General features: G+C 33.4%; 55 protein-coding genes (2 of these 55 running past the window's edge). 26 read left to right on the top strand and 29 right to left on the bottom strand.

The genetic code is table 11. The features are described from left to right. The 7 genes from O5O44_RS03205 to O5O44_RS03175 all read left to right on the top strand — a co-directional run. Nucleotides 1-843 carry the 3' portion of an acyl-CoA dehydrogenase family protein gene (locus O5O44_RS03205; RefSeq protein ID WP_289195707.1) on the top strand. It extends 336 nt beyond the left edge of the window, so only the last 843 of its 1,179 coding nucleotides appear in the window; its start codon lies off the left edge, out of view; the stop codon is at nt 841-843. Between the two features lie 156 nt (nt 844-999). Further along, on the top strand, nt 1,000-4,455 hold the full coding sequence (locus O5O44_RS03200; protein ID WP_289195706.1) for a PPi-type phosphoenolpyruvate carboxykinase family protein: 3,456 nt from the start codon (nt 1,000-1,002) through the stop codon (nt 4,453-4,455). A gap of 95 nt (nt 4,456-4,550) precedes the next feature. Beyond that, entirely contained in the window at nt 4,551-4,916 is a 366-nt protein-coding gene (locus O5O44_RS03195) for a hypothetical protein (RefSeq protein ID WP_289195705.1), read from the top strand. Between the two features lie 115 nt (nt 4,917-5,031). Continuing rightward, the gene (locus tag O5O44_RS03190) at nt 5,032-7,119 is read left to right on the top strand and encodes a TonB-dependent receptor plug domain-containing protein (RefSeq protein ID WP_289195704.1); all 2,088 of its coding nucleotides are present in this window, start codon (nt 5,032-5,034) and stop codon (nt 7,117-7,119) included. 102 nt (nt 7,120-7,221) lie between these two features. Next, complete coding sequence (locus tag O5O44_RS03185; RefSeq protein ID WP_019386085.1) at nt 7,222-7,974, top strand: SGNH/GDSL hydrolase family protein; 753 nt, start codon at nt 7,222-7,224, stop codon at nt 7,972-7,974. 145 nt (nt 7,975-8,119) lie between these two features. After that, complete coding sequence (locus O5O44_RS03180; protein WP_289195703.1) at nt 8,120-9,022, top strand: metallophosphoesterase family protein; 903 nt, start codon at nt 8,120-8,122, stop codon at nt 9,020-9,022. Nucleotides 9,023-9,057: 35 nt separating this feature from the next. Further along, a complete protein-coding gene (locus tag O5O44_RS03175) occupies nt 9,058-9,852 on the top strand; it encodes a DUF1853 family protein (RefSeq protein ID WP_289195702.1) in 795 nt (264 codons plus the stop codon). 200 nt (nt 9,853-10,052) lie between these two features. On the opposite strand, the gene O5O44_RS03170 is transcribed toward O5O44_RS03175, so the two are convergent. From O5O44_RS03170 to O5O44_RS03160, 3 genes are all read right to left on the bottom strand, one after another. After that, complete coding sequence (locus O5O44_RS03170) at nt 10,053-10,382, bottom strand: 2Fe-2S iron-sulfur cluster-binding family protein (RefSeq protein ID WP_019386082.1); 330 nt, start codon at nt 10,380-10,382, stop codon at nt 10,053-10,055. A gap of 199 nt (nt 10,383-10,581) precedes the next feature. After that, nucleotides 10,582-10,824: a NifU family protein gene (locus tag O5O44_RS03165; RefSeq protein ID WP_019386081.1), complete on the bottom strand. Its 243-nt coding sequence runs from the start codon at nt 10,822-10,824 to the stop codon at nt 10,582-10,584. 3 nt (nt 10,825-10,827) lie between these two features. Beyond that, nucleotides 10,828-11,964: an Mrp/NBP35 family ATP-binding protein gene (locus O5O44_RS03160; RefSeq protein ID WP_289195701.1), complete on the bottom strand. Its 1,137-nt coding sequence runs from the start codon at nt 11,962-11,964 to the stop codon at nt 10,828-10,830. Between the two features lie 280 nt (nt 11,965-12,244). On the opposite strand from O5O44_RS03160, the gene O5O44_RS03155 reads away from it, so the two are divergent. Beyond that, a complete protein-coding gene (locus O5O44_RS03155; protein ID WP_289195700.1) occupies nt 12,245-13,081 on the top strand; it encodes a hypothetical protein in 837 nt (278 codons plus the stop codon). A 6-nt stretch (nt 13,082-13,087) separates the two neighbouring features. Here O5O44_RS03155 and O5O44_RS03150 read toward each other — a convergent pair whose 3' ends face one another. Genes O5O44_RS03150 through trmB form a run of 3 tightly spaced genes read right to left on the bottom strand, consistent with a single transcriptional unit; the run spans nt 13,088 to nt 14,726 of the window. Further along, on the bottom strand, nt 13,088-13,417 hold the full coding sequence (locus O5O44_RS03150; RefSeq protein WP_289195699.1) for an MGMT family protein: 330 nt from the start codon (nt 13,415-13,417) through the stop codon (nt 13,088-13,090). Between the two features lie 2 nt (nt 13,418-13,419). Next, nucleotides 13,420-14,049 carry a LysE family transporter gene (locus O5O44_RS03145; RefSeq protein ID WP_289195698.1) on the bottom strand — a complete coding sequence of 210 codons (630 nt, stop codon included), beginning with the start codon at nt 14,047-14,049 and terminating at the stop codon, nt 13,420-13,422. Between the two features lie 2 nt (nt 14,050-14,051). Further along, the gene (trmB, locus tag O5O44_RS03140; RefSeq protein ID WP_289195697.1) at nt 14,052-14,726 is read right to left on the bottom strand and encodes a tRNA (guanosine(46)-N7)-methyltransferase TrmB; all 675 of its coding nucleotides are present in this window, start codon (nt 14,724-14,726) and stop codon (nt 14,052-14,054) included. Nucleotides 14,727-14,915: 189 nt separating this feature from the next. Here trmB and O5O44_RS03135 point away from each other — a divergent pair, with 189 nt between their 5' ends. Beyond that, nucleotides 14,916-15,965, top strand: a complete 1,050-nt coding sequence (locus O5O44_RS03135; protein ID WP_289195696.1) for a glycosyltransferase — start codon at nt 14,916-14,918, stop codon at nt 15,963-15,965. Here the strand turns inward: O5O44_RS03135 and O5O44_RS03130 are convergent. Next, on the bottom strand, nt 15,948-16,991 hold the full coding sequence (locus O5O44_RS03130; protein ID WP_289195695.1) for a sensor histidine kinase: 1,044 nt from the start codon (nt 16,989-16,991) through the stop codon (nt 15,948-15,950). The genes O5O44_RS03135 and O5O44_RS03130 overlap by 18 nt on opposite strands. Beyond that, entirely contained in the window at nt 16,991-17,671 is a 681-nt protein-coding gene (locus tag O5O44_RS03125; protein WP_289195694.1) for a response regulator transcription factor, read from the bottom strand. The genes O5O44_RS03130 and O5O44_RS03125 overlap by 1 nt, the downstream gene beginning before the upstream one ends. A 194-nt stretch (nt 17,672-17,865) precedes the next feature. Here O5O44_RS03125 and O5O44_RS03120 point away from each other — a divergent pair, with 194 nt between their 5' ends. Continuing rightward, nucleotides 17,866-18,207: a T9SS type A sorting domain-containing protein gene (locus tag O5O44_RS03120; protein ID WP_289195693.1), complete on the top strand. Its 342-nt coding sequence runs from the start codon at nt 17,866-17,868 to the stop codon at nt 18,205-18,207. 141 nt (nt 18,208-18,348) lie between these two features. Then, complete coding sequence (locus O5O44_RS03115; protein WP_289195692.1) at nt 18,349-19,329, top strand: LuxE/PaaK family acyltransferase; 981 nt, start codon at nt 18,349-18,351, stop codon at nt 19,327-19,329. A 153-nt stretch (nt 19,330-19,482) separates the two neighbouring features. Here O5O44_RS03115 and tyrS read toward each other — a convergent pair whose 3' ends face one another. Next, nucleotides 19,483-20,778 carry a tyrosine--tRNA ligase gene (tyrS, locus tag O5O44_RS03110; protein WP_289195691.1) on the bottom strand — a complete coding sequence of 432 codons (1,296 nt, stop codon included), beginning with the start codon at nt 20,776-20,778 and terminating at the stop codon, nt 19,483-19,485. Nucleotides 20,779-20,865: 87 nt separating this feature from the next. Between tyrS and O5O44_RS03105 the strand changes: the two genes are divergently transcribed. Beyond that, nucleotides 20,866-21,870 carry an NAD-dependent epimerase/dehydratase family protein gene (locus tag O5O44_RS03105; protein ID WP_289195690.1) on the top strand — a complete coding sequence of 335 codons (1,005 nt, stop codon included), beginning with the start codon at nt 20,866-20,868 and terminating at the stop codon, nt 21,868-21,870. Here the strand turns inward: O5O44_RS03105 and O5O44_RS03100 are convergent. From O5O44_RS03100 to O5O44_RS03090, 3 genes are read right to left on the bottom strand one after another with little or no spacing between them, the layout of a single operon-like run. Then, nucleotides 21,860-22,342 (bottom strand): DUF4296 domain-containing protein, encoded by a 483-nt coding sequence (locus O5O44_RS03100; RefSeq protein WP_289195689.1) that lies wholly within the window; start codon nt 22,340-22,342, stop codon nt 21,860-21,862. The two genes, O5O44_RS03105 and O5O44_RS03100, sit on opposite strands and share 11 nt — an antisense overlap. Before the next feature lie 59 nt (nt 22,343-22,401). Further along, a complete protein-coding gene (locus O5O44_RS03095; protein WP_289195688.1) occupies nt 22,402-23,748 on the bottom strand; it encodes a dihydroorotase in 1,347 nt (448 codons plus the stop codon). A 7-nt stretch (nt 23,749-23,755) separates the two neighbouring features. Next, nucleotides 23,756-24,481, bottom strand: coding sequence for a polyprenol monophosphomannose synthase (locus tag O5O44_RS03090; RefSeq protein WP_019386066.1), 726 nt, complete (start codon nt 24,479-24,481; stop codon nt 23,756-23,758). A gap of 119 nt (nt 24,482-24,600) precedes the next feature. Between O5O44_RS03090 and O5O44_RS03085 the strand changes: the two genes are divergently transcribed. The 3 genes from O5O44_RS03085 to O5O44_RS03075 all read left to right on the top strand — a co-directional run bounded on the left by O5O44_RS03085 (nt 24,601) and on the right by O5O44_RS03075 (nt 26,466). After that, nucleotides 24,601-25,248 carry a DUF4271 domain-containing protein gene (locus O5O44_RS03085; RefSeq protein ID WP_289195687.1) on the top strand — a complete coding sequence of 216 codons (648 nt, stop codon included), beginning with the start codon at nt 24,601-24,603 and terminating at the stop codon, nt 25,246-25,248. A gap of 19 nt (nt 25,249-25,267) precedes the next feature. Continuing rightward, on the top strand, nt 25,268-26,017 hold the full coding sequence (locus O5O44_RS03080; RefSeq protein ID WP_026009884.1) for a uroporphyrinogen-III synthase: 750 nt from the start codon (nt 25,268-25,270) through the stop codon (nt 26,015-26,017). A 134-nt stretch (nt 26,018-26,151) separates the two neighbouring features. Continuing rightward, the gene (locus tag O5O44_RS03075; RefSeq protein ID WP_289195686.1) at nt 26,152-26,466 is read left to right on the top strand and encodes a hypothetical protein; all 315 of its coding nucleotides are present in this window, start codon (nt 26,152-26,154) and stop codon (nt 26,464-26,466) included. 41 nt (nt 26,467-26,507) lie between these two features. Here O5O44_RS03075 and pckA read toward each other — a convergent pair whose 3' ends face one another. Together pckA and O5O44_RS03065 are read right to left on the bottom strand one after the other, a co-directional pair. Then, nucleotides 26,508-28,124: a phosphoenolpyruvate carboxykinase (ATP) gene (pckA, locus tag O5O44_RS03070; RefSeq protein ID WP_019386062.1), complete on the bottom strand. Its 1,617-nt coding sequence runs from the start codon at nt 28,122-28,124 to the stop codon at nt 26,508-26,510. A gap of 60 nt (nt 28,125-28,184) precedes the next feature. Then, a complete protein-coding gene (locus tag O5O44_RS03065; protein WP_289195685.1) occupies nt 28,185-28,583 on the bottom strand; it encodes a DUF423 domain-containing protein in 399 nt (132 codons plus the stop codon). A gap of 101 nt (nt 28,584-28,684) precedes the next feature. On the opposite strand from O5O44_RS03065, the gene O5O44_RS03060 reads away from it, so the two are divergent. From O5O44_RS03060 to O5O44_RS03050, 3 genes are all read left to right on the top strand, one after another. Continuing rightward, nucleotides 28,685-30,049, top strand: a complete 1,365-nt coding sequence (locus tag O5O44_RS03060; protein WP_289195684.1) for a saccharopine dehydrogenase family protein — start codon at nt 28,685-28,687, stop codon at nt 30,047-30,049. A gap of 165 nt (nt 30,050-30,214) precedes the next feature. Continuing rightward, on the top strand, nt 30,215-30,685 hold the full coding sequence (locus tag O5O44_RS03055) for an Lrp/AsnC family transcriptional regulator (RefSeq protein ID WP_289195683.1): 471 nt from the start codon (nt 30,215-30,217) through the stop codon (nt 30,683-30,685). Nucleotides 30,686-30,779: 94 nt separating this feature from the next. Continuing rightward, on the top strand, nt 30,780-31,346 hold the full coding sequence (locus O5O44_RS03050) for a DUF3575 domain-containing protein (protein WP_289195682.1): 567 nt from the start codon (nt 30,780-30,782) through the stop codon (nt 31,344-31,346). 84 nt (nt 31,347-31,430) lie between these two features. On the opposite strand, the gene O5O44_RS03045 is transcribed toward O5O44_RS03050, so the two are convergent. Then, nucleotides 31,431-32,972 (bottom strand): glycine--tRNA ligase, encoded by a 1,542-nt coding sequence (locus O5O44_RS03045; protein WP_289195681.1) that lies wholly within the window; start codon nt 32,970-32,972, stop codon nt 31,431-31,433. Nucleotides 32,973-33,162: 190 nt separating this feature from the next. On the opposite strand from O5O44_RS03045, the gene O5O44_RS03040 reads away from it, so the two are divergent. Beyond that, a complete protein-coding gene (locus O5O44_RS03040) occupies nt 33,163-33,840 on the top strand; it encodes a ComF family protein (protein WP_019386056.1) in 678 nt (225 codons plus the stop codon). A 175-nt stretch (nt 33,841-34,015) separates the two neighbouring features. Then, nucleotides 34,016-35,620, top strand: coding sequence for an Ig-like domain-containing protein (locus tag O5O44_RS03035; protein ID WP_289195680.1), 1,605 nt, complete (start codon nt 34,016-34,018; stop codon nt 35,618-35,620). Here the strand turns inward: O5O44_RS03035 and O5O44_RS03030 are convergent. The 5 genes from O5O44_RS03030 to O5O44_RS03010 all read right to left on the bottom strand — a co-directional run bounded on the left by O5O44_RS03030 (nt 35,613) and on the right by O5O44_RS03010 (nt 39,868). Beyond that, a complete protein-coding gene (locus O5O44_RS03030; protein ID WP_289195679.1) occupies nt 35,613-36,392 on the bottom strand; it encodes an amidohydrolase in 780 nt (259 codons plus the stop codon). The two genes, O5O44_RS03035 and O5O44_RS03030, sit on opposite strands and share 8 nt — an antisense overlap. Before the next feature lie 95 nt (nt 36,393-36,487). Continuing rightward, nucleotides 36,488-36,979, bottom strand: coding sequence for a hypothetical protein (locus tag O5O44_RS03025; RefSeq protein WP_289195678.1), 492 nt, complete (start codon nt 36,977-36,979; stop codon nt 36,488-36,490). Between the two features lie 56 nt (nt 36,980-37,035). Further along, complete coding sequence (locus O5O44_RS03020) at nt 37,036-38,178, bottom strand: methionine aminotransferase (RefSeq protein ID WP_289195677.1); 1,143 nt, start codon at nt 38,176-38,178, stop codon at nt 37,036-37,038. 32 nt (nt 38,179-38,210) lie between these two features. Beyond that, entirely contained in the window at nt 38,211-38,900 is a 690-nt protein-coding gene (locus O5O44_RS03015; protein WP_289195676.1) for a LytR/AlgR family response regulator transcription factor, read from the bottom strand. Further along, nucleotides 38,897-39,868 (bottom strand): sensor histidine kinase, encoded by a 972-nt coding sequence (locus O5O44_RS03010; protein WP_289195675.1) that lies wholly within the window; start codon nt 39,866-39,868, stop codon nt 38,897-38,899. The genes O5O44_RS03015 and O5O44_RS03010 overlap by 4 nt, the downstream gene beginning before the upstream one ends. 195 nt (nt 39,869-40,063) lie before the next feature. Here O5O44_RS03010 and O5O44_RS03005 point away from each other — a divergent pair, with 195 nt between their 5' ends. Further along, the gene (locus tag O5O44_RS03005) at nt 40,064-40,954 is read left to right on the top strand and encodes a thioredoxin domain-containing protein (RefSeq protein WP_289195674.1); all 891 of its coding nucleotides are present in this window, start codon (nt 40,064-40,066) and stop codon (nt 40,952-40,954) included. Here the strand turns inward: O5O44_RS03005 and O5O44_RS03000 are convergent, their stop codons facing one another. The 8 genes from O5O44_RS03000 to leuS form a co-directional block, all read right to left on the bottom strand. Beyond that, nucleotides 40,955-42,727: a MutS-related protein gene (locus tag O5O44_RS03000; RefSeq protein WP_289195673.1), complete on the bottom strand. Its 1,773-nt coding sequence runs from the start codon at nt 42,725-42,727 to the stop codon at nt 40,955-40,957. An 85-nt stretch (nt 42,728-42,812) separates the two neighbouring features. Then, nucleotides 42,813-43,223, bottom strand: a complete 411-nt coding sequence (locus tag O5O44_RS02995; RefSeq protein ID WP_289195672.1) for a hypothetical protein — start codon at nt 43,221-43,223, stop codon at nt 42,813-42,815. Nucleotides 43,224-43,232: 9 nt separating this feature from the next. After that, nucleotides 43,233-45,851, bottom strand: coding sequence for a T9SS type A sorting domain-containing protein (locus tag O5O44_RS02990; protein ID WP_289195671.1), 2,619 nt, complete (start codon nt 45,849-45,851; stop codon nt 43,233-43,235). Nucleotides 45,852-45,953: 102 nt separating this feature from the next. Then, on the bottom strand, nt 45,954-47,606 hold the full coding sequence (locus tag O5O44_RS02985; protein WP_289195670.1) for a transcriptional regulator: 1,653 nt from the start codon (nt 47,604-47,606) through the stop codon (nt 45,954-45,956). Between the two features lie 212 nt (nt 47,607-47,818). Continuing rightward, entirely contained in the window at nt 47,819-48,514 is a 696-nt protein-coding gene (locus tag O5O44_RS02980) for a zinc metallopeptidase (RefSeq protein WP_289195669.1), read from the bottom strand. 152 nt (nt 48,515-48,666) lie between these two features. Then, nucleotides 48,667-49,761, bottom strand: a complete 1,095-nt coding sequence (gene ald / locus O5O44_RS02975; RefSeq protein WP_019386045.1) for an alanine dehydrogenase — start codon at nt 49,759-49,761, stop codon at nt 48,667-48,669. 166 nt (nt 49,762-49,927) lie between these two features. Beyond that, nucleotides 49,928-50,188 (bottom strand): SemiSWEET family sugar transporter, encoded by a 261-nt coding sequence (locus O5O44_RS02970; RefSeq protein ID WP_289195668.1) that lies wholly within the window; start codon nt 50,186-50,188, stop codon nt 49,928-49,930. Between the two features lie 136 nt (nt 50,189-50,324). Beyond that, on the bottom strand, nt 50,325-53,147 hold the full coding sequence (gene leuS / locus O5O44_RS02965) for a leucine--tRNA ligase (protein ID WP_289195667.1): 2,823 nt from the start codon (nt 53,145-53,147) through the stop codon (nt 50,325-50,327). Nucleotides 53,148-53,307: 160 nt separating this feature from the next. Between leuS and O5O44_RS02960 the strand changes: the two genes are divergently transcribed. The 3 genes from O5O44_RS02960 (at nt 53,308) to O5O44_RS02950 (ending at nt 55,546) form a co-directional block, all read left to right on the top strand. Further along, nucleotides 53,308-54,237 (top strand): DMT family transporter, encoded by a 930-nt coding sequence (locus O5O44_RS02960; RefSeq protein WP_019386042.1) that lies wholly within the window; start codon nt 53,308-53,310, stop codon nt 54,235-54,237. A gap of 82 nt (nt 54,238-54,319) precedes the next feature. Next, nucleotides 54,320-55,198 (top strand): cell division protein FtsX, encoded by an 879-nt coding sequence (locus O5O44_RS02955; RefSeq protein WP_019386041.1) that lies wholly within the window; start codon nt 54,320-54,322, stop codon nt 55,196-55,198. An 87-nt stretch (nt 55,199-55,285) separates the two neighbouring features. Then, complete coding sequence (locus O5O44_RS02950) at nt 55,286-55,546, top strand: DUF3098 domain-containing protein (protein WP_019386040.1); 261 nt, start codon at nt 55,286-55,288, stop codon at nt 55,544-55,546. A 17-nt stretch (nt 55,547-55,563) separates the two neighbouring features. Here the strand turns inward: O5O44_RS02950 and O5O44_RS02945 are convergent, their stop codons facing one another. Continuing rightward, complete coding sequence (locus O5O44_RS02945) at nt 55,564-56,535, bottom strand: type I phosphomannose isomerase catalytic subunit (RefSeq protein ID WP_289195666.1); 972 nt, start codon at nt 56,533-56,535, stop codon at nt 55,564-55,566. A gap of 211 nt (nt 56,536-56,746) precedes the next feature. Between O5O44_RS02945 and O5O44_RS02940 the strand changes: the two genes are divergently transcribed. Together O5O44_RS02940 and truB are read left to right on the top strand one after the other, a co-directional pair. Continuing rightward, on the top strand, nt 56,747-57,541 hold the full coding sequence (locus tag O5O44_RS02940) for an undecaprenyl-diphosphate phosphatase (protein ID WP_289195665.1): 795 nt from the start codon (nt 56,747-56,749) through the stop codon (nt 57,539-57,541). 3 nt (nt 57,542-57,544) lie between these two features. Beyond that, nucleotides 57,545-57,671: the start of a tRNA pseudouridine(55) synthase TruB gene (gene truB, locus O5O44_RS02935; protein WP_289195664.1), read on the top strand. Its footprint extends 590 nt past the window's final position; only the first 127 of its 717 coding nucleotides appear in the window; the start codon lies at nt 57,545-57,547; its stop codon lies off the right edge, out of view.

The following is a 57,671-nucleotide window of genomic DNA, read 5'->3' as shown; positions in this document are numbered from 1 at the left end:
AAGTATGGCAACGAAGCACAACGCCAGAAATATTTACCAAAATTAGCTAGTGGTGAATGGATGGGATGTTTTGGTTTAACCGAACCAGATCATGGATCTAACCCTGGAGGGATGGTTACCAATTTTAAAGACAAAGGAGACTACTTTCTTTTGAACGGTGCTAAATTATGGATAAGTAATGCTCCATTTGCACAAGTGGCGGTTGTTTGGGCTAAGGATGAAAACGGACGTATTCATGGACTTATCGTAGAGCGCGGTATGGAAGGGTTTTCAACTCCAGAAACACATAACAAATGGTCGCTTCGCGCATCGGCAACTGGCGAGCTTATATTTGATAATGTTAAAGTACCCAAAGAAAACTTATTACCAAACAAGTCTGGACTGGGAGCACCCCTTGGTTGTTTAGATTCTGCACGATATGGTATTGCTTGGGGAGCTATTGGAGCAGCAATGGATTGTTACGATACCGCATTGCGTTATAGCAAAGAACGTATACAATTTGATAAACCAATAGGTCAATTTCAGTTGCAACAAAAAAAGCTGGCTGAAATGATAACTGAAATAACTAAAGCACAACTTTTAGCATGGAGATTAGGTGTAATGAGAGATAACGGAACTGCAACCTCAGCACAAATTTCCATGGCAAAACGTAATAATGTAGATATGGCTTTAAAAATTGCACGTGAAGCTCGACAAATGCTTGGAGGTATGGGAATCACTGGTGAGTTCTCCATAATGAGACACATGATGAACCTTGAAAGCGTTATAACATACGAAGGCACCCACGATATCCATTTATTAATTACCGGACTTGATATTACAGGGCTAAATGCTTTTAAATAAAAGACATAACAACATTAAATTCTAACTTTTTTACTATATCGTTATCGTTAAAAATTAACGATAACATGATATTTGACAGTTTTTTTAAAATATTCTGTTTCTAACTTTGTTGCTCGTATTCGCAGGTATGCGAGCATTAATTAAAGTTAGAACAACATGAAAGCTTCAAGAAAAGACACGATTCAATTTATTAATTTACAGTTAGCAGCATTAGGACAGCCGATTTTTAATGACAAAGAAGAGAGCAAAAATAAATTTTGCGACCCTGAATTCGAAAAAACAACGCGCCCACTAATCATGAGTCTTAGAGAAAAATCAAGGCTTTTGGCAGATCATTTGTCGCCTGCAGATTCAAGAATTCAAAATTTTATAGATAATTATTTAAAAGATGTTTCAGTTGACAAATCTTATAAATTACCAAATAATACATTAATCCTTTCTAAAAAGGGTCAAGCAAGAGAAGCTAGTTTACCACCAGATGGCAATTCATTTGAAAGTGATTTAGTAAACTCTAAAAGATTAAAACAAGGTATTTTAAACAACCCGTTACACGATAAAAGAACAACAAAAGGAACGTTTCATATTGTTGAAGGTCCGCTGCCTGTTCCTTTAGATAAAAAAGAAGTACCAAGAGTCGTATTAGCTCATTTTTTAAATGCAGCTTTCAATCCATCTGATGAGTTAAATACCTTACCATTTACATCCAACCAAGAGAAAAAAGCTAAAACCATGGTTTCAATGCTTTTAAGACCTGTTGTTTGTCCTGAAGTTAAAGGAGTAATCTCAGAAAAATCATTAGAAGTCCGCTTTTTTGCGCCTGGTACCTTAGTTAGTAATTTAGATTTTGTTGAAAATATTTTTGGAAACGCAGGTAACCCTAATTTAGCACATAATGATGCTGCTTTAGACCCTGAACATTGGACAGGACATACAGGTTGTATTATTCTTGCACCACAATTATTAAAACTTAAAAAGAAGGACGTTGGTCTTCCTCATTTTGATGATGCTACAGATCGCCAGAAAAAAGATGGCATGTGCTGGAAAAATGCAAATGAACTTTATAATGACGGTGGTGCTTTTAAAATTACTTGTAGAGATGAAAGTGGTGTTGTAGTGACGTTGATTGCCGATAACTATTACGGATATTCTAAAAAAGAAATAAAAACCCAAATTAGTTACTCTGCAAATCTATTAGGCTTAGTTGAAGAAGAGCATGCTGGTGGCGCTATAGCTTATGCTAGACGTGTTATGGGAGATACCGTAAATTGTAATGACTATAAAGAATATTACGGTCTGGATCATACTTTTGAAAATGTTAAATCGTTATTAGCAGACCGCATAGAAGTAAAACCAGAAAACTATGCGATAGATAAAAATTACCCTAATATCGTTTACATTCCAGAATCATCTTATTTCAATACAAACACAAACAGCATCAGTTGGAATTACAAAGGCAAAGAACAAAAATTGAAACTATCGCCTTTTAAAACATACGTGCATCCTTCTGGAAATAAATTAAGGTTAGAAAAACACACGTCTATTAATTTATGGCGTATTGTAGAAACGTATCCGGAAGGCGTATTTTGCCATAAGCCTTGTACCGTTTCTGGTGGTGGTAAATCTGAGATTTCAAAATCTATGCAGAATGCTATTACCTATAGCAGATTTAACATTCATGATATAGAAGAAGATTTCAAAAAAGCAGATGAAATTATAGAATTCAACTATTCTACACGTTGGAAGGATAAAGACCCTAATAGACCAAAATCAAGATCATTCTTAAGTGAAAAAAGAACACTAGGCTCTGTTGTAAAACTATTAACACCTTCAGAAGAAAACTCAGATGAGTTTAATGAATGGTTGGAAAATATACCTGTGCATGTGCGCTCATTGGTATTATTTGTAAAACGTTTATTCAGACAAGCTCATGGAGCCAACCTTAACTGGAAAGACTTAATGTCTGTTGAAATTATTAACGGTGTAAAAGGCACCTCACTAATTTACAACAATACACCAGTAGTTGGTAGTTATGTTCGAATTGGATTCAATCAAAAAGGCAACTGGATGTTGAATAAATTACGTTCAGACTTTGCAGCTTGCGAAAAAATTCAAACTGAAGATGATATTACTGCTTCAATCACACTTCCTAGAAATCAGTTTAAAGATTTGAACCAGGAATATTCTAATGAAAGTGTAAAAGTATTAACTAACTGTGAAGCTCATTTATTCCAAAGACCAGATGAGGCTATTGTTAGAGGTTATGATAAAGGTGCAGAACTTGATATTATTTCAGACGGCAGATTTTTAACTAACTATGAAAAGTTAACTAAAAAAGATGCTATTGAAATTTATGAAGACACGATTAATTATGATAAATACACACAACCAGTTCAGGATTTTATAAAAGAAATTATAAATAGTGAAGATGAAGATATACAGTTTGTTTTACCATCTCACCCTAGAATTGTAGATGGCGAACCAACTAAAAACCCACGTTATTTAGAGCCAAATAGATTTTATGATGAAACTGAAGCTTCATATATTTCAGATATTGGTGTACGTTTAAAAAGAAAAATCAAGCCTGAAGACCCTGTAATACACGTTGTAAACGCTGTTCTACCTGGTAGAAGAAATAATCCTGCAGAAAGAGAAGCAGGTATTAGACCATTAGCTGTTTACAACCCAATTCACTACCAAGAAACCCCTGAATTATTTATGGATTTCATTTGTAGTTTAACAGGTAAATCACCATCAACTACAGGAGCTGGTTCAGAAGGTGCGTTAACTAAGGCTCCGTTCAATATGTTAACTCCAACAACAGATTTAAACAATGCGTTATTATCGCATATATTAACAGAATCTAACGGATTTAGTACTGCTGCAGGCTACGTTGGTGCAGAAAATAAAATTGACCATGATGTAAGTTTATTAATCCCAGAAATATGGGCTAGAATGGCACCAGAAGATAGAGACCCTCAAAATCTAATTGCAAACGGATCTTTAGAAAAACTAGAAGACTTTGACTATAACGGTAAAAAAATATTAGCTAGCCGTTTAGGGTACAGAATTACAAAAACCTTCTCTCTATTGTGTTTAAATAGATTGTTTGACGAACCTACTGCTGTGTTTAATGAACGTATGTTAAAACCCGAATTACAAAATCTTGAAGATTATGTAGATGGTATCAACAATATAGTTGAAGCACAACAAAAAGTAGCGTTGAACTATTTTGAAGACGGAAGTATTGAAGCCGCTATTCCACCATTAAAAATTCTATTGAATATCATGGCTTATGGAAATTACAAAGGTAAAGAAATTAGTCACCCAGAACTAAGAAAATATTTTGATAGAGATTATGTGTTAAATTCGGATTGGTACAAAGAAAGACTTGTATTAAAACAGAAAAAAGATATTGCGTACTACGGTTCTCAAATTGAGTATTTAGAATCATTTATGAAAAATCCGAATAATGATATTTTAGTAGATGATATGCAAATCAATGCACGTTTAAATGCTACTAAAGAATTATACGATGCTGTAAAATCTAAAGATTATTTAACAAAACTTGTAGGAACCATTGGCGTAGACCCTTTATTTAAAAAGGCAAGTTAAACCCTTTTTAAAATATTTACTAGAGAAACAAAAATCAAGGTTTTTAACCTTGGTTTTTGTGCATCTAAATTTATATTTGCTAAAATTTTAAAATATTGCACAGATTAACTGCAACCTTTTTAGTTTTCTTATACATCTTAGCGATGTTAAGACCTATTCAGCCTTATGTTGAGTATGTGCTTAATCAGGATTATATTGCTGAATTTTTGTGTATTAATAAAGACAAGCCCGAACTGCAGTGTAACGGAAAATGTCATTTAGTCAAGGAAATTGAGAAACAGCATCAAGACCCTATTGCTGCCCTGTCTATTTCTATGGAAAACTACCCTATCGGCTTTGTAAATATTTACAATATTTCTTTAAATAAATATATTGCTTCTAAAAAAGAACATATTTACCTCTACAACAATCTGTACAACCTTAACATTAAGGTTTCAATATTCCAACCTCCTATTGCTTAGTTTATAAATAGTAAATGTTGTACATGTTGATATTATCCATCAATTCATGTGTACATAATACTTCAGTTTAAATACTGAAGTCGCAATTATTTATAATCTTTTCAAAATATTAAAAATGAAATTACATATAACTATGTTGTTATGTGTGTTATGCTTCAATATGTCGTTTTCACAAGCACAAATAGATAGCACCACTACAACAAGAACACAATTACCTGAGGTAATTGTCACTGGTCATTCTAATATAGACCCAATTCATAGTGCCGTAAAAAACGATTACCAAAAAAAAGGCATCCAGCCGAAAAATGTAGCTGATCTTTTTTCTGAAATCAACGGTTTTTCAACAATAAAGCGTGGTAATTATGCCATAGACCCTATTTTTAGAGCATCTGCATACGAACAACTTAATGTGATGTACGATGGTGGTATTAAAGCAGTACATGCTTGCCCTAACAGAATGGATCCCATAACTACCCATGTTATTCCCGAGGAAATTGAGAAAATAGAAGTTGTAAAAGGACCCTATACCGTAAGATATGGCGCCACCTTTGGAGGCATCGTGAATATGGTAACCAAAAGCCACCACATGCTTGATCACGGTTTTCATGGTAAAGTTTCGGCAGGTTATGAAACTAATGGAAATGCTTTAGTAAGTAATCTTCAACTGCAACACGTTTCAAATAAATTTAATGCCACAGCCAACATAGGTTATCGAAATTTTGATGATTATGAAGACGGAAATAATTTCTCAGTTCCATCAGCATTTAAAAGTACCGATTATGGTATCAAACTGGGTTACGCCCTTTCAGAAAATCAATATTTACAAGCACATTGGCGTCAATCGTTTGGTAGAGATACCAAGCATGCTGGTTTGCCAATGGACACGGATTTCGACAACAGTTCTATTGCCTCTTTAGATTATACTGTAGAAAATTTATCGAACACATTAAAAGGTATTACAGCCAAAGCCTATTATAGTTTTGTAGATCATTTAATGACTAACGAAAACCGTCCTAATTTCAATATGGTTTTTGCTTCATCTCCTGTCGAATCAACAACCATTGGCGGAAAAATTGAAACACATTGGTTATTTAACGAGCGTTTAATTTTTTACTTAGGAACCGACGCCCTTTTAATAGGTAGAGAAGGCAACAGAACGCGTACGGTAAAAATGATGAATGGTACCATTCTGCCAATGCCTATGGTGTTTACTGATAAAATATGGCAAGATGCCTATTTAAATGATGTTGGTTTATTCTCTGAAGCTACTTACAACATGAACAAAACGACTTTTAAAGCAGGACTTCGGGTTGATTTTGTAAATGCAAATGCAGAAGATTTAGAAGATGATTTTGCTACGAGGTATGGCAACGATGTTAAACAGAATGAAACCAATGTGAGCGGAACAGTATCTGTAAAACAAAAACTAGATTCTAAAACTTTTTTAGAAGCCGCTTATGGACGCGGTGTAAGAACCGCAAATATGGCCGAACGCTACATTAATCATTTTACAGTTGGTCAGGATAATTATGAATACATAGGAAACCCATTTTTAAAAGCTGAAATAAATGATCAGTTTGAAATTGGTATTTCTGGAACTACTAAAATAAATAGCTTTAATAATTTCAATTATCAATTCTCAGTTTTCTATAGTGTTTACGATAATTATATTTCAGCTGTTGAAGACCCTTCAATCCCAAGAAAATTTATGCCAACTCAAGAACCACAATATACCAAGGTGTTTACCAATATTGATGATGCTTATAAATCAGGGTTTGAGTTTATGTTTAAATTTGATATTCTTAAGGACTATTATTTTAAAAATCAATCGGCATATGTAAGAACTAAAAACAAGGATTTTGGGGAGTCATTACCATTAAACCCTCCTTTTACAACAACATTCTCTATTGCAGTAGACAAACCTTTTTATTGGGCAAAGGCGCAATATAACATCACATCTAAACAGTCACATATTGCACCTTCTTTTGGAGAAACTGAAACTGCTGGTTATGAAACCTTCGATGTTAAAATGGGAGCGACCCCGTTTAAAAATATTACAATTGGTATAGCTTGTTTAAATATTTTCGATACAACTTATAACAGTCATTTAAATTTTTCTTACCAGAACCAAGCCAGCATGAACGGGTCTCCGATTACAGAACCTGGGCGTAATTTCACTGCTTTTTTACAATATAAATTTTAAAATAGTTTTATTTTTCATTTAAAAAAAGCGTTTCAATTTTGGAACGCTTTTTTTAAATGAAATTCTTTTTCAATTTCAAAATCGTATCTTTAAAAGAAAAAAATGAAATTAAAATTATACCTCATCTGTATAAGTTTTAGTGTTTTTTGGCTTTTTGGGTGCTCAAGTGATTATGAAGTATTACCAATTACTGAAAGCACTTCAATCAATACCAGTAGTGAACCAACTGAAGAAGAAACCAATGTACCTGAAAGCAGCATTGTAAAAATTTTGTCTTTAGGTGATAGCTATACGTATGGTACGAACGTATGTCCCAGTTGTAGTTTCCCCGAGCAATTAAAAAGCCAATTAAGATTAAGAATTGAGTCAAGTGTGACACAGCTTAAAATCATTGCTCAAAGCAGATGGACAACTACCAATTTAATTGATGCAATTAATACCGACAGTTCTTCTAACGAATATGATTTGGTAACACTCTTAATTGGTGTTAATAACCAATATCAGCGCAAACCTTTTTCGCTTTACGAAAAAGAATTTCCATTACTTGTTAATAATGCTATTGCAAAAGCTAATGGAGACAAAAGTCAAGTTATAGTTATTTCAATTCCAGATTATGCGTATACGCCATTAGGTCAAGGCAATACGCTTATTTCTAATGATATAGATAAATACAACAATTATGCAGAAAACTATTGCATGCAAAATAACATTAGCTACCTCTACATCACAGATATTACGAGACAAGGCTTAGTAAATCCTGCTCTTGTGACGTTTGATGGCCTACATCCTTCTGAATTGGCTTATTCTAAATTTGTTGATAGACTTCTACCTTTAGCAATAAAAAAACTTAACTGATTAAAGTAAACTTAAAAAGCGGCTTCTATTTAAAACACATTTTTGTTTACATTTACTACATGTTTACATGTGTGTATTAATATTTATATTCAAGTGTCACATGTAACATTCATTAAATCATTTTCCTAAAATCACATATTTAGTTATGAATGTTTCATCCAAAAAACGATTAGATAACGCTTATAATAATGCTAAGGTTATTGATTTTGATGACGATAGTAAATTTATCCTATTTAGTGATTGCCACCGTGGTGATAATAGTTTTGCCGATGATTTTGCAAACAACAGAAACATCTACTTTCATGCTTTAAAACACTATTACGCTGAAGGATTTCAATATTGCGAACTAGGAGATGGCGACGAACTTTGGGAAAATCTATCATTCAGTTCTATTTTAGATGCTCATAAAAATGTGTATATGCTTATGAAACTGTTTCATAAGGAAAAACGATTACATATGATATGGGGAAACCACGATATGGTTTATAGAAATGAGGCTTATGTGAAGAAAAATTTATCCACCTATTTTGATCCAAAAGTAGGTGAAGACGTGGAGCTTTTTGGGGACATAAAATACCATGAAGGCATTGTATTAAAACACTGCATGACGGGGCAAGAACTGTTTTTAACGCATGGACATCAAGCCGATTGGTGGAATTTTCTGTTTTGGAAATGGAGTCGTTTTATGGTACGCGTATTATGGAAACCTTTAAATGTTATGGGTATTGCAGATCCTACAAGTCCTGCAAAAAACTACAAGGAATTGATTAAGGTGGAGCGCAGAACTAAAAAATGGATTAGCGACAACAGCAATTTAATGACCATTGTTGGGCACACTCACAGACCACGATTTCCGGAGCCTGGAGATATTGCTTTTTTTAATGATGGCAGTTGCGTTCACCCAAGAAGTATCACAGGTATTGAAATTGAAAATGGTGCCATTTCTTTGATTAAGTGGCAAATTGCAACAAGAGATGATGGGACTTTACAAATAGTTAGAGTTTTACTTGAAGGTCCGAGAAAATTAATCGATTATAAGACTGAATAAAAAAATAGATTCCTAATTATTTCAGGAATAAAATTATGCATCAAAAAAGATTCGAAGGTTTTTTAAAAACACCTAGTTTATTAGTGAATACTCAGGTTTTTGATCTAAATCCGTTTAAAATTTCTTCAAAATCTACTAGTATCGACGTTATTGTTGATGAGCGTTTACGCCTCGGAAAATATGTTGAACGTTTAGTTACTTGCGAACTCTCGCAACACAGTAACATTTCTCTTTTGGCTGAAAACATTCAAATTCAAGAAGACAAAACCACTTTAGGCGAATTAGATTGCTTACTCCTAAAAGATAATAAGCCCATACATCTTGAAATTATTTATAAATTTTATGTGTATGATGCCACTGTTGGAAATAACGAAATTGAGCATTTTATTGGCCCTAATAGAAAGGATAGCTTATTAGAAAAACTTACTAAATTAAAAGAAAAACAGTTGCCTTTACTTTATTCTGAGGCTTGTAAACCTTACTTGAACACCTATCATTTAGTGGCCGAAAATATAAGACAAGAAGTTTATTTTAAAGCGCAATTATTTTTGCCCTATAATAAACAAGATATTCAGCTCCAGCTTTTAAACCCAGGTTGTGTAGTTGGATTTTTTATTAAGTTAAATGAATTACAACAATTTGAAGGGTGTAAATTTTTTATTCCTAGTAAAAAAGATTGGTTGATTGTACCTCACACTCAAGTAAAGTGGTTAAATTTTGATGAGTTTAAAACAAAAATTGAAGATTATAATTCTAAAAAAATATCAGCTTTGTTTTGGATAAAATTTAAATCTGGGGAAATAAAGAAATTGTTTTTTGTGTGGTGGTAACTGCATGTTGATTGGGTGATGACTCTTAGGGGAGAAGCCCGCGTTAGGGATTGCAGTGAAAATCCTTTTTGTGAGGCACGAGCAAAAAGATTGTAACGGAAAGCCCGACCCTCGTGGTAACCTGCCTACCGACAGGCAGGCGCCCTAAAAAATTAGCTTAATAAATTTATTTTGATGAGATTACTGCCTCCTCAGGAATATTAGCTTTCTGGAGCCAATTCTACTTCTAGCCCTTCCATTTCTGGTGTGATTTGGATTTGGCAACCTAACCGACTGTTTTCTTGCACATCGAAAGCTTCGGAAAGCATAGCTTCTTCATCGTCGCTCATTTCTGGCAATGGCGTTTCGCTTAACACGTAACATTGGCATGAGGCGCACATAGCCATACCCCCGCAAACACCAATAGTGCCTTCGGGCGCAAGTTCGTAAGACCTTACCACTTCCATAAGATTCATGGCCATGTCTGTTGGTGCTACTATCTCGTGCGTTACTCCGTCTCTGTCTGTTATTTTAATGTTTACGTCTTCCATTGCTAAATTTTGTAATTCTGCTTAAAGCATGTCATAATTCGTGCCACAAATTTAGTATTTGAGGTTTTATTTTTACGCTTTTTATTTGCTAAATTATGTTGATATTTAAATAAATAAGGAATCGTTAAAATTATATAATTTTAACGATTCCTTTTTCAGTATAAAGATGCTTTAGTTGAAATTAAAGCAGTACTTTATGCTATACTTCAATATTTATAACTTGTTCAATTTGTGGAGCGTACTTTTTTATAGTCATTTCTACTCCAGATTTTAGCGTCATTTGATTGACACTACAACCCACACAAGCTCCTTGAAGTTGTACTTTAACCAAATTATCGTTTTCTATAGATAATAAAGAAATATCGCCGCCATCACTTTGCAAAAATGGGCGAATTTCGTCTAAGGCTTTTTCAACATTTAATTTTAGCTCTTCTGAAGTCATAATTTATTTTTTAACTGCTGAACAACCAGCCATTGTTGTAATTTTTATTGCTTCGGTTGGTGGTAAATCATCATTTCTACGTACGACTTCTTGAACAACATTTTGAGTTAATTTCTCGAATGCTTGTTCTAGAGGTGTTGCCGTTTGTAAAGCTGCTGGCCTACCAACATCGCCCGCTTCTCTTATACTTTGTACCAAAGGAATTTCTCCCAAAAATGGTACATTTAAATCTTCGGCTAGATTTTTAGCACCTTCTTTTCCGAATATAAAATATTTATTATCTGGTAATTCGGCAGGTGTAAAATATGCCATATTTTCAATTATTCCTAATACCGGCACATTTATACTTTCTTGCTGAAACATAGCTACGCCTTTTTTAGCATCGGCCAATGCCACATTTTGTGGTGTACTCACTACAACTGCCCCTGTGATTGGTAATGATTGCATGATGCTTAAATGAATATCGCCTGTTCCTGGAGGTAAATCTAAAAGCAAGAAATCCAGCTCGCCCCAATGTGCGTCAAAAATCATTTGATTTAGTGCTTTAGCCGCCATTGGCCCTCGCCAAACTACGGCTTGATCTGGTTGTGTAAAAAATCCAATAGACAATACTTTTACGCCGTAATTCTCAATAGGCTTCATTTTAGATTTCCCTTCAATGTTTACTGCTAGTGGTTTTTCAGTTTGCACATCAAACATTATAGGAATTGATGGCCCATAGATGTCGGCATCCAAAACCCCAACTTTAAAGCCCATTTTTGCTAGAGTTACCGCTAAATTTGCCGTAACTGTAGATTTTCCAACTCCACCCTTACCCGATGCTACAGCTACTATGTTCTGAATTCCAGGAATAGGTTTTCCTTTAATCACATTAGCCTTGGGCTTTTCGGGCGCTTCAACTTTGACATTCACAGTTATCTTAGCTTTCTCGTATACTTTTTCGTGAATGGTTTTCAGGATATCAACTTCCGTACGTTTTTTGGCCTGTAAGCTCGGGTTTTTTATTGTAATATCAACAATTACCTCATCACCAAAAGTAACTACATTTTTTACGGCACCGCTTTCCACCATATTTTGTCCTTCTCCAGGAACTGTAATACTTTCAAGCGCCTTATAAATATCTTTTTTATCTAACTTCATATTTACTTTGAAATCTGTTTGAAAAAATCCTGATAAAACATCCTGATGCATTCAATTATCATCGATTAATTCAATTTTTTTGAACTTTGAATTGATTCTAATTAAGAATCATTCTAAAGGCAAAGATAAGTAATAATCATAGAAGACAGAAGCACTCGATAAGAACTTTTAGCTATAACCATATTGGTGTTTATTATTGTTTTTATTATTTACTGTAATGATATCATATTTGGTATAATTTGTGTGACTATGTCTGTTAGAAACCTGATACTAACCCGTTATGAAAACAGTACTTTTTTTCGTATTTATTTTGTTTTTAACTCAAGGAAGTATCGCGCAAAGTAAAATTAAAAAAGCCGAAGAGAGTTTAAATAACAATACCGAATCCGTCTCGGAATCTGAAAATAACATAACATATTTTAATAACAACGATTCTTCTTCAAATGGTAATTTTTTTGCTGATGTTTTTGGTGAATTGTTTATTCAAATATTTGCTTATACTGTTTATGGTATTGCCTTTGAAAGTCCCTTTGAGACCAATAACAGTGGAAGTTATGCGTTTGTCAGCAAATTTCCATACAACAACTCTACGCAAGGACAATATACCTATGAATGGAACGAGGACACTCCCATTATAAGAACCACTTTCTCCGCAAGATACATTTCTGAGAACAGCAGAATCAATGGCACACATTTGAACTTAGATACTCGGTTTTTAAAACGGTTTGGTTTTGAGGCTAATTATCTCCAACTCTGGGAAAAGAATCCTTATTTTGGTACGGACAATCTAGCCATGTATACTGCGCTTGCCAAATACTATCGTGTACGCACTGAAAAATTTAATTTATGGTGGGGATTAGGTGCTTCTTATATTGACGGCGACGTAAATGATTTTGGTTTTACTTATGGACTGGGAGCCGAATTATTTTTTGCAAGACCATTAAGCTTAGAAGCCATTTTTAATCAATCGCTTATTAACGGAGAAACAGTAAATAAGTTTGATGGTTTATTAAACTATCATTTAAAAAATTATAAAGTAACTGGGGGTTATGAGCATATAAGAATTGGTAACCAGAATTTTTCTACACTCGTTTTGGGCGCTGGCATTTTTTTCTAGGAGAATTTACAGCTCTTTTGAAGGATCCCAAAATACCTTTTCAAAATTTTGCACTTGGTTCTCGATAACCTCAACACCCTCATTTTCTAAAAGCTGTTGCATTAAATTTGTACCTTCAAAATGATGCTTACCTGTTAAGAGTCCGTTTCTATTAACAACACGGTGTGCTGGCACATCTTTTCCATGTGAACCATTCATGGCATACCCAACCATTCTTGCGCTTTTTGCAGCACCCAAATATTTAGCAATGGCACCATAACTTGTAACTCGACCCATCGGAACTTGTTTTGCTACGTCGTAAACTTTATCAAAAAAAGAAAGCGTATCTGGTTGCATTTTTAAAAATCTTGAATGATATTAATTAAGGTTACAATTGAAATAATGCCTGTAATACCTCCAATAATTCGGTTCATGTTTTTCTGAGACGTAAACGGCTTCTCTTTGATTTTATCGAAGAAAAAAATGTACATATAAAGGGTTACAAACGTTCCTGTAGTAGCTCCTATTACATATGAAAGGATGCTTGTTTTTTCGAAAGTCATCCAACCAAAAGAAGCCAAAGTAATAGTCATATACGCCTGATAAGGAATAGGAAATACATTAATTGCCGACAACAACATACCTTGAAAAAATCGACTTTGCTTACTCTTAGTTTTAGGATCTATTTGCTGTTTTGGAGCTGATTTTGCAATGAATAAAAAATAAATGGTGATGAGTATAAAAATAACTAAAGCTACACTTCTTAGAATACCGATTACTTCTGGATGCTTGCTTAAATAACGTGCAAAAATACTTGCTAAATACGTTTGAGCAAAAACAATAACACAAACACCAATTGAGAATACAATACCTCGAACATGTCCTTCTTTTAAGCTAATTTTTGCAGCATTCATATTTAATAACCCTGGCGGAATAACACCAATCATTGCAAAAAATAAACCCAAAAAGAAGATAAAGGTTATGTTCACGATTATTTAATTTTAAACTTAATGTAAGTTATTGGTTTATTTTGTTCTAAGTACTGCGATTCGTAAAAAGTTTGAATACTAGTCACTTCTTCAGGACTTCCTTCTTGTTTATAAACATTGTGGTTTGCATAAATAACCTCGTGTCCTGCACCATGCAATAAACCAAGTGTATAACCGTGCATAAATTCGCTATCGGTTTTCAAATTCACTTCGCCTTCTGGTTTTAATATTTGTTTGTACCGTTGTAAAAACGCCAAATTAGTCATGCGGTGTTTGGTTCGCTTATATTTTATTTGCGGGTCTGGGAATGTAATCCAGATTTCATCGACTTCGTTTTCTGCAAACGCATGGTCTATAAGTTCTATCTGTGTTCTTAAAAAGGCTACGTTTGGAATGTTATCTTCTAAAGCTGTTTTTGCTCCGCGCCAAAAACGGGCACCTTTAATATCTATACCAATAAAATTTTTATCTGGATATTTTTGAGCTAATGCTACCGAATATTCACCTTTACCACATCCTAATTCTAAAACTAAAGGATTGTTGTTTTTAAAAACTTCTGCTCTCCAGTTGCCTTTTAAATTAAAATTTGCATTAACCAACGCGTCTCTAGTTGGTTGAAATACATTGGAAAATGTTTCGTTTTCTTTAAATCGTCTGAGTTTGTTTTTGCTTCCCAAAGTTTATTAACTATTTCTTATTTATTACTTTTAATTCGGTAAAATTAAGGAAATATACGAGAGCCTTAATATCTTATCTTTGAATTTAGCAAAAAAGTGCGTGAGGGATTGAGACATTTGTTGCATCCCGATGAATATCAAGAGACTGCCAAAAGCCCGACCCTTGTGGACACGCCATAATTATTTGAAATGAAAAAAAGAATTTTGGTGGCGCCGTTAAATTGGGGACTTGGACATGCTACGCGTTGTATTCCTATTATAAATGCATTGCTGCAAGAAGGGTTTGCACCAATTATTGCAAGCGATGGAGATTCATTGGCATTATTAAGTAAAGAATTTCCTAACCTACCAACCATTGAGTTGCCAACGTACAACATTTCATATAGTAAAAACGGTAAACTGTTTAAATTAAAGTTACTGAAAGATTTACCAAAAATTTTAAAGGCGATAAAAGCTGAAAAAGAAGCTGTTGAGTCTATTTTAAAACATAATGATATTGCTGGAATAATTTCTGATAACAGATTGGGCGTAAGAAGTAAAAAGGTACCTTCTGTATTCATAACACACCAATTGCAAGTTTTAAGTGGAAACACCACTTGGTTGAGTACAAAAATGCACAAAGAAATAATAAAGAAATTTAACACTTGCTGGGTGCCTGATGTTGAAAACGAGGAGGTTAATTTAAGCGGAATATTGGGGCACGTAAAAGGGTTTGATGTTAATTTGAAATATATTGGACCCTTAAGTAGATTTACCAAAAGTGATACTGATATAAAACACGATTTATTGGTTTTACTCTCCGGACCTGAACCGCAACGCTCTTTTCTCGAGACCAAATTGCTTGAAGCGTTAAAAAGCTATTCTGGGGATGTTGTTTTTGTTAAAGGAGTGATAGAGAAAGAACAAACTAAACAAGTGCAAGGACACTTAACTATCTATAACTTCATGACTTCTAACTTATTAGAAAAAACAATGAAGGAGAGTGCTCTGGTATTATCTAGATCGGGTTACACGACGATTATGGATTTGACGAAACTGAATAAGAAAGCTTTTTTTATACCAACACCAGGACAGTTTGAACAAGAATATTTAGCAAAACGACTCAGCGAAATGCAGATAGCACCAAGTTGCCATCAAGACGAATTTAAAATTGAAAAGTTGAATGAAGTCGAAGCCTTTAGAGGTTTAAAAGCGTATGATTTTGAAGTCGATTTTAAAGATTTATTCAGCCTTTTCTAAAGTAAAAGAGAACTCGCTACCCACTCCAAATTCACTTTCTACATAAATTTTTTCTTGATGCGCTTCAATTATATGCTTAACAATTGAAAGTCCAAGACCAGAACCACCTTCTTTTCTTGAGCCACTTTTGTCAACACGGAAAAAACGCTCAAAAAGGCGCGGTATATGTACCTTTGCAATACCTTCGCCATTGTCGGTAACACGAACTATTACTTTGTTTTTAATAAGGTTTTCAATACTGACTTCTGTAGTGCCTTTTTCGCTTCCGTATTTTATAGAGTTTACTATTAAATTTACGATGACTTGTTGAATACGTTCCTTATCTGCTCTAACGAGTATGGGTTTAGGGTAGTCTCTATCGAAAGTTAAAGTTATTTTTTTCTTATTAGCTTTCATTTCTAACATATCGAACACATTTTTCACCAATTCTACAATGTTAAAAACACTCATATTTAAACTTAAATCGCCAACTTCTAGTTTGGTAATCATGTCTAAATCTTTAATTATATAACCTAACCTCTCGATACCTTTACTAGCTCTTTCTAAGTATTTTTCTCTAATATTTTTATCATCCATAGCACCATCAAGTAAGGTTAAAATATAACCTTGTACTGTAAATAATGGCGTTTTTAATTCGTGAGAAACATTACCTAAAAATTCTTTTCTATACTCTTCTCTTACTTTTAAGGTTTCAATTTCAATCTTTTTGTCTTTAGCGAATTTATCAATTTCTTCTGTTAAGGTTTTCATGTCGGTCGTTATGGGACCTTTGGAGAAACTTGCCGTTTCCAGAAGTGTTAAATCGTCGTAGATTTTTTTTACGCGTTTATAAATAAATCGTTCTACACTAAATTGAATAATTATAAACGAAAATAAATAAATGCAAATGGCGAACAATATTGGGTAATACCATAGTAAAATATCAAGGTAATACAAAAAAACACTCAGTAAGAGTGTTGTGTATAGCGTGATATAAAATGCCGTACGAACAGCAAATCGATATGATTTTTTAAATTTTGCTTGCATTAATCTACAAACTTGTAGCCTACACCTTTTATGGTTTTAAAGCTATTATCGCCTAATTTTTCTCGAAGTTTTCTAATATGTACATCAATGGTTCTACCACCAACTATAACTTCATTACCCCAAACGGCGTCAAGTATTTCATTTCTTTTAAATACTTTTCCCGGTTTAGATGCCAATAAAGATAATAATTCAAATTCTTTTCTAGGTAAAATTAATTCTTTCCCTTTTGATATTATTTTATACTCATCACGGTTAATTACCAAGTTTCCTATTTTTACGGTGTCTGCTGCATCGTCTTCTTTAAAGCGTCTTAAAAGCGCTTTTACTTTACTAACTAATACTTTAGGCTTTATTGGTTTTGTGATATAATCATCAGCGCCAGCATCAAAACCAGCAACTTGAGAGTAATCTTCACCTCTTGCTGTTAAAAATGTAATTATTGAATTTTCTAAATCTGGAATTTTCCTGATGTTTTCGCAAGCTTCAATACCATCCATTTCAGGCATCATAACATCTAGTATAATTAAATGCGGTAATTCTTTTTTAGCTTTCTTAACACCTTCTAGCCCGTTCTCTGCAGTAATAACTTGGTAGCCTTCATTAGATAAATTGTAACCAACAATTTCCAAGATATCTGGTTCATCATCAACCAATAAAATTTTAATATCCTTTTTTTTCATCAACGTTAGAAATGTTTTATGAAGTAAAGATAAAACTAAAAGCACAATTTAAATAAAAATCCAAAATTAATAACATTAAGGTAACACTCACTTCACTTGAATTTAATCTTTCGACCAATTACGCTAATCTTTAACAGTAATTTGGCATCACTTTTGTAGTATTTTATTAACTTTATAAAACCAAATCAGAGTGTATGAAAAACGTTTACTATTTATTGTTATTCGTTGCCTTAACATGTTTTTCATCCCATAACGTGGGTGCCCAAAGCGCTGTTAAGAATCCCTCTACGCAACCTATTATTGAAGGATTATCTATTTACCCTAATCCAGTAAATAAAGAAAAATCAGTTATTAGTATAGCTTCAAAATTGAGCTTAATTAAAGACATTGAGATATTTGATGTTTTAGGAAAGCGAATTTTTGCTACGGTTTTAACTGGAAGAGAATTAAATATTTCTAATTTAAGAAAAGGAGTTTACATTTTAAAAATTACCGAAAGTGATATTAGTGAGACTCGGAAATTAGTGATAAAGTAAAGAATATGATTAATAAATAATCAGGTTCTTTAAATAAAGAATAAAGCGTTACCTATTTGGTTGCGCTTTTTTATTTTATCTACTTTTGTAAACACGATTTAATAATTGTAGCCAGATTTCAATAGCACTGAACATTAGTTAATGATAGACAACCATTCCATTTTTAATATTAAAAGCTCCTTTGAATTTGAACAATTGGCAATACAAATATTCAAACATCAATTTGAAAACAATCGCGTTTATCGTTCTTTTTGCGATTTACTATATAAGCACCCTAGTGAAGTAAAAACCATACTAGATATTCCATTTTTACCTATTCAGTTTTTTAAAACACGTGAAGTTTTGAGTTCTAAAAAACCTGTAAAAATTACATTCACAAGTTCTGGAACTACTGGAAGTGAAACAAGCAAACATCATATTACCGATTTAAGTATCTACGAACAAAGCTTCACTAAAGGGTTTGAACACTTTTATGGTAAAATTGAAGATTATGTTGTTTTAGGGTTACTGCCTTCTTATTTAGAACGCGAAGGATCGTCATTGGTTTATATGGTTGATAGCATGATTAAAATATCCAATCATCCAGAAAGTGGTTTTTATTTAAATAACCTTTCGGAATTAAAAGACACTTTAACAAAAGTAGATTCTGAAGGCAAAAAAGTATTACTCATTGGGGTTTCTTTTGCTTTGCTAGATTTGGTTGAAACCCATCAATTTAATTTAAAAAACACTATCGTTATGGAAACTGGCGGTATGAAAGGTAGACGAAAAGAAATAATTAGAACCGAGTTACACAACATACTAAAAAAAGGATTTGGTGTTGCACAAATACATAGTGAATATGGCATGACAGAACTTTTAAGTCAGGCCTATTCAAAAGGTGAAGGTGTTTTTACATGTCCACCATGGATGAAAGTTCTAACACGCGATACTGAAGATGCGTTAACCATTCAAGAATCTGGGAAAACAGGAGGACTTAATATTGTTGACTTAGCAAATGTGAATTCTTGCGCATTTATCGCGACACAAGATTTAGGAAAAACGAATCTTGATGGATCTTTTGAAGTGATAGGACGTTTCGACAACTCAGATATTCGAGGTTGCAACCTTATGGTTCTATAAACTCAATAGCATATATTCATTCAAAAAAAATACAAGTTAGTGTAAGTTTTTAAAATAAATCACGACAAAACTCTCAGCTAAGAATAAAGAAAAATTAGTTTTTAGTTGATTGGTTAGTATTAAAGCCTGGGTTCTCACTCAGGCTTTATTTTTTTAAACTATTTGTAACACAAAATAGTTTTTCTTTCCGCGCTGTAGAAGCACAAACTTGTTATTAATTAAGTCTTTGGAAGTAATCGTATAATCTTCTTTAACTTTCTCTTTATTTACAGAAATAGAATTTTCTTTTAATGCTCTTCTAGCTTCACCGTTAGATTTCAAAAACCCTCCTTTTTCTGCTAAAGCCGCTATAATATCTAATCCGTTTTCAATTGCAGAGGTTTCAATTTGAGTTTGTGGCACACCATCAAAAACATCTAAAAATGTTGTTTCGTTCAAGGCTTTTAAATCTTCGCTAGTAGATTTTCCAAACAATATATTACTTGCTTTAATGGCATTATCTAAATCATCTTTAGAATGTACCATAACAGTAATTTCTTCTGCTAAACGTTTTTGTAAAACTCTTAAATGAGGTGCTTCTTGGTGCTCTTCGATTAATCCGTTTATTTCCTCTTCAGTTAAAAAGGTGAATATTTTAATGTATTTTTCGGCATCTTCATCACTAGAATTTAACCAATATTGGTAAAACTTATAGGGAGATGTTCTGTTAGCATCTAACCAAACATTGCCGCCTTCAGATTTTCCAAACTTTGAACCATCAGATTTAGTAATTAACGGACAAGTAATTGCAAATCCTTTTCCACCAGCAATTCTTCTTATTAATTCGGTTCCAGTAGTAATATTTCCCCACTGGTCGCTTCCACCCATTTGAATAGAACAATCGCTTTCACGGAATAAATGCAAAAAATCGTAACCTTGAACAAGTTGATAGGTAAACTCAGTGAAACTCATGCCTTCTGAAGCATCAGATGAAATTCTATTTTTTACAGAATCTTTAGCCATCATATAGTTAACAGTAATATGCTTACCAACATCGCGAATAAATTCAAGAAAAGAAAAGTTTTTCATCCAATCGTAATTATTCACAAGTTCTGCCGCATTGGCTTCATTGCTTTCAAAATCAAGAAAATGAGCCAACTGAGCCTTTATTGCCTCTTGGTTATGTCGAAGTGTTTTTTCATCTAACAAATTACGTTCGTTAGATTTCCCCGATGGATCTCCTATCATCCCGGTTGCTCCACCCACTAAAGCCACTGGCTTATGTCCACATCGCTGATAATGCGCCAAAAGCATAATAGGTACTAAATTCCCAATGTGTAAAGAATCTGCAGTAGGATCAAAACCCACGTATGCACTTCGCATACTTTCCTTTAAATGTTCTTCAGCCCCTGGCATAACAGTATGTATCATGCCTCTCCAAGTTAATTCTTCAACAAAATTCTTTATCATGCTTCTTTAATTTTTACAAAACTATGCAAAGATAAAAATACAGGTATAATTCCTTATGTATTCTGAATAATTCTTTAATTTAGTTGCATGATTTTAGTAACAGGAGGAACAGGATTAGTTGGGGCGCATTTACTATACAAGCTCATTTCTAACAACGAAAACGTACGAGCCATTTTTAGAAATGAACGAAAACTTGATAACACTAAAAATGTATTCTCTTGTTATACTGAAGATTACAAAACCTTATTTGATAAAATTGAATGGATACAAGCCGATATTTTAGATATTCCAGCGCTTACTGATGCCTTTATAAATGTAACTAAAGTATATCATTGTGCGGCTTTTGTTTCTTTTGAGCCCGATAAATACCATCTACTTAGGAAAACCAATATTGAAGGAACTGCGAATATTGTTAACCTATCATTAGCTCACAATATATCAAAACTTTGCTATGTGAGTTCTATTGCTGCCATTGGGCATACTATTAACAATGACCCCATCTCTGAAAAAACCATTTGGAACCCAGAAGACGACCATAGTGTTTACGCCATAACCAAATATGGTGCAGAAATGGAAGTTTGGCGAGGCACTCAAGAAGGGCTAGATGCTGTTATTGTTAATCCGGGTGTTATTTTAGGTGCAGGAATTTGGCGTTATGGCACAGGAAGTTTGTTTAAGAAAGCAAAACATGGCATGAGATTTTACACATCTGGAACCGTTGCTTTAATTTCTGTTGATGATGTTATAAATGTTATGATACAATTGATGCAGAGTGATATTATTAACGAGCGCTTTGTTTTAGTTGCTGAAAATTGGACTTACAAAGATTTTATACAATCTTTAGCTAAATCTGTTAACGCTAAACTACCTAAAAAAATGGCTGGAAGTATACTTTTAAATATAGCATGGAAATTTGATTGGTTAACACACAAAATAACAGGTAAAAGAAGGGAACTCACAAAACATATTGTAAAGTCGTTAACTACAGAAACTAATTATAACAATGATAAAATAAAAACCACCTTAAATCTTGAATTTAAGGCGGTTAATCAAACTATTCGTAAAATTGGCAGCCAGTTTCTTAATCAGTAATTGGTTCTATTAAATCTTCAATTTCTTCAATACTTTTTTCAAGCAACTCATCATCAATCTGCAAGGAATCTCTTAAAATTATAGTTCCTAATGAATCTTTATTTTTAGGTGATTGCAGTTCCTTTTCTTTTAAAACTTTCGCTAAACTATCTGCTTCTCTTTTAGTTTGCGCCTTCCATTCCTCTGCTTCTATTTCTTTTAATTTTTCTTTTAATTTTTCTAAACTATCAGTGACTTTGCTATAAATCGCCTCATAATCATCAACATAAAAAGCGTAATAACTATTACTTAAGGCAAACTGCAAACTATCAATATCATGTTTTTCGTAGATATAAGTATTTAGATTAACACCCGCATCTCGCATTACTAATTTGTTTGCTGAATTAGCAGAGGTTAAAAGTTTAGCGTCAATTAAAACAGACACCATTTTATCTTTAGAAATTAAATTTTTAGGCTTTTCTGGTCCTTTCAATTTTGCACAAGATATGACAGTAAGTAATAATGTAATAAATAAAATATATCGTTTAAAAATCATCTATTAAAAGTTAATCGTTTTGCTGATTTAACACCACTAAATTTAGCATTTTGATACACCAAATTCCCATTTAAAAAGGTATGTGTTATTCTAGACTTAAAGGTTGCTCCTTCAAAAGGTGACCATCCGCATTTATACAAAACGTTTTCCTTAGTAACAGTCCATGGGTTATTTAAGTCGACTAAGACGATATCGGCATAATAGCCTTCTTTAATATAACCTCGACGTTCAACTTGAAATAATATAGCCGGATTATGACACATTTTTTCAACTATTTTCTCTAGTGAAATCTTTTCTTTGTGATACATTTCTAACATCGCAGGCAATGCATGTTGTACTAAAGGCCCTCCAGAAGGTGCACTTGTATAAACGTTTGCTTTTTCATCCTTAGTATGTGGCGCATGGTCTGTTGCAATAACGTCAATTCTATCATCTAACAGCGCTTCCCATAATTGATCTCTGTCTTTGGCCGTTTTAACCGCGGGGTTCCATTTTATTAATGTTCCTTTTTTGTCGTAATCTTCATCAGAAAACCAAAGATGATGAATACATACCTCTGCAGTTATTTTCTTTTCAGACAAAGGAATTTTATTTGTAAATAAACTGGTTTCTTTTCCAGTTGAAAGATGAAACACATGCAATCTTGCCCCTGTTTTTTTTGCTAATTCTATTGCTTTTGAAGATGATAAATAACAAGCTTCTTCACTTCTAATTATAGGATGGTACTTAATTGGAATATCGTCTCCAAACTTGTCCATATGCTCCTGCAAGTTACTTTTTATGGTAGCTTCATCTTCACAATGTACAGAAATTACCATAGAGGTGCTTTTGAAAATTTTTTCTAAAACTTTTGGGTCGTCTACCAGCATATTTCCAGTTGACGAGCCTAAAAATAATTTTAAACCAGCAACTTGGTTAACATCGAGTTTTAAAATTTCATCTAAATTATCGTTAGTTCCTCCAAACATAAACGAGTAATTGGCGTATGAAGTTTTTGCCGCTGCGGCAAACTTTTCTTCTAATTTTTCAATGGTTGTGGTTTGGGGATTGGTATTTGGCATTTCTATAAAAGATGTAATACCACCTGCAATAGCTGCTCTAGATTCAGTTTCAATATTTGCCTTATGAGTTAAACCCGGTTCTCTAAAATGAACTTGATCATCGATGGCTCCAGGTAAAAGATATTTTCCTTCGGCATCAATGACGTTAACATCGGCAGATTTCGGACTAATTGATTCTGCTACCTGTTTGATGCATTCTCCTTCTATCAATACATCACCCGAAAAAATAGTGCCTTCATTTACTATTTTGGCATTCTTTATTAGTGTAATTTTCTCTCTCATAAATATCTTATTTCTTAAATAAACTTTTCAATTTCATTGAAATAACTCCAAAAATAGCTTCAGAAATAATACCCGAGCTTAATTTAGATTCTCCTAGTTTTCTGTCTGTAAAAATAACAGGGACTTCAACAATTTTAAACTTTTTTAAATGCGCTTTAAATTTCATTTCAATTTGAAATGCGTAACCAATAAACTTAACTTTATCTAAATCTATAGCTTCTAAAACTTGTCTTTTATAACACACAAATCCAGCTGTTGTATCGGCAATGGACATTCTGGTAATAAACTTGACGTATTTTGATGCAAAATAGGACATTAGCAAACGTTTCATGTCCCAATTCACCACATTCACAGTGTTGTTAATGTATCTTGAACCAATTGCCAAATCTGCTCCTTCAATAAAACAAGCATTATGGAGTTTCACAATATCTTTCGGGTCATGTGAAAAATCGGCATCCATTTCAAAAATAAAATCATAGCCTTTTTTTAGACTCCATTTAAAACCATGAATATATGCTGTTCCTAATCCAGATTTTTCTTTCCGACCTTCTAAAAACAGTCTTTCAGGAAACTCCTGTTGAAGTTCTTTAACTTTTAAGCCAGTTAAATCTGGCGAATTATCATCAACAACTAGAATATGAATAGCATCAGATTCTGAAAACACAGCTCTAATTATAGCCTCGATATTCTCAATTTCATTAAATGTTGGAATAATTACAACAGTACTATGCATATTTAACTTTTATTGGGATACTTTTTTAGATTTAGCAAATGTACATTAATCGTCGTTTAATTATTTTAAATATTCCTTAATAATACAGCCCATTCTTAAAAATTATAATAATTTTGTGTATGCTTCGTCATGTAGTTTCAAACGAATTATTTACCATCTTAATAGTTATAGGCTTAATTATTGTAGCTATAGCTAAACTTGCAGCACCAAAACGTTTTGACGACTTTGTTTTGGTGATTGGAAACGATAAATACCTAAAAATATATTCAAGAGATCAGAAATTTTTAGACAAGTTTGATGCTTTGATGTTCTCAAACTTCGTATTGTCCGTCTCTGTTTTCTGTTTTATTGTATATCAACAAGTTACCAATTCAAATTCTGTTTCTGCAAACACCTTATTTAAATTAACCGTTAGCATTGGTGTTTTCATTTTAATAAAAGTTTTAGTGGAACGCCTAATTGGAAGTTTATTCGAAATAGATAAATTAATAGACCAATATATCTTTCAAAAAATAAGTTTTAAAAATTATTTAGGCATGTTGTTATTGCCTATTAATGCCCTATTCATCTATAGCTTTAAACCTTCGTTATCAATAATTTATGCTTTTATTATATTGTTTTTTATAATTAATATTATTGGCTTAATTAGTACTTTTAAAACCAATCAAAGTATAATAAAAGACAACTTATTTTATTTTATTTTGTATCTTTGCGCACTTGAAATTGCACCTTATATCATTTTGTATAAGGTGTTTATTGCAAAATAAAAGAAAATTACTTGCGCTTATGAAAGTGAAAACCATTTTAGTATCTCAACCAGAACCTAAAATAGAAAACTCGCCCTACTTTGAATTACAAGAAAAGCAACGCGTAAAGATTGATTTCAGGCCGTTTATTCATGTTGAAGGTGTTCCAGCTAAAGAAATTAGGCAACAAAAAATTGACTTAAGTCATTATACAGCTATTATATTAACAAGTAGAAATGCTGTTGATCACTTTTTTAGAATTGCAGAAGAAATGCGTTTTAAAGTTCCAGATACCATGAAATATTTTTGTCAGTCTGAAGCAGTTGCTTATTACCTTCAAAAATATGTGGTTTATAGAAAACGTAAAATTTATGTTGGTAAACGTACTTTTTCTGAATTATCGCCATTAATTAAAAAATACAAAGACGAAAAATTTTTACTTCCAAATACGGACAAAGTAAAACCTGAGGTACCGAACACACTTGATGCTTTAGGTGTTAATTGGAAACAAGCGACATTTTATAGAACTGTAGTTAGTGATTTATCTGATTTGGCAAATGTTTATTATGATGTATTAGTATTTTTTAGTCCTTCGGGAATAGAATCATTATTTCAAAACTTTCCAGATTTTAAACAAAACGAAACGCGTATTGCCGTGTTTGGAAATACAACAATAAAAGCTGTTGAAGAAAAAGGATTACGAGTAGATATTGCTGCACCAACTCCTGAAACCCCTTCGATGACAATGGCGTTGCAAAAATATATTGAAAAAGCAAATAAAGGAAAATAGTAGTTCTTTATACTTGATAAATAAAAAAGGGATGATTTTAAATCATCCCTTTTTTTGTCTAGTTATTTTATCATGGCTAGCTATAGTAACTTATAAACTGTATATTTAACTACTAACAACTAAAAAAAAACATTATGAAGAAACATGTATTTGGTTTGATGCTATTGGTAATAGCATTCTGCGCATTTCCCAACTCAGTTTTGGCTATCGAAAAACCACCCATTAATAAAACTGTGAAATCTGATGATATTCCAGAAGAAATCAAAGTACTAATTAACCGCTTAAACGAAATAAAAGCGTTGGATAAGTCGGCTTTAAATCGTTTAGAAAAAAAGGAATTACGTAAAGAAGTTAGAACAATAAAACAAAAAGTTCGATCTACTGGAAATGGTATCTATATTTCTAGTGGTGCTATAATTCTTATTTTACTATTAATAATTATTCTATAATAAAAAAAGGCCCTATTAAATTAATTGGGCCTTTTTTATTTTTAAAACGCATAACGTTGCGGACCCCCACGTCTAATTTCTTCACTACAGTGGGCTTCAAACTTTTTAAAGTTTTCTCTAAAAGCATTGGTAAGTTTAAAGGCCGTTTTATAATACCCTTCATCATCATTCCAAGTCGCTCTAGGACTTAATACACTCGTAGGAACTCCAGGACAAGTTCGAGGTTGTGCAACTCCAAAAACAGAGTGTATGTGATAATCGTCGTAATTATACAATCCTAAATCACCATTTAGTACTGCATTGATCATCGCTCGAGTGTATTTCAATTTCATACGAGTCCCAATGCCATAAGGCCCACCGGTCCAACCTGTATTTACCAACCAAACATTTACACCAGCATCAATCATTTTCTTACTTAACATTTCTGCATATTTAGATGGATGCAAAGGCATGAAAGGCGCACCGAAACAAGCTGAAAAAGAAGGTTGTGGTTCTTTTACTCCAGCCTCAGTTCCAGCAACCTTAGCCGTATAACCAGATATAAAATGATAAGCCGCCTGACTTGGTGTTAACTTAGATATTGGCGGAATTACACCAAAGGCATCGGCAGTTAAAAAGAATATATTTTTAGGGTTTTTACCAATTGATGGAATTTGAATATTCTCAATATGGTGAATTGGATAACTTACACGCGTATTTTGTGTTATGGAAGTATCTTCAAAATCTACATCGCCGTTAGCTTTAATAATAACGTTCTCTAAAATAGCGCCTTTTTTAATCGCATCATAAATTTCGGGTTCATTATCTCTTGAAAGATTTATCGCTTTCGCATAACAACCTCCTTCAAAATTAAATACCGTGTTTTCGTTTGTCCAACCGTGTTCATCATCGCCAATTAAACTTCTATTCGGATCGGTAGACAAGGTTGTTTTACCAGTCCCAGACAAACCAAAAAAGATTGCTGTATCTCCATCTTTCCCAACGTTAGCACTACAGTGCATTGGAAGCGTATTTTTAAATACTGGAAGTATAAAATTTAAAGCAGAAAATATGCCTTTTTTTATTTCTCCAGTATACCCTGTGCCACCAATTAAGGCTATTTTTTTTGTAAAATTTAATATTGCAAAATTGTGTTGTCGCGTACCATCTTCATCAGGAACTGCCATAAAACCTGGAGCATTTACAACCGTCCATTCTGGAGTGAAATTTTTTAGTTCATCATTAGTAGGACGTAAAAACATATTATAAGCAAACTGGTTACTCCATGGATACTCGTTAATAACTCGAATATTCAATTTGTAATTTTCATCTGCACATGCATAACAATCTCTTACAAAAATTTCTTTTTCAGATAAATAGCTTACAACTTTATTATAAAGTTTATCAAAATCATCAGCTTCATAAGGAATATTAATGTTACCCCACCAAATACGATCTTTAGTAATATCGTCCTTAACAATAAATCTATCTTTTGGCGATCGTCCAGTAAATTCGCCAGTATTAACGGCCAATGCACCCGAAGACACTTCAACACCTAAGCCTTTTTCTATGGTGATATCATGTAATTCTTCAGGACTTAATTGGTATTTTACTCTAGCATTTTTTATACCGTATTTTTCCAACGAAATCGTTTGCGTAACTTGATCGTAATTCTCCATTTTTACAAATAACTTTGATTATTTTACAAAAATAAGACAAATATTATAGGTAAAAAATGATTATTTCCCCTTTTTAGTAGAAATCTTTAAGAAATCTTTAAACAACATAATCCATGAAAAAATTAGCAGTAAACCACCTATTGGTGTTATAAATCCAATCGATTTAAAATTAAAAGAAGTTAACTCGTTAGTGGCTAATCCATATATTGATCCTGAAAAAAATAACAGACCAATAACCGTTAGAAAAAAGACCGTTTTTTTTGTTTTTTCTTGAATCAAACTTGTGCTCCCAACAAATAATAAAAACAAAGCATGATACATTTGGTAGCGCACTCCAGTTTCAAAAGTTTGTTGCAGCTCTACAGATATTAATTCTTTAAGTCCATGAGCACCAAAAGCGCCAAGAACTATGCTTAAAATTCCGAGAATTGATGCGGTAATTAAAATTGTTTTATTCATTTTTTATAAAATATTCTCAACAAAAACTGTTATTATTTATTAAATTCGTAATACTAAACAGAATTTCACTGTTTCATTAAACAATAATCAAAAGACTCTATATGCGTAAGATATTAATAATTGGTTCTGGTAAATCTACATCATATCTTTTAAAATATTTGTTAGACAAATCAATTTCAGAGAATTTATTTATTACTGTTGGCGATTTAAATATTGATCAAGCAAAAACCTTAACCAGGAATCATGAGAATGCCAAAACTATTAAATTAGACGTGTTTGATGACACTTCCAGATCTCAAGCCATAAAGGATGCAGATATAATTATCTCAATGCTACCAGCACATCTGCATATTGAAGTTGCTAAAGATTGTATTACTTACAAAAAACATATGGTTACGGCTTCATACGTAAGTCCAGAAATGCAAGCGCTGCATGACGATGCTGTAGCAAACAACCTCATTTTAATGAACGAAATTGGCGTAGACCCAGGTATAGACCACATGAGTGCCATTCAGGTTTTAGATCGTATTCGAGATAAAGGTGGAAAAGTCATTCTTTTCGAATCGTTTACTGGTGGCCTAGTTGCTCCAGAAAGCGATAACAATCTATGGAATTACAAATTTACATGGAATCCCAGAAATGTCGTATTAGCAGGCCAAGGGGGAGCTGCCAAATTTCTTCAAGAAGGCGCTTATAAATACATACCATACCACCGTTTATTCAGACGTACCGAATTTTTAGAAATCGATAATTATGGCCGTTTCGAAGTTTATGCCAATCGAGATTCTTTAAAATACCAAAGCGTTTACGGATTAGATAATGTTAAAACCTTATACCGAGGCACTATGCGTCGCGTAGGTTTTAGTCGCGCGTGGAATATATTTGTTACCCTAGGAATGACCGATGATAGTTATACCATAGACGATAGCGAAAACATGAGTTATCGCGATTTTACAAATTCCTTTTTACCTTACAGTCATTCAGATTCTGTGGAGTTAAAACTTAGGCATCAACTTAAAATCGATCAAGATGATATTGTTTGGGACAAACTCGTAGAACTCGACATTTTCAACCCCAATAAACCCGTTGGACTCAAAAAAGCAACACCAGCGCAAATACTCCAAAAAATACTTATGGATAGCTGGACACTTTCAAACAATGACAAAGACATGATTGTTATGTATCACAAATTCGGTTACGAACTGAACGGAAAAAAGCACCAAATTGATGCTAATATGGTTGTTATAGGCGAAACCCAAACCTATACTGCCATGGCAAAAACCGTTGGTTTACCTGTTGCAATGGCTACTATGGCCATTTTAAACAACAAAATAACCACCCCTGGCGTACAAATACCAATCACCAAAGAGGTGTACCAACCCATTTTAAAAGATCTCAAGACTTTCGGCATCACCTTTCAAGAAAAAGAAATACCTTATTTAGGCTACAATCCTTTAAATAATTAATTTTTGGGCGCCTGCCTGCCGGCAGGCAGGCTACCACAAGGGTCGGGCTTTACGATACAAGTCCTCGTTCGCGCCTCACTGCGGGCTTTCTACTACAATCCCTTGCGCAAAATTTAGTTTCAATTTAAAACAAATACTTACATTTATGTTTTAGATTATAATTTTATGAAACAAAAACTGAAAACCATCGTCATAGATGGTATCGACAAAAAAATTCTCCGTGCTTTAACTGCAGATGCACGAACACCTATACTAGAAATTGCTCGAAATGTTGGAATTTCAGGAGCTGCCATTCATCAGCGCTTACGTAAGCTAGAAAAATCTAAACTCATTTCTGGCTCAAAATTCATAATTAACCACGAAGTTTTAGGGTATACAACCTTAGCCTTTGTTGGCATTTACTTGGATAAAGCTGCGAATACCGACGATGTGGTACGCGCCTTAAAGCGTATTCCAGAAGTGTTAGAATGTCACTACACCACAGGTAATTACAGTTTATTTATAAAACTTCTAAGTCTTGATAATGCCCATTTAATGCGTTTACTACATGAAAAAATTCAAACAATTACAGGAGTACAACGTACAGAATCACTTATTTCTTTAGACCAACAAATTGATAGACAAGTACATATATAATTTAACATCGTTAAAATGTAAAAAAGCGCAACAATTATCTGCCCTCGGTACAATTATTGATTAATATTGTTTCAAACTTTTCAAACTAACTTTTATGAAAAAATCTTACTTAATTTTGCTCGTTATTGCGCTATGTTCTTCATCAATGTTTTCTCAGGATAATACCGAAAGCATGAGCACAACTAAAAATTTTAATGAACTAAAATTAAACATGACAAACCTTATAGGCTTTAAATGGTTTGATGTGGGTTATGAGCGCACCATAAACGAAGAATCCTCATTCGGTGTTGGTTTATTAACACGAATTGGCTCGGATAGAGATGATAGCGATGGTTTAGATGAATACAGAACGTTTTCCATTACACCTTATTACAGACATTTTTTCTCTCAAAAATATGCACAAGGCTTTTTTGTTGAAGGTTTCGCTATGGTACATTCTGGCGAAGATGAGTTTTATGAATTCGATCCTGTAGATTCATCGGATAATTATAGATATGAAAAATTCACAGATTTAGCTATTGGAGTTTCCGCAGGAGCCAAATTTGTAACAAAAAGAGGTTTTATTGCAGAAATATACTTAGGTATTGGTAGAGACATGCTTGATCAAAGTGATATTGAAGTTGTAGGAAGAGGCGGAATAGCCCTCGGTTATAGATTTTAATTAACTAAACTTATAAAACTAAAAACCCCGAGCAAAAGCTCGGGTTTTTTTATGATATAAACTACCTGAATCAACAAGAAGTCATTACATTTTCATTAACCAAGTTTTTACATCTACTTCTTGCTTGATAATAGCACGTAAATCTTCAATTTTCACTCGTTCTTGTTCCATAGAATCTCTATGACGAATAGTAATCGTATTATTTTCTAAAGTATCATGGTCTACCGTAATACAAAATGGCGTTCCGTTAGCATCTTGCCTTCTGTAACGTCTTCCCACAGCATCCTTCTCGTCGTAAATTACATTAAAATCCCATTTTAATTCTTCTACAATCTGTCTTGCTATTTCCGGTAATCCATCTTTTTTAACCAATGGTAATATGGCTGCTTTTACTGGAGCTAAAACACTAGGTAATTTTAAAACAGTACGTGTTGTACCGTTTTCTAATTCTTCTTCAACTAAGGAATTAGAGAAAACCGCTAAAAACATTCTATCTAAACCTATAGAAGTTTCTAACACGTAAGGCACATAACTTTTATTTTCCTCAGGATCAAAATACTGAAGTTTCTTGCCCGAGAATTTTTCGTGCTGACTTAAATCAAAATCGGTACGCGAATGGATACCTTCTAGCTCTTTAAAACCAAATGGAAATTTAAACTCTATATCAGCAGCAGCATCAGCATAGTGCGCTAATTTTTCATGATCATGAAAACGATAATTATCGGCGCCCATACCTAAGGACAAGTGCCATTTAAGTCTGGTTTCTTTCCAATGCTCATACCATTCACCTTGTGTTCCTGGTTTTATAAAAAACTGCATTTCCATTTGCTCAAACTCGCGCATTCTGAAAATAAACTGCCTTGCAACAATTTCGTTTCTGAAGGCTTTACCGGTTTGCGCAATGCCGAAAGGAATTTTTAAACGGCTCGTTTTTTGCACATTTAAAAAGTTAACAAAAATACCTTGAGCTGTTTCTGGGCGTAAGTATAAATCCATTGCACTATCTGCCGATGCACCTAACTTTGTTCCAAACATTAAGTTGAATTGCTTGACATCGGTCCAGTTTCTGCTTCCTGTTAATGGGTCTGCTATTTCTAATTCTTCAATAAGTGCTTTAACATCGGCTAAATCCTCATTTTCTAAAGATTTTGCCATTCTAGAAAGCGTCGCATTTATTTTTTCTTGATAACCCACAACACGCGGATTGGTAGATACAAATTCTTCTTTATTAAAAGCATCGCCAAAACGTTTCTCGGCTTTAGCAACTTCTTTATCAATTTTAGCTTCAATTTTAGCGCAATAGTCTTCTATTAAAACATCGGCTCTATAGCGCTTTTTAGAATCTTTATTATCAATTAATGGGTCGTTAAACGCATCAACGTGCCCCGAAGCTTTCCAAGTAGTTGGATGCATAAATATTGCAGCATCTATTCCCACAATATTCTCATTCATTTGCACCATGGCTTTCCACCAGTAGTCGCGAATGTTTTTCTTTAATTCTGCCCCGTTTTGTGCGTAATCGTAAACTGCACTTAATCCATCGTAGATTTCACTACTCTGGAACACGTAACCATACTCCTTTGCGTGAGAGATTACTTTTTTAAATTGATCGTCGTTATTTGCCATGGTGCAAAAATAAAAAAGTGCACCAAACTAAATGCGTTCTTTGTTAAAAATTAATTTGCTTATTTTTAAGTGCGTTAGGGATTGAAGCATTTGTTTGAGCTCTCCCGATTTTTTTATCGGGAAGCGAGTGCGGAAAGCCCGACCCTTGTGGTAACCTGCCTGCCGGCAGGCTGGCGCCCAAATTTTTTTTATGCTAAAACCAGTAGTTGATTTATTGTTTCCGAAGGTGTGTTATGCATGCCATAATCTTTTAAGCGATAACGAAGATACCGTTTGTATAGATTGCAGGCATGATTTGCCAGTAACTAATTTTCATTTTGATGATAGCGATGGTGTGAAAAAAGTGCTTTATGGGCGCGCCAAAATTGAAAATGGCACCGCATTATTTCGATTTGAGAAGAATGGTAATGTACAACGGCTAATTCATAATTTGAAATATAAAGAACAAGAACAAATTGGTTTTATTCTTGGGAATTGGCTTGGTGGCGAGCTTAAAACCCTAGACACTTATAAAAGTATTGACGCTGTAATACCGGTACCTTTACACATAAACAAACTTAAAAAAAGGGGGTATAATCAAGTTGCAAAGTTTGGACAACAAATAGCACGAGCCTTAGAGGTAGATTATTTAGATGATGTTCTGGTTAAAATTACCAATTCCAAATCGCAAACCACAAAAGGGCGTTTTGCTAGATGGATGAATAGCGACGAGCTATTTGCTCTTAAAAATATGGATACCATTGAAAACAAACATATTTTACTTGTTGACGATTTAATTACCACTGGCGCAACATTTGAAGCGTGCATAAATGTTTTAAACCAAGCGAAAAATATAAAAATAAGTATTGCGACTATGGCAATAGCCTAAATAGAAGAAGCGTTATATTTTTTAGTCGAATTTATGTACGTTTCTTCTGTGAAGAACCAAATTTTGTTTTACTTCAATAATCGCTCTGCTAGTTCATGAATTTATTTCATTCTGATTCTTAAGAATTTCAGAATAAAAATATTCATGTACTTTTGCTAAAAATTTAAAATTGTTAATGAACAAGACCTTATCAAATTTTGTTTTTGCCTTAGTTATTGGTATTGCTTTAATAAACTGCGCTAATCGAGGTACACCAGATGGCGGACCAAAAGATGAAACCCCTCCAACCATTGTAAAGTCGATACCCGAAAACTATTCAACCAACTTTAAGGGCGACGAAATAAGAATTTATTTTGATGAGTATATTAAAATTAAAGACTTAACCAAGCAGCTTATTATATCGCCACCTATGAAAACGCAACCAAACGTGACACCGCTAGGGGGCGCTAGCAAATACATTAAAATAACACTTTACGATACACTGCAACCTAACACCACTTATGCCTTTAATTTTGGTAATAGTATCACCGATAATAATGAAGGTAATCCCTATCCGTATTATCGATATGTGTTTTCTACAGGTGATTATCTTGACTCGCTTTCAGTCAACGGAAACATTGTTGATGCTAAAAACAAAGAACCTGAAACTTTTGTAAATGTAGCACTATACGAGGTGGATTCGACATTTACTGATTCTATAATTTACAAAGAAACCCCAAAATATATTACGAACACTTTAGATAGTTTAACCACTTTTTCTATTGAAAATTTAAAACCTGGCAAATATTTGTTGATGGCATTGAAAGATGGTAATGGCGACAATAAATTTCAGCAAAAAACCGACCAAATTGGGTTTCATAAAAATTTTATTGAAGTGCCTACAGATTCTTCGTATACCTTAAAACTTTTTAAAGAAGAACTTGATTACACCGCTACAAGACCTAGACTTATTTCGGGCAACAAAATAGCTTTTGGCTATGAGGCCGATTATGAAAATATGAAAATTGAAGTGCTATCTGAGACACCAGAAGACTTTGAATATCGTATAACCAAAGACCCTAAAGCCGATACTTTAAACTACTGGTATAAGCCTAAATTAGAAGTAGATTCACTTATTTTTAAAGTATCTAAAAACGATTTTGAAAAAGACTTTACTGTTAAAATTAGAGACCAAGAAAGAGATTCGATTGCCATTGAAGCCTCACCTTCTGGAACGATTGGCTATAATGAAGACTTTAAAATTATAGGAAAAACGCCTTTCGTGAAATTTGATTCATCAAAAGTAACTATGATGGATAAAGACTCGACAATGGTTAGTTTTACTTCAGTTTTTGATTCTATTCGCAACATCTATGCGGTTCGTTTTGATAAAACCGAAGATAATAATTATAAGATACAAGTACTTCCTGAAGCTTTTGAAGATTTTTTTGGTGATGTTAACCAAGACACCTTAAACTATAATTTAAGAACCAGAAAGTCTTCAGATTTTGGTTATGCACGATTTACTTTAGTGAATGCCACCTATCCGTTAATCATTCAATTAACCAATAATTCTGGTGAAGTCCAGGTTGAAAAATATGCAGAAGAAGCAGGAACCATCGATTTTTTAAATCTATCAGCTGGCATGTATTCTATCCGCGTAATACATGATGCTAATGGTAACCAAAAATTTGATTCGGGTAATTACTTAAAAAAGATACAACCAGAACGCGTAAGCCATTTTCAAGAAATAGAAATTCGTGCTGATTGGGGTATAACTGAAACCTTGCAGTTTAAATAATTTTAAAACTATCGCGGTCGTTTAAAAAATTGAGCTTATTTCTATATGCTTGAATATGTCTCTTTTCTAAAGTCACTATTTGAATTTGTTCCTTTCCAGATTGAAAATCTGTGATACAGTTACCCAAAACATCATAAACCGTAGAGTGTCCTGAATATTCGCTATTTACACCATCTACACCCACTCTATTCACACCAATACAATAAGACATGTTTTCTATGGCTCGAGCTTTTAAAAGGGCATCCCAAGCTGAAACTCTAGGTTTTGGCCAATTGGCAACATAGAGCAACAGATCGTAATCTTCAGTATTTCTCGACCAAACCGGAAAGCGCAAATCATAGCAAATTAATGGTTGAATTTTCCAACCTTTATAATCTAAAATTACTTTGTCTTGGCCTGCTGTATAGGTTTTATCTTCACCTACTAGAGTGAAGGTGTGTCGTTTATTATAAATAAATATATTTCCTGAGGGTTCAACAAAAAGCAACCGATTATAAAATTTATTGTTCTCTGTAATAACAATACTTCCAACAATAGCAGCTTTCTTTTTTGAAGCCGTGTTTTTCATCCAAGACACCGTTTCTCCATGCATGGTTTCTGCTACTTTTTCGGCATTCATGGTAAAACCCGTTGTAAACATTTCAGGCAAAACAAATAAATCTACTTCTTCAGAAATAGCATCTATTTTTTTAGCAAAGTTTAATCGGTTTTGCTTTGGATTTTCCCAAACTAAATCAGATTGAATTAGTCCAACTGTAAGTTCGTTTTGCATAAAGAATGTATTTAATGATGAAGAATAAATTAGGATTTTTATTCTTCATCACCAAATGTAAGATGATAATTCTAAATTTGATAGTAATAAAAAAATTACCTCAAATCCTTTTTTGCTTTTTCAGAAGCTTCTTTATACTTTGAAATTTTGTCCAACCACTTTTCCTCATCTATTGGAGAAAGCTTTCCTTTCTTTTTAAGCTGCTCATATTTCTTAACCGCTGCCTTATGCTTCTTAATAGATTTATCGTAATTAGATTGTGCTTTTTGCTGCCTTTTTAATTCCTTTTCTGCCTTTTTTTGCTGTTTTTCGGCTCTTTTTTGCTCTTTTTCGGCCTTTTTTTGTTCTTTTTCTGCCTTCTCTAGGCGTTTCTCTGCTTTTTCAGCTTCCTCAATATCAGCCATTTTTTCATTAACAGCCAACTTGATTTTTTCTTGGTCTTCTGCAGTTAAAGTTTCAGTCACATCAACACCATTATTAAATATTTTTCCTTTTTTAACTTCGTAGGTTGCACCTTTAAAGCTAATTTCTTGGGCATTTAAAACAAATCCAAACCCCAAAAACAATACAATCCATAGTAATCTCATAATTTAATTTAATTAGTTATTCTAAACTTTAGACTCCAAAGTACACAAAAAGTAACTCATATATGAATTAAAATTTTTGCAGCCTTTTTTAATGTTTCATCGGTTTTAGCAAAACAAAATCGCAACACCTTGTTATCTAGATTATTCTCATTAAAAACGGATAAAGGAATTGAAGCTAAGCCTAATTCCTTAGTTAGTCTTTTAGCGAAATCAACATCATATTCTTGAGTGATTTTAGAATAATCTAACACCTGAAAATATGTTCCTTTAGACGGTATAAACGAAAATCTCGAATCTTTAATGAGGCTCAAAAACAAATCTCTTTTTCGCTGATAAAACTCTGGCAATTCTAAATAATGCTTTGGCTCTTGCATGTAATCTGCAATACCTTTTTGAGTAGGATGATGAATGCAAAACACACTAAACTGGTGTACTTGTAAAAATAAATCCATGAGATCCTTTGGGGCGCAACAGTAGCCAATGCGCCAACCGGTATTGTGGAAGGTTTTACAAAATGACGCCACCACAAAACTTCTCGATTTTAAATCGGGAAACTTACACGCACTTTGATGCGTTTCTCCGTCATAAACCATATGTTCGTAAACTTCATCGCTCAACACTATGATGTTGGTGTTTTTGGTAATCTTTTCTAATGCTAACATATCTTCCTTAGAAAAAATGGTTCCGGTTGGATTATGAGGTGTATTGATAACAATCATTTTAGTACGATTATTAACTTTCTTCTTTACTACACTCCAATCCACTTTAAAATGTGGTGCTTCTAATTGTATGGGTATCACTTTGCCGCCGTTTATTTTTATCCCAGGTTCGTAACTATCGTAGGCCGGTTTGAAAATAATGACTTCATCATTTGGTTTTACAAAAGCTGAAAATATAGTGGATATGGCTTGAGTTGCTCCTGCTGTAATAGTAATTTCATGTTCTGGGTGAAAATCAGAACCATATAAGTTGTTAATTTTATTTGCAATTGTTTCTCGCAACTCCAAATTACCTCGCATGGGCGCATATTGGTTGTAACCAGAATTCATAGCTTTACTTACCAAGTCGATTAGTTTTTGGTCGCTACCAAAATCCGGAAATCCTTGCGATAAATTTATAGCATTATGGGTTTTGGCCAAATGGCTCATGACCGAAAAAATAGTGGTTCCTACCTCTGGAAGTTTAGATTTATGCTGCATAAAAGTAAAGATACAGACTTCTTTTATAAAAACTATAAACCTAATTTACTTAATAAACTTTGCTTGTAGGTTCTGCCAATGGGTATTTTATTGTCGTTTATAAAAATGGTGTTACCTGAAATTTTACTAACAAACGCACTATTAATAATAAAGGATTTATGCACTTGTACAAATAGGCGCTCTGGAAGTTTTGTATTCCAACTTTTTAACGAATCAATATAAGATAACCTTTGGTTTTCTGTAACTACCGTTATATAATTTCGTGCAGATTCGATATACAGAATTTTATTCAACACAATTTTATGCAATGTTTTATCGACATTTAAGAAAATAGTTTCTTCTTGATCTTCTGTAATGATTTCTGGAACTTCTATTCTTTCTTTTGCTTTATTAATTGCTTTTAAAAAACGATCAAAAGAAAACGGTTTTACCAAATAATCAACAATTGTATCAAGCTCAAATGAACTTACTGCATATTCAGAATAAGCTGTAGTCATGATAATTGCTGGTGGATTTTTAATCGTTTTTATAAAATCTAAACCAGACATATCGGGTAAATTAATATCTAAAAAAACAACATCAATAGTTTCAGTGTTTAGAAAAGCATTCGCTTCAATCGCCGCTTTAAAATTACCTACCAATTCTAAACTAGGGATTTTTGCAATAAAATTTTTTAAAATTTTTTGCGCTGGAATTTCATCTTCTATGATAACACACTTCATTTTAAATTCAGTTTTAAAGACACTTTAAATACTTCTCCTTTATCAATATTAAAATCATAATCCTCTTTATAAATTAAGGTCAATCGTTTTTCAAGGTTTTGCAAGCCAATTTTTAAATCGGTTGTTGTTACTTTTTCTTTATCAAAATCATTCTGACATTCAAGACTTAATATCCCTTGTTTTACTTCTATATTCACGTTAATTTCACTATTGAGCACACTGTGTTTAAAAGCATTTTCAATAATAGTTATTAAAAGTAAAGGTGCAATTTGATATTTATACGAATCAATGGATTTATTATAAATAATGCGCTTTACGCCTTCCGTTCTTATGGTTTGGAATTTCATGTAATTATCAATAAAATGAATTTCTTTTTCCAATGAAATGGTTTTCTCATTACTTTCATACAACACATGTTTTAAATTATCTGAAAGCATCAAAATAAGCTCTGGCGTTTCATTTGGTTTTTCTATGGAATACGAATAAATGGTATTTAAATTATTAAATAATACATGCGGATTTATCTGCGATTTTAAAAACTTCAATTCCATTTCGGCATGTTCTTTTTTAACGGCATCAACTTCTTCTTGTTTATCAATAAAACGGTATAAAATCCACACGAAAGAAAAGAAAATTAGGGGCGTTAAAGATTGCCATAAATAATCGCTCAGGCATTTTATAATAGTACAACCACATTTAGCAAATGCGTAACAATATAACTGTGTCGCAACAAAAGAAATACCCGCAAACACCAAAACATAAAGTACGTAAAGCTTCTTTTTTACAAAAAATGGCAGTAAAAAAAAGTTGTTTAGGTATACAATAGCAATTAACAAAGAAACGTATTGCAAAAATGGGTTCTCTTTCCAATAAAAATCTGAAAACAGAAATAGTGATACAAACACAAAAAGCAACCAAAACAAAATATGGACTAATACCTGCGATGTGTATTTATTTATGAATGTCATTTTTTAAAAGTAATTAGAAAAGCCAAAACCATCAAACATTATGTACGAAAGTAAGTTTTACAGTTACCAACGTAAAAATTACCGTTTGTATTTACAAGTTATGTATTAGTATTACCAATTTTGTAATGCATCCACATTCTTAGAATTTCAAGACTCGAGAAGCTACTTTTGACAGTAATCAATCAAAATCATCACATGAAACGAACAGTCTTTTTCATTACTTTACTTAGTCTACAATTATGTCTTTCTCAAACCTTAAATCACATAGAATTTGATGATAAAGGAAACGAAATTTTACTTGGAGCAATAAACAAAAGTGGATTAACGAGCAACTCCTTTAATTCTTGGTTTTCTGAAAATCATGACCATTATTTAGTCAATAAAGCTATAATTAAAAAGCTAAAAGATTCTTTAAAAGAATATGAAATAAAAGTATTTTTAGGTACTTGGTGTGGCGATAGTAAAAAGGAAGTCCCTAGGTTTTACAGAATCATAGAAGCTACCAAATTTCCGGATAGCCAATTGCAAGTCATTGCTGTTAATAAAACCAATGAGGCTTATAAGCAAAGTCCGAATCATGAAGAAGCAGGATTAAATATTCATCGTGTACCAACATTCATCTTTTACAAAAATGGCAAAGAAGTTAATCGCATTGTAGAGCATCCAAAAGAAACCTTGGAGCGCGATATGTGGAGTATCATTACTGATAACAAATACACACCAAATTATGTGGCCGCCAATTATATGGAAAATCTGCTAAAAACAAAATCGATAGACAGTTTAAAACTTGATGAAGCAAATTTGTTACCAAAACTAGCGGAATATGTAAAAGGGAGTAGAGAACTTAATACGTATGGTTATTCATTATTACGATCAAAACAAATAGAGAAGGCATTATATATTTTCGATTTGAATACTAAAATATTCCCTTATAAACATAATGTATACGACAGTTTGGGTGAAGCTTACTTTGAAGCAGGAAATCACAACGAAGCGTTAAAAAATTATTACAAAGTTTTAAGTCTAAAACCTGATGATAAAAATGCTTTGGAGATGATTGAGAAGGTTAAAAAGGAAATTGAATAGCTAAACAATCTCCATTTTCTTCAATAAAAAAGAAGCATTCATATTCTGGCAAACCCCTTGTTTTAGCTTATAATCGAAGTAGAGTTCGTCATTGACGATTTCAGCATCGAAATAATAGTTTTTCACGTCTTCCAGCTCTTGTTCAATTTCGCATAAACTTAAATCGTGCGTTGCAATAATTCCTGTTGCGTTTGAAGCCACTAATTTTTCAACAAATTTTCTAGATCCAATCGCCTTGTCGGTACTATTTGTGCCTTTCAAAATTTCATCTAAAACAATAAAATAAGGTTCTTGCTTTATAGCATCAACGATATATTTCAGGCGTGTTAATTCTGAAAAGAAATACGAACTATCATCGGTTAAAGAATCGGTTGTTCGCATACTAGTTATCAATTTTACAGGTGAATATTTGCTAGTTTTTGCACAAACAGGCAAGCCAACATTCGCCATAACAATATGCAGTGAAACTGTTCTTAAAAAAGTACTTTTCCCTGCCATATTTGCACCAGTTACTATAAAAAACTGTTCGTTTTCTATGGTTAAATCACTATCAACTCGCTTCTCAAGATTTAATAGTGGATGCCCTAATTCTTCTGCGTTTATTACAGAACCGTGCTTAACTATTTCTGGAAAGACAAACTTTGAATGATTAAACGCATAGTTCCCTAAAGAGTTATAAGCATCGAAAAATGAAACCACTTCAAACCAGTCGGCAACCTTATCGCCATAAGTTTCAATCCATTTTTCAATACGATATGCATTTTTAACATCCGTTAGAAAATAACCATTACCAAAAATGGCTCCGATTAAATTATTTCGATTATCTAAAGCATCCAAAGATCTTGAAAGCTCCTTGAAAATCTGAGAGGCCTTTGTATTTCCGGACTGAATCTGTTGCTTTTTTGTTTGTAATAATTCTGAGGTAAACGATTCGTTTTCAATCAAATCGAGTAACTGTGCATATTGTCTAAAGGTGTCTCTAACTTTATCTGTATTTGAAGCAAGTACATTTATTTTTTTTAGATATTTCCCTGTGATTGCTAAACCTAATAATAGCCAATATCCAATTAAAGCAGGATACGTAATCATATTTAAAAGGATAAGAACAAATAAAACCACAGAAATTATGGTAAAAGCCATGGGAACCCAAGACATGATTTTAGGCATAAAAGTTTTATGATTCTGCAACCAGTTTATAATTTTGTAAGCAGGTGTTTCAACATGAACTAAGCTTGCGGTAGCTGAATAATACTGACGCCATTTTGGTTTCTCACTTAATTCTTTTATGGCTTCTTGCCGTTTTAAAATGCCAAGTATATCATTTGCTTTTAAGGCATTTACTAATTGTGTTGTACCTTCATGTATACGTGTTCTATTGATGAATTGAAAGAAAGAACCACGCCCGAACAAATCAATATCTAAACTATAATAATGCTTTGGGTCTTGAAATTCAGAGCCATCCGCCCTTTGATGAAAATTGCCTTTTGCAATTTCTAATTCCTCAGAATTAATTTCTACCAATGCCAAATTAAAATCTCGAAGTCGCTTTACATCGGTGTATTTGGAAAGCAAATAAATAAATACAACTGTACCTAAAATTGCAATAGGAATAGCTATTTGCCATTGTTCGAAAAAGAAATAAATTCCAAAGCCTGTTGCTAAAAAATCTAGTAATCGTAGAGTGCTAAGAAGCGTCATTTCTTTATAGAGCCTAACCACTTCAAGTTGATAGCGTTCTATATGGGTTTTATAATATGATTTTGGTTTACTCATGAATATATTCTAGATTGTAAAGTAACAAAAAAGCCCTGAAACGAAGTCAGGGCTTTTAAAAAGATTGGTGCTAAAAATTAAGAATTCATCTTAGGTTAACAACTTTTAAAGTATCTGTTGTTTTGGTTAAAACTGTTAAGTGTTCATTCGATTTTAATTCAATTTCCAACAAACTCTTTGTCCTATTAAATTTTTCTTCAAAAGGTAAATCTATTTGCAATTTATACTTCCCCTTAGGGTAAAACATGTTATTGTTACTTTGTAAATTTGTTACCAAATTAGTTACAGAAAAAGCATAGTATTTAGGTGAATCGTCAATTTTAAAACTTAAAAACTGTGTGCTTTTTTTTAGTTCTACCTCAATGCTAAACCGTAAAACAGGAGTTCCATGAGGAACTCCTGGTATTACTTTAACCTTTTCTGCTTTTAATACTTTTGTGTTTCCACACGAAAAGAGAAAAAGTCCTAATAACATAAGTAGAATTGATTTATGCATTTGAAAAAATTACCTCACTATAAATTTTTGTGTAGACACTTTATTGCCTTCGTTCAATTTGATAATATATACCCCTTTTGCTGGATTATTAAGATTAATTCTATTGCCTTGTTTAGTCAAGCTCCCTTTTGCAATAGCACCGCCAACAATGTTATAAATCACATAATCAACTTTGCTTGTTTGAGAACTTAACTTCACGTTAACAAAATCATTCACTACTGGATTTGGAAAGATTTTAGGCTCAACAGTAAATTTTGTTTCTTTTGTACCTAAAGTAGAATTATCAATATTGATCTCCCACATACCTCTTCCATAAGTGCCAATGTACATTTTGTTATTCATGTAGTTGATTTTCATGTCGTTAACAATGACATTAGGAAGGTTATTACCAAGTTTTGTCCAATTAGTAACTGTAGGTGATTTATAGTAAACACCTAATTCTGTTGCTACAAATAAATATTCGTCAGTCTGATTTTGTTTTAACAAAACCTTTTTCATTAAAATATTAGGCAAGGTTCCAGAAATATTAGTCCAATTAGCTCCACCATCTGTCGATTTAAATACTTTACTGCCTGATACATAACCTTTCGCTGTTGCATAAATGGTATTCCCACTGGCACTAGCAGCATCAATTGAAAAAGAATTTATTTCAACTCCTGCAGGTTGTGATATATCAGACCACGTTGCACCACCGTCAGAAGTACGTCTTAAGCCCGCTGTACCTACTACTGCAATATTCATCCCTTGATTATCAAATTTTATTGGACTTCCTGCACCTGCGTTTAAGCTTGTCCAAATAGCATTCGGATCTGTACTTGTTGTCGTACTAATGTTAGTAGATTTATATAAGTCATCAAAACCACCATAGGCTATCGTTGAATTACTAGTGTCTAAACTTAATGGCCAAACAAACTGTGCTGTTCCTGGTTTAGGAATGTTTTCACCTATATGATTACCTGTAAAACCTAATGCCTCAGTAGACCTGGTTAATGATCCCTCAGTTCCACCTACATATCTTATATTGGGAGTTGTGTAATCAATTGCTGAAGCTACACCATCTCCAGCAGCCATACTTACCCATTGCCCTGATTCTTTACTATAGGCATCATTATCTTGGTTGGCCATGATAAAATCATCATTAGTGCCTGAAGACGGATTTATTGAAATCGTATAAACCTGAGTATTAATAACACCTTCCGATTTATATACTTCAGCAGGAAATTGATCTGTAGGACTTGTATAATTAATAAACGAAAGACCTCCATCATGACAAAACCAAAATGACAACCCTGTATCTAAATATCCTGCTTGGTGATGATCTGAATGCATATATATACCTGGATCTGAAGGTGTTGATTTATATCCATTTAAAGAGGTATACCATGAAGCTCCATTATCTGACGAGTGATTGCCATTTACAGAACCACCGATAATTATACCACCTCTTTTTAACAAAACCTGATTATAACCACCTTGAGGATCGTATGGTGAAGGAATTACACCTAAATTTGAGGCAGATCCTGCGCCAGTAAGATCCAACTGCATGATTTGTCCATCTCCCTTTTGAATAAAGAAATTTCCTGATTCATCGGCTGCTATAGCATATTTTCCTCCCGAAGAAGGCGCAAAAATATCAGCCCATGTTTCGCCACTATCAGTTGAAAAAGATAAGCCTTCAAAACCATCCGAAACTACAATATTAGTTCCAAAACTTGCCATACGTCCAAAATTCCTTCCGGTTTGCCCAGGAAATTTTTCTATCCAAGTAGTACCACCATTAGTAGTTTTTGAAATACCGTTAGCAGTTGCTACGACGACTGTATTGTCATCATAAACAACCATATGCCCTAATAATTGAGCGCCACTTAAATCAAAAGATAGATTTGTCGCTACCCATGTATCACCCATGTCAGTGGATTTATAAACACCAATTGAATTTAAAACATCAGTAGCATCATAATCTCCAGTTGATGCATAAAGTACCCCTGGAGTTCCTATATCTGAAGAAGATCCTTTAATATCTGTAATTCCTATACCAGCAAACGTATCGAATTTTGGTGCCCAAGTTGCTCCGTTATCAGTCGATTTCCAGATGCCTCCTGTCGGGGCACCAACAATTAATACGTTGTTATTTGCATTACCCGCATCTACATAACGCCAAAATGTATTTAAACGTCCTAATTGCGGTGGATTAGGATAATCATTTGGAACTGGGTTGGTTTGTGGACCAATGTTTGTCCATGATTCACCTGAAAATTGTTTTGCAGCATTATTATTTTTAGAATAATTAGCATCAAGTAATCCAGCATTTTTCCAACCTTCTACTTGAGATGGAAATGCGCCATTAGCATCAACACGATCTCTCCAAAAATAAGCCCATCTTTCAAAATGCTTATATTCTTTTATTTCTTTTAAGGTTAGTTTACCTTTTTTTTTTGATTTTCTAAGATTAAAGGCGGCACGAGTTGAATTTACAATGTCGAAATAATTGCTTCCTTTTTTTGTCGCGAGCTTTTTATAATTTAAAACCTGCTCTTGTACAGCATTATTTTGCGCTCCCATCTTCAAACATAGTCCAAATGCAAACAGGAAAAATATAACTGCTTTAAATGTAATTTTTGTTTTCATTAAATTGTGATTTTAGATTTCAAACAAAAATTAAAAATAAAAGTGTACGGTCCTTAATAATACACTACTCGGTTTATACTCTTATAAGGAAATTAAGGGGTTTCAAGCAATATTCAAATTATTCTTTCTTAATTCTACATCTTTGAAAAGCGTGGTTAGATGTTCTTGAAGTGTAAGATTTCCCTTATCTAGTTCCATTTTTTTTCCTATTCTATATCGTTTTGCTTCGACGCCTCTAACAGATATTTTCAAGAAAGCAGCAATCTCTTTATTCTTGAAACCCATATACAAATAATAGCAAACGGCAATTTCAGAATCATTTAATTTAGGATATCTTTTATTCATTTGAATAAAAAAATCTGCATTAAATTCATTAATTAACTTCATATGACTTTCGCCTATCGACAAAACATCAACAGATTTTAAATGGATATTGCGATACAGCTCCATGATTTGATTGCGCTGAACTTCAACATTGTTAATTTTGGAAATCTTTTTTATATCCCACTTTAGTTCCTGTATATAATCTTCAAGGACTTCTAATTTGGAGACTATTTTTTGTTGATTCGATTGTAAATATCCTAATTCTTTCAATCTATCCTTATAGCCAGCAATCTTAAATTCAATTTTTCTTCTATTTTTATGTAGAATCACTAACAAAACAATAGATATCACAATTGAAATTGCTGCTACAATAAAATTAAGACGTTTTTTTTCGTTACTCTTTATTAATTCTTCTTCCGTTTTTACTAGACTCTCACTCATTTTAAGTCCAGACCTGATACTTGCTTTTTTAATTTCCTCTTCAAGGTTTGCCAAAGAATCGGAATATGCTAAACTAAGTTGGTCCTGGCCAGAAATATCATAGGTTTCCAAAGCCAAATTATACAGTTCTCTTCTAAATTCATGATCCATATATGGTTTTAACCTATAAACTTCATTTAGATAAAAGATGGTTGAATCAATGACTTTATTTCTTAAGAAATAATTAGCCAAACTATAGTTTTGGTAAGCTTCATAATGCGGTTCGTTAGTTACCCTATTTTTATCATTCAAATTGCTATAAAGTATACTATACACCTTTCCTTGTTTATAATTACCTAAATTTAAATGACTGGTTGCAAGCATGTGCAATGCATAGGCGTATAAATATTGTTTTTCTAGTTGCTTGTATTCGTTTAAACTCGCTTCCAGCATTGTAATACAATCCTTCCATTTATCATCTTGAAATTTCAGATAAGCAGGAATTTGCTTTGTATCCATAAGTCCGTATAAATCGTCTTGCTCAATATAAAGGGATTTAGCTTTTTCAAAATATTTATTGGCTTCTTCATAATCATCGAGTTCAGAAAGTAACAAAAAAGTTCGTGTTGCCGCGTAAGCTGCAAAAGATTTATCAAGAGTTTCTTCAGCGTAACGCAATCCCAATAACCACAAACGGTAGGCCTCTGTAAACTCATGCATTTCGTAGTGAATCCTGGCTTTGATGCCGTAGTAACTATCAACCTTTCCTGGTATATAAGAATCGTTAGGCACAGGAATTGAATCTAAAAAAGCTTCACTTCTTTGAGGGTTACTAATAACATATGTATCGGCTGAATCTAAAAAGCGCACATAGTTGCGTTCATCGTTTTGTGAATAAGTATTGATAGAGCATAATAATGCTAAACAAAAACTTATGATCTTATTTATACGTGATAAACTTATGTTTGTGTTTTCGAAATAACGATTAGCTTTTGTAATTATTAAAGGCAATTTTTTTTAAGTAATTTATATGAAATAGTAATATAAATAAAAATAAATAATTTTCGAGGGATTTTTAAAAACATTGAAAAATATTACAATTTTTAACATTAAAAAACATTTACTTTTATGATTTTAATATTTTTTAAGCATTAACTTTTCTGACCTAAAACAACAAAAAAGCCCCGAAATTTATCGAGGCTTTACTTATTTTTCTATATTATTTAATCTCTTCCTCCAAATACCTGAAGCGCCCAATACATGAGGTTAGCTAATGCACCAATAGCAGCTACTAGATATGTTCTTGCTGCCCATTTTAAAGCATCTTCAGAACCTTTATATTCATCTGGAGTTACCATATTTTTATTCTTTAACCAAGCTAATGCTCTGTTACTAGCGTCGTACTCAACAGGTAAGGTGATAAAGCTAAAAAGTGTTGCAGCTCCCATAAATACTACACCTATAACGGCTACCCACCAGCCTAAACCTAAACCAGCAGCACCACCTATGACTAAACCTCCAATGATTAACCATTGAGACATACTAGAAGTTACACTTACAACAGGAACTAAGGTAGAACGCATTTGTAACCAACTATAAGCCTGAGCGTGTTGTACAGCATGCCCACATTCGTGTGCTGCAACTGCTGCCGCCGCCGCATTACGTTGATTGTAAACCGCTTCACTTAAATTTACTGTTTTATTTTTAGGATTGTAATGGTCTGTTAATCGCCCCGGCGTTGAAATAACCTCTACATCATAAATGCCATGGTCTGACAACATTTTTTCAGCAATTTCAGCACCACTCATTCCGTTTCTAAGTTGTTCTTTAGAATACTTGTCAAACTTTCGTTTTAAAGTATTGCTTACTGCCCAACTTACTAAGGCAATTGCTCCAATTAATATATAATATCCAATCATTGTTTTTAAATTTTAAATTCTAGTATAATATATCAAAAATAACGCCAATTTTTCAATCTGAATAATTGTCAGTACCATTTTATATTGAAAAACGCCTAAAGCTTTAATTTCAAGCATTTAGGCGTTTAAATAACACTTTAAAACTAATACTATTAGCTCATTTCCATTTCAAAAGCTTCGGCGATTTCTTTGTAAACAATTTTACCATTTACAATATTCAACCCTTTTGATAATGCTTTATTCTTTTTACAAGCTTTTTCCCATCCATCATTAGCCAATTGAATAACATAAGGCAACGTTACGTTAGTCAATGCCATAGTAGACGTGTAAGGCACTGCACCAGGCATGTTTGCCACACTATAATGCACAACCTCATCAATAATATATGTCGGATCTTGGTGCGTAGTTGGTTTGGTAGTTTCAAAACATCCGCCTTGATCTACAGCTACGTCAACCATTACAGTTCCCGGACGCATATCTTTCAACATGTCTCTAGTAATTAATTTAGGTGCTTTGGCACCTTTAATCAATACACCACCAATAATTAAATCGGCATCTTTTATATGTTTTCTAATGTTGTACTCGCTAGAGAATTCGCTTATCACATTATTTGGCATAGAATCACTTACATAACGAAGTGCCTTCATGTTAATATCCATAATGATTACATAAGCACCCAAACCTGATGCCATTTTTGCAGCTTGATAACCTACAATACCAGCACCTAAAATAAGTACTTTTGCAGGTGGCACACCTGGAACACCTCCCAATAAAATACCACGCCCTTTAATTGGTTTTTCTAGGTATTTGGCACCTTGCTGAACAGACATTCTTCCTGCTACTTCAGACATTGGTATTAATAAAGGCAATGTACCATCTTTATTTTCAACTGTTTCATAAGCAATACAAATTGCTTTGCTCTCAATCATTGCATTGGTTAACACCTCGCTTGACGCAAAATGAAAATAAGTAAACACCACTTGATTTGACTTGATTAATTTATATTCAGGCTCAATAGGCTCCTTAACTTTCACAATCATTTCGGCAGTGTCATAAACCTCCTCAATGGTATCCAGAATAGTGGCACCAGCCTCAATATAATCTTCATCTAAAAATCCGCTATTAAAACCAGCGTTTTTTTGAACATAAACGGAATGATTTCTTTTTGATAACTCAAATACACCAGAGGGTGTCATACCCACTCTGTTCTCATTATTTTTAATTTCGATAGGAACTCCAATTTTCATAAATACGATGTTTTAAGGGTAAAAACCGAAGCAAAATTAAAACAATAATTTTAATATTATAATCAAAATAGACTTTTTGTTAAATTTTTTTCATCAAAAAATCGATTTGAGTAATTAAACCATAATTCATATGGAGTTAGTAGGGAAATCAGAAATTGCCAAAAACCTATTTTTTACCGTATGTTATCTTGAAGTAAATTAAAAGAAACGCAGAAACTACCGTAATACTATTGGCTAAAATCATCGATGGGCTATCCTTTAAAAACCCATAAATTAACCACGCTACAATACCGACAAAAAACATTAGCAACATGGGTAAAGACAAGCTCGACACATCTCTAGTTTTCCACGTTTTATATACTTGAGGAAGAAACGCTGCGGTAGTTAAAATGGCTGCCGTAAAACCAATAATTTCGGTAGAATTCATGTATTAATTATTGATTAGTTATTATTTGGGCGCCTGCCTAACGGCAGGTTACCACAAGGGTCGGGCTATTCGTTACAAGTCCGCGGTCGTTCCTCCCTGTAGGCTATCCAATACTATCCCTAACACAAAAAAAACGTTACCCAACAATGTTTACAATTTTTCCAGGAACCACAATGACCTTTTTAGGTGTTCGTCCTGCCAACTGCTCTTGGGTTTTTTCGTGTGCCAACACTGTTTTTTCAATATCTTCTTTACTCATATCTAACGGTAGTTCTAAAGTAAATCGCATTTTGCCGTTAAATGAAATCGGGTAATTCTTGCTGCTCTCTACTAAATGGCTAGCATCAAATTCTGGGAAAGGCACTGTTGCTATCGAACCATTATTCCCTAACTGACTCCATAGTTCCTCAGCAATATGCGGTGCATAAGGTGATATTAAAACCAACAAAGGCTCAAGTATAGTTTTCGATGTACATTTTTGAGCAGTCAATTCGTTTGCTGCAATCATGAAAGTAGAAACCGAAGTATTAAAAGAGAAATTCTCGATATCTTCCTGTACTTTCTTTATGGTTTTATGTAACGTTTTTAAATTGTCTTTGGTAGGTTCAGCATCGTTTACTTTAATTCCGTTATCATCAGCATACAATTTCCAAAGTTTTTTAAGGAAACTGTGCACACCAGTTATACCTGCAGTATTCCAAGGTTTGTATTGCTCTAGCGGGCCTAAAAACATTTCATATAAGCGTAAACTATCGGCGCCGTAATCTGATACAATGTCGTCAGGATTAACCACATTGTACTTCGATTTTGACATTTTTTCAACATCTCTACCTACTTTATAAACTCCATTTTCTAGCACAAATTTAGCATCAGCGTAATCTTCTCCAAATTCAGCATCAGCCTTTAAACCTTCTATATCCAATTCATCTGAAGCATTTACATACTTAACCTTTACGTGAATAGGCTGTACCTTTTTACCCTCAATCAATCCTAACGACAAATAAGTTTGTGTTCCTTCTTCTCTATAAATAAAAGCACTCGTACCCAGAATCATTCCTTGGTTAATCAACTTTTTAGCATATTCATCATGAGGCACTAAGCCTAAATCGAACATAAACTTTTGCCAAAAACGCGAGTATAATAAATGCCCTGTTGCATGCTCGCTTCCGCCAATGTATAAATCTACTTGCTGCCAATAATTAATAGCATCTTTCGAGAAAATTTCTTTATCGTTTTGTGGGTCCATATAACGATTAAAATATTGCGAACTACCTGCCCACCCTGGCATGGTATTCAACTCTAATGGAAATATGGCTTTACCATCAATTTTATAATTATCAACTACCGTATTAGTTTCGGTACACCAAGCCCATTTCGTGGCATTACCTAGTGGTGGCTCACCTGTTTCGGTTGGTAAATATTTTTCAACTTCTGGCAGCTCAATAGGTAAATGTTCGGTAGCTATCATTTGTGGCATGCCATCAATATAATATACTGGGAATGGTTCTCCCCAATATCGTTGACGACTAAAAACCGCATCTCGCAAGCGGTAGTTGGTTTTTCCTTCACCTTGCCCCATTTGCTCCAATTCGTAAATAGCACGTTTTGTTGCTTTTTTATAATTCATTCCGTTAAGGAAATCGCTATTCGCAATAATGGTTTTCTCTTTATCAGCAAATGCTTCTTCTGAAATGTCAACGCCTTCAAAAATATTCGGAATTGGAATATTAAAATGCTTTGCAAAATCATAATCACGTTGGTCGCCACAAGGCACACTCATTACAGCGCCTGTGCCGTAACCTGCCAACACGTAATCGCCAATCCAAACTGGTATTGGTTGTTTGGTGAACGGATGTTCTGCATAAGCGCCTGTAAAAGCTCCCGAAATGGTTTTTACATCGGCCATTCTATCGCGTTCGCTACGTTTGGCAGTGGCTAAAACATAAGCATCAACCTCAGCTTTTTGTTCTGGCGTTGTTATTTGCGCCACCAATTCATGTTCTGGTGCCAAGGTCATAAACGACACTCCAAAAATAGTATCAGGACGTGTAGTAAAAACGTCTATAACTTTATTATGACCAACAACATTAAAAGTTACTGCAGCACCAACAGATTTTCCAATCCAGTTACGCTGACTTTCCTTTAAAGAATCCGTCCAATCTATAGTATCTAAACCTTGAAGCAAACGTTCCGCGTAAGCAGAAATACGCATACTCCATTGGGTCATTTTTTTTCTAATTACTGGATGTCCGCCACGTTCAGAAACACCGTTTACAATTTCATCATTCGCTAATACCGTTCCTAATGCAGGACACCAATTCACTTCGGTTTCTGCTAAATACGTCAATCTGTACTGTAATAATATTTCCTGTTGCTTTTTGGAATCAAAACGAATCCAATCTTCGGCTGTAAATGGCTCGATAGCATCATCGCAAACAGCATTTACATTTAAATTTCCTTCAGAAGTAAATATTTTTTCTAATTCTGTAATGGCTTCAGCTTTATCTGAATCGTTATTGTACCAAGAATTAAACAGTTGAATAAAAATCCACTGGGTCCATTTGTAATAACTCGGGTCTGACGTTCGAACTTCTCGAGACCAATCAAAAGAAAATCCGATTTGATCTAATTGACGGCGGTAGGTTTTTATATTTTCGGCAGTTGTAATTGCAGGATGCTGTCCAGTTTGAATAGCATACTGTTCCGCAGGCAAACCAAAACTATCATATCCTTGAGGATGCAAGACATTAAAACCTTGATGACGCTTATAACGCGCATAAATATCTGAAGCAATATAACCTAACGGATGCCCAACATGAAGTCCTGCACCACTAGGGTAAGGAAACATATCCAAAACGTAAAATTTTGGTTTATCGCTATTGTTCTCAGCTTTAAAAGTTTCGTTTTTGGCCCAATAGTCTTGCCATTTTTTCTCGATTTTATTGAAATCGTACCTCATGTTCCTATATTTCTACTTTTTTAAAGCGCAAATTTACGCTTTCTACAGAAAACATAAAGCGTTTCTTAACTATTTAATGAATTTGGAACCTCGGTAATGATTTATTAGGTTTCGCTTTAAAAAGCAATTCGTAATTTCGCCACTTTTAAGGCAATTTAATTTGATAAAAGATACAACTAAAGCGCATTTAGCATTACTAGCTGCCAATGTTATATATGGCGCCAATTACATTATCGCGAAGGGCATCATGCCTGATAAAATAAATCCTAGCGCTTTTGTTTTTATTCGGCTGTCTTGCTGTATGATACTTTTTTGGAGTATTAAATTTCTATTTATTAATGAAAAAGTTGAAAGGAAAGATATTTTAATGCTTGCACTTTGTGGTTTATTTGGAGGTGCTGCCAACCAATTACTTTTTTTTCATGGCATTAATTTAACTTCGCCAATTGATGCCTCCATAATTCAAACGGCCACACCAGTTCTAGTACTCATTTTTAGTTTTATTATTTTAAAAGAAAGAATTACTAAAAATAAGGTTGTCGGTATAATAATGGCAGGTATAGGAGCCATAGTGTTAATCGTATATGGAAATAAATCTGTTGGAACAAGTTCATTTTTAGGCAACTTGTTTGTTTTATTGAATGCCTGTAGTTATGGTTTATATCTTGTATTAGTAAGAACTTTAATGAAAAAATACCATGCAATTACTGTAGCTAGTTGGGTGTTTTTATTTGGTTTTATTTATGTTTTTCCTTTTGGGATTTCAGATTTTTTAAATACCAATTTTGAATCTTTTACTACGAATACCTATTTAACTATTGGCTACGTTGTTTTATTCACAACCTTTTTAGCATACTTATTTAACATTTTCGCTCTGAAACATTTGGCACCATCTGTTACTAGTAGCTATGTTTACCTTCAACCAGTTGTAAGTTTTATTTTGGTAAGTATTATGGCCTTTGTTTATACTCAAGGGCAATATTCAAAAGACATCAATATCATAAAAATTCTATGTTGTATTCTGGTAGCATTAGGTGTATATGTAATTAGTAAACCTCAAAAAAAACAATACTTAAACGCTCCTAAATAACAACAATGTTGATATATTTTAGTTTATATAAATTATGAATGCTTATACTTTATTATTTTTACATCGTTAATCCAATATCTTTATGAGTTCATCCTTCGAAAAGCACCAAAAACGCAGACTTATTTCTTCGTATTTCTCGGTTGTGTTAAGTATTGCTTTAGTTTTGTTTTTATTAGGATTGCTTGGTATGCTTATTTTAAATGCAAAAAAAGTATCCGATCATTTTAAAGAACAAGTAGTGGTTACCATTTATTTAAAAGATAATGCCAAAGAAGTAGAAACCAAACAACTTGAAAAAAGTTTGGCTATGGCAGATTATGTAAAATCTACAGAATACGTTTCTAAAGAGCAGGCTGCCGAATTTATGAAAGCTGAAAATGGTGAAGATTTTATGGATTTTGTGGGTTACAATCCGTTACAAAACTCCATCGATGTGCATTTAAAAGCCGATTTTGTAACTTCTGAACATCTTGAAAAGATTTCTACTGAAGCCTTAAATAAAAACTTTGTGGACGAGGTTACTTACGATAACGACCTCGTTAATTTAATGAACGACAACGTTAAAAAAATTAGTTTTTGGGTACTCATCATTAGCGGAATATTTACCTTAATAGCCGTTTTACTCATTAACAGTTCGATAAGATTAGCTGTTTATTCCAAACGATTTACCATAAAAACCATGCAAATGGTAGGTGCCACCAAACAATTTATTCGCAGACCCTTTGTTTGGAAAAGTGTGCGTTTAGGAATGATTGGGGCCTTTTTAGCCTTAATTGGTATGGCGCTTGTTTTGTACTATTTAAATAAAACCTTTGCAGAACTGGAATTGTTAAGCAACCCTATACTAATGGCACTTTTATTCGTTTTAATATTTGCTCTAGGTATCATTATTACTTGGATAAGCACCCATTTTGCAACACAACGTTTTTTAAATTTAAAAACTGATGAGCTCTACTATTAGTTATTGAAAACTTAAATTACAATACTATTAACATGAGGTTTTCAAATAAATCATTTAATTTGCATAAAAATTCGACAGAATTTAGCCATGGGAGAAAAGAAACGTAAAGAAGCAGCAAAACCAATATTTGTATTCGGAAAGAAAAACTATAAATTTATGTTTATTGGTTTAGCTTGTATTGCACTTGGTTTTATTTTAATGTCTGGCGGTGGTAGTGACGACCCTAACGTTTTTAATCCTGAAATCTTTAGCTGGAGACGTATTAGATTAGCTCCAACATTGGTGCTTATAGGGTTTGGTATACAGATTTATGCGATTCTATTAAATCCAGATAAGGAGAAATCTTAGTCCTTATCAAAAGTGTTCTACAAATAAACTTCTAGCAAAGTAGCACCTTTGGTTTTGATATGAATATCATTTATACAAGCCGGAATTAACATGGTTTCTCCGAGATTTAGTTGGTATTTAGCACCATTAGATTCTAAAACCGCATCTCCTTCAACACACATATAAATTACAAATGAATCTAGATTAGAATAATCTTTTGTAATCTCTTCAGTTAACTTAAGAATGTTTGTTTTAAAATAAGGCGAATGCACCAAAGTATTCGATTCATTTTCTTTAGCACTGTAGTTCGTTTTGTAGTTTTTGTGATGCTCAAAATCAATGGCATCAATAGCCAAATCGTTATGTAATTCGCGTTTTTCACCGGTTTTGGCATCTACCCTGTCGTAATCGTAAATACGATATGTAATGTTTGAAGTTTGTTGGATTTCAGCTAATAAAACCCCTGCGCCAATAGCGTGAACTCTACCTGTTGGGATGTAATAAGTATCACCTTTTTTAACTTTTTCGGCATTTAAGATTTCTAATACGGTCCCGTTTCCCAATTTTTCCAAATAGGTGTCTTTATTCACTTTTTGGTTAAATCCAACAATAAGTTCGGCATTTTCATCGGCCTCCATGATATACCACATTTCATTTTTACCAAACGAATTGTGACGCACTTTAGCGAGTTCGTTACTTGGATGCACTTGAATAGACAGCGGGGTTTTAGCATCAATAAACTTAATGAGTAAGGGAAATTCTTCACCAAAATTCTGGTAAACACTTTTTCCTAAAAAGTCAGAAGTAAATTTTGTAATTAAATTATTAATCGTTTCACCTTTTAATTCACCTTCGGCCACAACTGTATTAAATTCTTCTACATCTGAAATTTCCCAAGACTCTCCAATGGATTCCTCTTGATAGTTTTTATTTAAAACGGTTTTTAATTTGTCGCCACCCCAAATGCGATAACAAAATATAGGTGAGAATTTAAGTGGATATAATTTCATAAGCTATTAAATACTAAACAAAAATAACTTAAAGTTACTCTTATACAAATTCCTTTGCCGTCTTGTTTGTACTCTAAACACTTTATCTAAAATATAATTCCACCAAAACTCTAGAATAAAAGATTAATTAAAAACAAGACATTCAACCTTTAAGGCTTAAATTAATTGAGTTAAAAGCCATTTGCTATCTCAATTTTAATATTTTTGCGCCATGGAAATTATAGATGCAATTATTTTAGGTATTGTTCAAGGGCTTACTGAATTTTTACCTGTTTCTTCAAGTGGTCATTTGGAATTAGGAAAAGCCATTCTAGGTGATAATTCGGTGCCAGAAGAAAGTTTATTATTTACAGTGGTTCTGCACTTTGCAACTGCATTGAGTACCATGGTAGTTTTTAGAAAAGATATTTTAGACCTGATAAAAGGTGCTCTGAAATTTAGATGGAATGACGACTTACAATTCATTTCTAAAATTGCAATTTCTATGATACCGGCAGTTATCGTTGGTTTATTTTTTGAAGAGCAATTAGAAGCGCTTTTTAGTGGTAATATCTTATTAGTTGGTTGTATGCTTATTGTTACAGCGATTCTTCTTTATTTGGCGGATAAAGCAAAAGATACCAATAAAAAGGTGTCATTTTCGAATGCTTTTGTAATTGGTATATCGCAAGCTATAGCTATGCTCCCTGGAATTTCACGTTCTGGAGCTACCATTTCAACTTCGGTGCTTTTAGGTAATGATAAAACCAAAGCAGCCCGATTTTCATTTTTAATGGTAGTACCATTAATTTTTGGGAAAATTGCTAAAGATGTTTTAAGTGGCGATTTAACTTATGATTCTGGAAACTTTACGACCTTATCTATAGGATTTGTCGCTGCCTTTGTTGCAGGATTGTTTGCATGTACGTGGATGATTGCTTTAGTAAAACAAAGCAAACTCTCATACTTTGCAATTTACTGTGCCCTAGTTGGTATTGTTGCTATTGTAATTTCAATGCTTTACTAAAGTATGAAATCTGTTGAAGATTATCTTTCCGGACAAGTTTTACTGATTGACAAACCTTTGGATTGGACCTCCTTTCAAGTGGTTAATAAGCTGCGATGGGAAATTAAACAAGCCTTTAAACTTAAAAAAA

Origin of the sequence: Algibacter luteus (assembly GCF_030344935.1) — a bacterium.
GTDB classification, from domain to species: Bacteria; Bacteroidota; Bacteroidia; order Flavobacteriales; family Flavobacteriaceae; genus Arenitalea; species Arenitalea lutea.
Note: the sequence above shows the minus strand (reverse complement) of the source record. Positions and strands in the feature narration are given on the sequence as shown.

Bases quoted from the DNA above. Each gene is read 5' to 3' on its own strand.
- O5O44_RS03200 (WP_289195706.1), top strand. From the start codon at position 1,000: ATGAAAGCTTCAAGAAAAGACACGATTCAATTTATTAATTTACAGTTA.
- O5O44_RS03190 (WP_289195704.1), top strand. From the start codon at position 5,032: ATGAAATTACATATAACTATGTTGTTATGTGTGTTATGCTTCAATATG.
- O5O44_RS03185 (WP_019386085.1), top strand. From the start codon at position 7,222: ATGAAATTAAAATTATACCTCATCTGTATAAGTTTTAGTGTTTTTTGG.
- O5O44_RS03180 (WP_289195703.1), top strand. From the start codon at position 8,120: ATGAATGTTTCATCCAAAAAACGATTAGATAACGCTTATAATAATGCT.
- O5O44_RS03175 (WP_289195702.1), top strand. From the start codon at position 9,058: ATGCATCAAAAAAGATTCGAAGGTTTTTTAAAAACACCTAGTTTATTA.
- O5O44_RS03170 (WP_019386082.1), bottom strand. From the start codon at position 10,382: ATGGAAGACGTAAACATTAAAATAACAGACAGAGACGGAGTAACGCAC.
- O5O44_RS03165 (WP_019386081.1), bottom strand. From the start codon at position 10,824: ATGACTTCAGAAGAGCTAAAATTAAATGTTGAAAAAGCCTTAGACGAA.
- O5O44_RS03160 (WP_289195701.1), bottom strand. From the start codon at position 11,964: ATGAAGTTAGATAAAAAAGATATTTATAAGGCGCTTGAAAGTATTACA.
- O5O44_RS03155 (WP_289195700.1), top strand. From the start codon at position 12,245: ATGAAAACAGTACTTTTTTTCGTATTTATTTTGTTTTTAACTCAAGGA.
- O5O44_RS03150 (WP_289195699.1), bottom strand. From the start codon at position 13,417: ATGCAACCAGATACGCTTTCTTTTTTTGATAAAGTTTACGACGTAGCA.
- O5O44_RS03135 (WP_289195696.1), top strand. From the start codon at position 14,916: ATGAAAAAAAGAATTTTGGTGGCGCCGTTAAATTGGGGACTTGGACAT.
- O5O44_RS03130 (WP_289195695.1), bottom strand. From the start codon at position 16,991: ATGCAAGCAAAATTTAAAAAATCATATCGATTTGCTGTTCGTACGGCA.
- O5O44_RS03125 (WP_289195694.1), bottom strand. From the start codon at position 17,671: ATGAAAAAAAAGGATATTAAAATTTTATTGGTTGATGATGAACCAGAT.
- O5O44_RS03120 (WP_289195693.1), top strand. From the start codon at position 17,866: ATGAAAAACGTTTACTATTTATTGTTATTCGTTGCCTTAACATGTTTT.
- O5O44_RS03115 (WP_289195692.1), top strand. From the start codon at position 18,349: ATGATAGACAACCATTCCATTTTTAATATTAAAAGCTCCTTTGAATTT.
- tyrS (WP_289195691.1), bottom strand. From the start codon at position 20,778: ATGATAAAGAATTTTGTTGAAGAATTAACTTGGAGAGGCATGATACAT.
- O5O44_RS03105 (WP_289195690.1), top strand. From the start codon at position 20,866: ATGATTTTAGTAACAGGAGGAACAGGATTAGTTGGGGCGCATTTACTA.
- O5O44_RS03095 (WP_289195688.1), bottom strand. From the start codon at position 23,748: ATGAGAGAGAAAATTACACTAATAAAGAATGCCAAAATAGTAAATGAA.
- O5O44_RS03090 (WP_019386066.1), bottom strand. From the start codon at position 24,481: ATGCATAGTACTGTTGTAATTATTCCAACATTTAATGAAATTGAGAAT.
- O5O44_RS03085 (WP_289195687.1), top strand. From the start codon at position 24,601: ATGCTTCGTCATGTAGTTTCAAACGAATTATTTACCATCTTAATAGTT.
- O5O44_RS03080 (WP_026009884.1), top strand. From the start codon at position 25,268: ATGAAAGTGAAAACCATTTTAGTATCTCAACCAGAACCTAAAATAGAA.
- O5O44_RS03075 (WP_289195686.1), top strand. From the start codon at position 26,152: ATGAAGAAACATGTATTTGGTTTGATGCTATTGGTAATAGCATTCTGC.
- pckA (WP_019386062.1), bottom strand. From the start codon at position 28,124: ATGGAGAATTACGATCAAGTTACGCAAACGATTTCGTTGGAAAAATAC.
- O5O44_RS03065 (WP_289195685.1), bottom strand. From the start codon at position 28,583: ATGAATAAAACAATTTTAATTACCGCATCAATTCTCGGAATTTTAAGC.
- O5O44_RS03060 (WP_289195684.1), top strand. From the start codon at position 28,685: ATGCGTAAGATATTAATAATTGGTTCTGGTAAATCTACATCATATCTT.
- O5O44_RS03055 (WP_289195683.1), top strand. From the start codon at position 30,215: ATGAAACAAAAACTGAAAACCATCGTCATAGATGGTATCGACAAAAAA.
- O5O44_RS03050 (WP_289195682.1), top strand. From the start codon at position 30,780: ATGAAAAAATCTTACTTAATTTTGCTCGTTATTGCGCTATGTTCTTCA.
- O5O44_RS03045 (WP_289195681.1), bottom strand. From the start codon at position 32,972: ATGGCAAATAACGACGATCAATTTAAAAAAGTAATCTCTCACGCAAAG.
- O5O44_RS03040 (WP_019386056.1), top strand. From the start codon at position 33,163: ATGCTAAAACCAGTAGTTGATTTATTGTTTCCGAAGGTGTGTTATGCA.
- O5O44_RS03035 (WP_289195680.1), top strand. From the start codon at position 34,016: ATGAACAAGACCTTATCAAATTTTGTTTTTGCCTTAGTTATTGGTATT.
- O5O44_RS03030 (WP_289195679.1), bottom strand. From the start codon at position 36,392: ATGCAAAACGAACTTACAGTTGGACTAATTCAATCTGATTTAGTTTGG.
- O5O44_RS03025 (WP_289195678.1), bottom strand. From the start codon at position 36,979: ATGAGATTACTATGGATTGTATTGTTTTTGGGGTTTGGATTTGTTTTA.
- O5O44_RS03020 (WP_289195677.1), bottom strand. From the start codon at position 38,178: ATGCAGCATAAATCTAAACTTCCAGAGGTAGGAACCACTATTTTTTCG.
- O5O44_RS03015 (WP_289195676.1), bottom strand. From the start codon at position 38,900: ATGAAGTGTGTTATCATAGAAGATGAAATTCCAGCGCAAAAAATTTTA.
- O5O44_RS03010 (WP_289195675.1), bottom strand. From the start codon at position 39,868: ATGACATTCATAAATAAATACACATCGCAGGTATTAGTCCATATTTTG.
- O5O44_RS03005 (WP_289195674.1), top strand. From the start codon at position 40,064: ATGAAACGAACAGTCTTTTTCATTACTTTACTTAGTCTACAATTATGT.
- O5O44_RS03000 (WP_289195673.1), bottom strand. From the start codon at position 42,727: ATGAGTAAACCAAAATCATATTATAAAACCCATATAGAACGCTATCAA.
- O5O44_RS02995 (WP_289195672.1), bottom strand. From the start codon at position 43,223: ATGCATAAATCAATTCTACTTATGTTATTAGGACTTTTTCTCTTTTCG.
- O5O44_RS02990 (WP_289195671.1), bottom strand. From the start codon at position 45,851: ATGAAAACAAAAATTACATTTAAAGCAGTTATATTTTTCCTGTTTGCA.
- O5O44_RS02980 (WP_289195669.1), bottom strand. From the start codon at position 48,514: ATGATTGGATATTATATATTAATTGGAGCAATTGCCTTAGTAAGTTGG.
- ald (WP_019386045.1), bottom strand. From the start codon at position 49,761: ATGAAAATTGGAGTTCCTATCGAAATTAAAAATAATGAGAACAGAGTG.
- O5O44_RS02970 (WP_289195668.1), bottom strand. From the start codon at position 50,188: ATGAATTCTACCGAAATTATTGGTTTTACGGCAGCCATTTTAACTACC.
- leuS (WP_289195667.1), bottom strand. From the start codon at position 53,147: ATGAGGTACGATTTCAATAAAATCGAGAAAAAATGGCAAGACTATTGG.
- O5O44_RS02955 (WP_019386041.1), top strand. From the start codon at position 54,320: ATGAGTTCATCCTTCGAAAAGCACCAAAAACGCAGACTTATTTCTTCG.
- O5O44_RS02950 (WP_019386040.1), top strand. From the start codon at position 55,286: ATGGGAGAAAAGAAACGTAAAGAAGCAGCAAAACCAATATTTGTATTC.
- O5O44_RS02945 (WP_289195666.1), bottom strand. From the start codon at position 56,535: ATGAAATTATATCCACTTAAATTCTCACCTATATTTTGTTATCGCATT.
- O5O44_RS02940 (WP_289195665.1), top strand. From the start codon at position 56,747: ATGGAAATTATAGATGCAATTATTTTAGGTATTGTTCAAGGGCTTACT.